This window comes from Streptomyces puniciscabiei (genome assembly GCF_006715785.1).
Classification (GTDB): Bacteria; Actinomycetota; Actinomycetes; order Streptomycetales; family Streptomycetaceae; genus Streptomyces; species Streptomyces puniciscabiei.
In genome coordinates, this window is sequence record NZ_VFNX01000003.1 from 337983 (window position 1) to 394276 (window position 56294).

Below are 56294 nucleotides of genomic sequence, written 5' to 3' on the forward strand. Positions count from 1 at the left end.
GCGCCGCGTCGCTCTCGACGTAGCCGGCGAGCTGGTCGGGGCCGCCGTCGTACAGCGGGGCGCCCTGCGCGAAGTAGTAGTCGTACCAGGAGGAGATGCCGCTGATCGGGACGATGGTCTCCAGGCCCTTGACGCCGGTGGCGGCGACACCGTTGGCGATGGTGCCGTCCCAGCTCTTGCCGATCATTCCGGTCCGGCCGTTGGTCCAGGTGGCTGTGACGGTCTTCGTGCCGGTCCGGGTCGTGTACGCCTCGGCGCGGCCGTTCAGCCAGTCGACGACGGCCTTCGCGGACCGGATGTCGGAGCGGCCGCCGACGTCGACGCAGCCGTCGGAGCGATTGGTGCCGGCGAGGTCGACGCCGACGAACGCGTAGCCGCGGGGCACGAAGTAGTTGTCGTAGAAGAGCGGCATCTGGACGACGTGGCCCTGCGGGTCGTACGTCTTGAGCTGGCTCTCGTTGCCGCGTCCGCAGCAGGAGTAGTAGGGGCTGGCGTCCATGATGACGGGCACCTTGCGGCCCTGGCGGGCGGGTTCGGCGGGCCGGACGATGTCGGCGGCGACACGGTCGGTGTGGCCGTCGCCGTCCTCGTCGAGCCCCGTGTCCACCCATACGGACTCGCGCACGGCATGGGCGTAGGAGTACACGGGCCGGCTCTCGCGCGGGGGCCGGCCCGCGCCGGCGGCGGCCTGTGCGGCGGACGGGGTGAGGAAGGCGGCCGTCAGGATGGCGACGACCGCGGTCGCGAGCGCTCTGCAGATCGTGAAGCGCGTGCGGATGAGGGTGCGAATCGGCATGCGCGGACGGTACTCCGGTGAACTCCCGTACATAAGAGCGATTCAGGGCCGTTCCTGGGTACGTGACGGCCGAATGGCGATCGTGTGACAGCAGGGGCCATGGACAGGTCAGGGGCCACAGGGACTGAATAGGCTCCGAACAGCGTTCACCGACGTACTTTCCGAACGGACTTGCAGTCCCGACGACTTGGAGCTGACGTGCACCGCAGAATCATCGCGCCGGGCGCACTCGCGGCGGCCTCCCTCCTGCTGGCGATCCCGGCATCGGCCGCGAGCTTCACCCCCGGCGCGCCGGGCATCGGCGACCCCTACTACCCGTACTACGGCAACGGCGGCTACGACGTCTCCCACTACGACCTGAGGCTGCAGTACCAGCCGAAGACGGACGAGTTGCAGGGCACGGCGACGATCCTGGCGAGGACCACCCAGGACCTGTCCAGCTTCGACCTGGACTTCCTGCTGGACGTGAGCGAGGTGCGGGTCAACGGCGCGAAGACCGCCTTCACCACCTCGGGGCAGCACGAGCTGGTCATCACGCCGAAGACGCCGTTGGCCAAGGGCACGCCGATCACCGTGGTGGTCCGCTACAGCGGGGTGCCGTCTACGAAGACCGCCTACGGCTTCAACACCTGGCACCGCACCCCCGACGGCGCGGTCGCGGCCGACGAGCCCGAGGCCGCCTGGTGGTGGTTCCCGAGCAACGACCACCCGAGTGACAAGGCCACCTACGACGTGTCGGTGGCCGTGCCGGACGGCACCCAGGCCATCTCCAACGGCACGCTCCAGTCGACCGCTTCGAAGCTGGGCTGGACCCGCTACACCTGGCGGCAGAACAAGCCGCAGGCGACGTATCTGGCCACTCTCGCCATCGGAAAGTTCGACATCACCACGAGCACCTCCGACGGCGGGGTGCCGGTCATCAACGCCTACAGCAAGGACCTCGGCGACAACGACGGGGCCGCGCGTGCGAGCGTGGAACGCACCGGGGAGATCGTGGACTGGCTGAGCGGCTACTTCGGGCCGTATCCGTTCAGCACGGCCGGCGGGTATGTCCCGAACACCACCACCGGGTACGCGCTGGAGACCCAGACCCGCGTCTACTACAGCCCGAAACAGTTCGCGAACGGCTCCAACACCTCGGTGGTCGTGCACGAGCTGGCCCACCAGTGGTACGGCGACGACGTGTCGCTGAAGGGCTGGAAGGACATCTGGATCAACGAGGGCTTCGCCCGGTACGCGCAGTGGCTGTGGTCGGAGCACGAGGGCGAGGGCACCACGCAGGAACTCGCCGACTACGTGTACGCCTCCCATCCGGCCGACGACGCGTTCTGGACGGTCAAGCCCGGCGACCCGGGACCGGACGACCAGTTCGACATCGCCGTGTACGACCGTGGCGCGCTCGCCATCCAGGCGCTGCGCAACGAGATCGGTGACGACGCGTTCTTCCGCATCCTGAAGGGCTGGCCGCAGGAGCACGCGTACGGCAACGCCTCGGTGGCCGACTTCCAGAGGTACGCCGAGCAGGTGTCCGGCAAGCCGCTGGCCTCGCTGTTCGACACCTGGCTGTTCCAGCCGTCCAAGCCGGCCGCACCCGCGGCGCGCGCCGCGTCGCCGGCGAAGGCGGGCACGGCGGTGGCCCGGCCGAAGTCGTGGAAGAAGATCGAGGCGACGAACAACATCCACGACGCGCACGCGCACTGATCCCCGCGCCGGCTAGGGGCTCGGCTCTGCCGCCCGTTCGAGCAGCCCGTCCCGGTCCATCGACTCCGCTCGGGAGGCCGGGACGGTGCAGGCGTGGGCGCCCGCGACCGCGCCGTAGCGGGCGCAGGTCTCGGGCGGTTCGCCGGCGAGGCGGCCGTAGAGGAACGCGGCGGCGAAGGCGTCGCCCGCGCCGTTGGAGTCCACCACCGGCCCGGGCGGCGGCGCCGCGGGCACGCGGGTCAGCTCGCCGTCGGCCAGCAGATACGCGCCCTCGGCTCCGGCGGTGGCGACCACCACCTCGGCCCTGCCCCGCTCGGCGATGCGCCGCATGGTGCGCTCGGGGTCGGTCAGCGCGGCGGCCGACAGGAAGACGACGTCCGCCGCGTGGGCGAAGGGCTCGTGGTACGGGTTCTCCCCGTCCCAGTCGTGCAGATCCGTGGACAGGGGCACGCCCGTCGCGGTCAGCACCGGCAGGGCCTCGGCGCAGGGCTGGGTGATGGTCACGTGTACATGGCGGCTCGCCCCGGCCAGTATGTGCAGCAGTTCGGGTGGGAAGCGGTCGCCGGGGCGGGCGCGGCTGGTGTCGTACAGGGACAGGCGGCGGCCGTCGGGGCCGACGAGGTTGACCGCCCGCTTGGTGCCGGCGGGCTGCGGAAGTGCGGTCAGTCCGATGCCGTGCTCGCGGTGCAGGGCCCGCACGAGGTCGCCCTCGGGGTCGTCGCCGAGCAGGTCGAGGTGGTGGGTACGCAGGCCGAGTGCGGCAAGGCCCAGCGCGACGAAGTCGCCGGTCTGTCCGGCCCGGGTGCGGATCCCTGAGTCGATCATGTAGCTGTCGGCGTAGGGGAGCGGCAACTCGGGGACGTGGATGATCGTGTCCACGCCGGCTCCGCCCAGCACCAGGACGTCCGTCGCGGGGGTTTGTGAGCTCATCCGCCGCCCTCTCCGTGGTCGTACACCGTGACCGCGCGCTCCGCAGGGTGGGCCGGGGGCCTCTCGCCGTGGGTCCTCCAGGCAGTGGGGATCTGCGGACCCGACGTGGCTTGTCGCGCAGTTCCCCGCGCCCCTCTGGGCGCGCCCCTGACCGTACATCGCAATCGACCGACGGCACGGTGGCGTCACCCCGGACATACGTGATCTCCGGCATGACGCCACCGTGGGCGATGCCACTGACAGTGGCGCTGAGCTGTTACTTCGTGAGTTCGGACAGCTCCTGGTCGGTGTTCTTCGACACCCGGCGGCGCACGCCGAACCAGCCGGCGACCAGCATGACGGCGATCACCGGAATCAGCAGGATGGTCTTCCGGCCGACGTCGGGGTCGTTCCACATCATGCCGAGGCAGACCAGCAGGAACACGATCGTGGCGATCTCGGTGACCGGGCTGAACTTCAGCTGGAAGTGCGGCCGGGTCGCGAGGCCCGCGCGGGCGCGGCGGACGAAGACCATGTGGCAGATCATGATGATCACCCACGTGCTGATGATGCCGAGGGAGGCGACGTTCAGCACGATCTCGAAGGCCTGGCTGGGCACCAGGTAGTTCAGGCCGACGCCGAGCACACAGACCGCGCAGGTCAGCAGGATGCCGCCGTAGGGGACCTGGCTGCGGTTCATGCGGGCGGTGAACTTCGGGGCGGAGCCCGCCATGGCCATGGAGCGCAGGATGCGGCCGGTGGAGTACAGGCCGGAGTTCAGCGAGGACATCGCCGCGGTCAGCACGACCAGGTTCATCACGTCACCGGCCGCGGGGACGCCGATCTTCGACAGGACCGTGACGAAGGGGCTCTCGTCGGCGGAGTAGACCGAGCCGGGCAGCAGCAGGGCGAGCAGGACGACCGAGCCGACGTAGAACAGGCCCACACGCCACATGATCGAGTTCACCGCGCGGGGGACGACCTTCTCCGGCTCGGCGGTCTCGCCGGCCGCGACACCGACCAGTTCGAGGGCGGCGTAGGCGAAGATCACGCCCTGCATGACCAGGACGACCGGCATCGCGCCGTGCGGGAAGAGTCCGCCGTGGTCGCTGATGACGCTCAGGCCGGGGGTGTGGCCGCCGACCTTGTGCTGGGTGGCGAGCAGGAAAACGCTGATCAGCATGAAGCCGACGATGGTGGCGACCTTGATGATCGCGAACCAGAACTCCATCTCGCCGAAGATCTTCACCGAGATCAGGTTCACGGCCAGGACCACCGCGAGGGCGATCAGGGCCAGCACCCACTGGGGAATGCTGGTGAACATGCTCCAGTAGTGCGTGTAGAGCGCGATCGCGGTGATGTCGGCAATGCCGGTGGTCGACCAGTTCAGGAAGTACATCCAGCCGGCGACGTAGGCGCCCTTCTCACCGAGGAACTCGCGCGCGTAGGACACGAAGGACCCGGAGGACGGGCGGTACAGGACCAGCTCGCCCAGGGCCCGGACGACGAAGAAGGCGAAGACGCCGCAGACCAGGTAGGCCAGGGCGAGCGCCGGGCCGGCGTTGTGCAGACGGCCGCCGGCGCCCAGGAGGAGTCCGGTGCCGATGGCGCCACCGATGGCGATCATGTTGACGTGGCGGGCCTTGAGGTCCTTGCTGTAACCGGCGTCGCCCGCGTCCGCGGGCGTGCGGTCCGCCTGGGCCGCATGGGTGCGTGCGGCGACCTGTGCCGATTCCACGGCGTCCTTGCTCACGGGTGGTTCACTTCCTGGTGCGCCCGGGCCTCGTGGGCCCGGGGGACGTGCAGGGCTCGGTCCGCACCACCCTGTTGAGTCGCGGCACAGACCAAGCCAGCAGCTTCCCAGAAGGAATCACCTCTACGCGGTGGCCCATGTCACACAGCGTTACTTCTCACACGATCAACCCAGGGTTCACATGACGTTCACCCGAGGTTTCACACCATTGGTGAGACAGCGATACTGCTGCACATGACGACCCATGCCGGGGACACGCCCCTCACCATCGACGAGCTGGCCGCCAGGGCGGGCGTCACGGTGCGCACCGTCCGCTTCTACGGCAGCAAGGGTCTGCTGCCGCCGCCGGTCATCGGCCCGCGCCGGGTGGGGCACTACGGGCCGGACCACCTGGCGCGGCTGGCCCTGATCGAGGAGTTGCAGCAGCAGGGCATGACGCTTTCGGCGATCGAGCGCTACCTCAGGCAGCTGCCCGCCGACCTCTCCCCCCATGACCTGGCCATCCACCGCGCGGTCGTCGCGTCCTGGGCGCCGGACGCGGTCGACACGGTGCCGCGTGAGGAGCTCGAGCGGCGGGCCGGACGGCCGCTCGCCGACGAGGACGTGGAGCGGCTGGCGGCGATGAACGTCGTCATGGCAGCGGACGACGCGGAGGGTGACACCTTCCGGGTCGACTCCGGGCTGCTGCGGCTCGGCGTGCAGCTGCTCGACGTACCGCTGTCGCAGGAGGTGATCCTCGCGGCGCGCAAGGTGCTGATCGAGCACTCGCGCGCCGCGGCCCACGAGCTCTCCCAGCTCTTCCGCGGCGAGGTGGCGGAGCGTGATGCGCGGGACGTGAAGTCCCTGTCGGCGCACATGCACCCGCTGGTGGTGCAGGCACTGCTGACGACGTTCCAGCGCTCGCTGCGGGAAGAGCTGAGCGAGTGGGTGACCGGGTCAGGAACGGACTGAGTCGCTGAACGGCTCCCCCTTCTCCGCCTTCTCCACGAGCAGCGCGGGCGGGGTGAAACGCTCGCCGTAGGCCTCGGCGAGCTCACGCGCGCGGGCCACGAATCCGGGCAGGCCCCCTTCGTAGCCGTTGATGTACTGCAGGACGCCGCCGGTCCAGCCCGGGAAGCCGATGCCGAGGATCGAGCCGATGTTGGCGTCGGCGACCGAGGTCAGCACGCCCTCCTCCAGCAGGCGCACGGTGTCGAGCGCCTCGGAGAAGAGCATCCGCTCCTGCATGTCCCGGAACGGGATCCGGTGTCCCGGCTTGGTGAAGTGCTCGCGCAGGCCCGGCCAGAGCCCGGCCCGCTTGCCGTCCTCGGTGTAGTCGTAGAAGCCGGCGCCGCCGCTGCGGCCCGGGCGGCCGAACTCGTCCACCATGCGGTCGATGACCGCCTCCGCCGGGTGCACGGTCCAGGTGCCGCCCGCCTCCTCCACGGCCCGCCTGGTCTCGTTGCGGATCTTGCGCGGGAGGGTGAGGGTCAGCTCGTCCATGAGGGAGAGCACCTTGGCCGGGTAGCCGGCCTGGGCCGCGGCCTGCTCGACGGAGGCGGGCTCCAGCCCCTCGCCGACCATGGCGACGCCCTCGTTGATGAAGTGGCCGATCACGCGGGAGGTGAAGAAGCCGCGCGAGTCGTTCACCACGATCGGCGTCTTGTTGATCTGCCGGACCAGGTCGAAGGCCCGGGCCAGGGCCTCGTCCCCGGTGCGCTCGCCCTTGATGATCTCCACCAGCGGCATCTTGTCGACCGGGGAGAAGAAGTGCAGCCCGATGAAGTCGCCCTGGCGCTCCACGCCCTCGGCGAGCGTGGTGATGGGCAGGGTGGAGGTGTTGGAGCACAGCAGCGCGTCGGGCGCGACGACGGACTCGATCTCCTGGAACACCTTGTGCTTGAGCGCGGTGTCCTCGAAGACGGCCTCGATCACCGCGTCGCAGCCCGCGAGGTCGGCGGCGTCGCCGGTGGGCGTGATCCGGCCGAGCAGCGCGTCCGCCTTCTCCTGGCTGGTACGGCCCTTGGCGACGGCCTTGGCGCACAGCTTCTCGGAGTAGCCCTTGCCCTTGGTCGCGGCCTCCAGGGAGACGTCCTTCAGGACGACGTCGATGCCGGCGCGGGCGCAGGAGTACGCGATGCCGGCGCCCATCATGCCGGCGCCGAGGACTGCGACCTTGCGGACCCGGCGGGGCTCGATGCCCTTCGGGCGGTTGGCGCCGGAGTTGACGGCCTGGAGGTCGAAGAAGAACGCCTGGATCATGTTCTTGGAGGTCTGCCCGGCGGCCAGCTCCACGAAGTAGCGGGCCTCGATGACCTGGGCGGTCTCGAAGTCGACCTGGGAGCCCTCGACGGCCGCGGCGAGGATGTTGCGGGGAGCCGGGTAGGGGGCGCCGTTCGTCTGCTTGCGCAGGGTGGCCGGGAAGGCGGGCAGGTTCGCGGCGAACTTCGGGTTGGCGGGCGTACCGCCGGGGATCCTGTAGCCGGGCTTGTCCCAGGGCTGCTGCGACTCGGGGTTGGCGTCGATGAAGGCGCGGGCCTTGGCGAGCAGTTCCTCGGGCGTGGCGGCGACCTCGTGGACGAGGCCGTTCTCGTGGGCGCGGCGTGCGTTGTACTGCTGGCCCTGGAGGAGCACCTTCAGCAGGGCGTCGGCGATGCCCAGCAGCCGTACGGTGCGCACGACGCCGCCTCCGCCGGGGAGCAGGCCGAGGGTGACCTCGGGGCAGCCGATCTTGGTGCCGGAGGTGTCGAGGGCGACCCGGTGATGGCAGGCGAGGGCCAGTTCGAAGCCGCCGCCGAGGGCGGCGCCGTTGATGGCGGCGACGACGGGCTTGCCGAGCGTCTCGATGCGGCGCAGGTTGCGCTTGATGGCGAGGCCGCCGTCGAAGAGGTCCTGGGCGGTCTCCGGGGTGACCCGGATCAGGTCGCGCAGGTCGCCTCCCGCGAAGAAGGTCTTCTTGGCGGAGGTGAAGATGATGCCGCGGATGGAGTCCCGCTCGGCCTCCAGGCGGTCGGTGATCGCGGCGAGGGAGTCGCGGAACGCCTGGTTCATGGTGTTCGCGGACTGGTTGGGGTCGTCCAGGACGAGGGTGACGACACCGGTGTCGTCCTGCTCCCAGCGGATGGTGGTGCTCTCGGTCATGACAGTCGTCTCCGTTGAGGTCTCGGAAGTCCCGTGATTCCGCGGGGAGTTCAGATGCGCTCGACGATGGTGGCGATGCCCATGCCGCCGCCGACGCACAGGGTGGCGAGGCCGTAGCGCTTGTCCTGGCGCTCCAGTTCGTCCACGAGGGTGCCGAGGATCATCGCGCCGGTCGCGCCGAGCGGGTGGCCGAGGGCGATGGCGCCGCCGTTGACGTTGACCTTGTCCAGGGACAGGCCCATGTCCCTGACGAAGCGCAGCACGACCGCGGCGAACGCCTCGTTGATCTCGACCAGGTCGATGTCGTCGATGGTGAGGCCGGCCTTCGCCAGGGCCTTGCGGGTGGCGGGGGCGGGGCCGGTGAGCATGATGGTGGGCTCGGAGCCGGAGACGGCGGCGGAGACGATCCGCGCGCGCGGGGTGAGGCCGTAGCGCTCGCCGACCTCCCCGGAGCCGATCGCGACGAGCGAGGCGCCGTCCACGATGCCGGAGGAGTTGCCCGCGTGGTGGACGTGGTCGATCTTCTCCACCCAGTGGTACTTCTGCAGCGCGACCGCGTCGAAGCCGCCGAGCTCGCCGATGTCCGCGAACGACGGCTTGAGCTTCGCGAGGGAGTCGGCGGTGGTGCCGGGGCGCAGGTGCTCGTCGTGGTCGAGGACGACCAGGCCGCTGCGGTCCTTCACGGGGACGACGGAGCGGTCGAAGCGGCCCTCCTTCCAGGCCGTGGCGGCGCGCTCCTGGGACAGGGCGGCGTACTCGTCGACGTCCCGGCGGGAGAAGCCCTCGATGGTGGCGATCAGGTCGGCGCCGATGCCCTGCGGCACGAAGTTGACCGCGAGGTTGGTCATCGGGTCGTTGAACCAGGCACCGCCGTCGGAGGCCATCGGGACCCGGGACATGGACTCGACACCGCCCGCGAGGACCAGGTCCTCCCAGCCGGAGCGGACCTTGGCCGCGGCCAGGTTCACGGCCTCCAGGCCCGAGGCACAGAAGCGGTTCTCCTGCACGCCGGCGACCGTGTCGGGCAGTCCGGCGGCGATCGCGGCGATCCGGGCGATGTCGGAGCCTTGGTCGCCGACCGGTCCGACGACACCGAGCACGATGTCGTCGACGGCGGCCGGGTCGAGGCCGGGGAAGCGGTCGCGGATCTCGTGGATGAGGCCGACGACCAGGTCGATGGGCTTCGTGCCGTGCAGGGCGCCGTTGGCCTTGCCGCGGCCGCGCGGGGTGCGGATCGCGTCGTACACGTACGCTTCGGTGCTCACTGGTGTGCCTTTCGGGAGGGTGGGCCGAGCGGGCTGGGCCGGGTCAGTCGGCGTCGGTGACCGGGTCGTCGTTCACGGGTGCGGGTATCCCCCAGTCCCGCGCCACCGCCTCCGTGTCGGCACCCGGCAGGGCGGGGCCGGTACGGACGCCTGTGGGGGTGGCGGAGAAGCGGGGGGCGGGGGCCGGCTGGGTGATGCCGGCGTGGTCGGTGAAGGTGCCGCGAGCGGCCAGGTGCGGGTGGTGCGGGGCCTCGCGCAGGGAGAGCACGGGGGCCACACAGGCGTCGGTGCCCTCGAAGAGTGCCGTCCACTCGTCCCGGGTGCGGGACTTGAAGCGGGCGGCGACGCGCTCGCGCAGCTCGCCCCAGCGGGTGACGTCCTTGTGGGCCGGTGCCAGGTCGTCCAGGCCGAGCAGGCGCAGGAACTCCGCGTAGAACTGACCTTCCAGGGCGCCGACCGCCATGTGCTTGCCGTCGGCGGTCTCGTAGGTGCCGTAGTAGGGGCAGCCTCCGTCGAGGAGGTTGGCGCCGCGCCGGTCCTGCCAGCCGCCGGCCGCGAGCATGCCGTGGATCATCGCCGAGAGGTGGGCCGTGCCGTCCACGATGGCGGCGTCGACGACCTGTCCGGTGCCCGTCACGCGCGCGTGGTGCAGGGCGGCGAGCACGCCGACGACCAGGTACAGGGAGCCGCCCGCGTAGTCGCCGAGCAGGTTGGCGGGAAAGACCGGGGGCTCGTCCGGGCGGCCGGTCATGCCGAGGGTGCCGGTGAGCGCGATGTAGGCCACGTCGTGTCCCGCGCGGTCGGCGAGGGGGCCGTGCTGTCCCCAGCCGGTCATGCGGCCGTAGACCAGGCGGGGGTTGCGGGCGTGGCAGTGCTCGGGGCCGACGCCGAGGCGCTCGGCGACGCCCGGGCGGTAGCCCTCGACGAGGATGTCGGCCCGCTCGACGAGGTCCAGCACGCGCGCGGGGCCGTCCGGCGCCTTCAGGTCGACCACGACCGAGCGCTTGTTGCGGTTGGTGACGTCGTACGCGGGGTCGATGCCGAGGCCGGGGCCACGGGGCCGGTCCACCCGCACCACGTCCGCGCCCAGGTCCGCGAGGAGCATGGCGGCGAACGGGCCCGGACCGATGCCGGCCAGCTCGACCACGCGCACGCCGGAGAGCGGACCGCTGCCCGGCGTCGCCGGCGTCTGTGCCGTCGTCATGCGTCCAGCCCCCAAGCGCGTGTGACACAACTGATGTAACACCGGTGATGCTAAGAACGCGTTCCACCGGACACAAGACCCAACGAGCAAGCGCTTAGCCAAGTGCCCGGCTGCGCGCACATCACCCGGGAGAGTGAGAGGCGGCTGCGGCCCGCTCCGCGCCGACGGCCTCGCCGCGGAGTCGGACGGCGGGGCCGGGCGGGCGACCGCCGTCGCCCACACCGAGGAACTCGCACGCTTCCTCCCGTTTCGTCGGGGCGTTCCCGGCTGCGGCCACCGCTGCCTCCGGGCTGCTCGTCGTCGCTCGCTCCCCTCACGCTAGCCTCAGCCACCGACAGCGGCGCGGGCTGCGGGACCAAGGGGTGTCATGAGCAGGCTGAACAGGACGGACCGTCCCTACGACATCGTGCTCTTCGGAGCCACCGGCTTCGTCGGCACCCTCACGGCGGAGTATCTCGCCGCGCACGCGCCGAAGGACCTGCGCTGGGCGGTGGCCGGCCGCGACCAGGGCAAGCTGGAACGGCTGCGCGAGAGGCTGCCCGGCGGCACCGACATCGGCGTGCTGCGGGCCGACGTGAGCGAACCCGCGACCCTGCACGCCCTCGCCGGGCACGCGCGCGTGGTCGCCACGACCGTCGGGCCGTACGTGCTCCACGGCGAGGAACTGGTCGCCGCCTGCGCGGACGCCGGGACCGACTACCTGGACCTGACCGGCGAGCCGGAGTTCGTGGACCTGATGTACGTCCGGCACGACGCACGCGCGCGGGAGACCGGCGCGCGCCTGGTGCACGCGTGCGGTTTCGACTCCGTACCCCACGACCTGGGCGTGTACTTCACGGTCCGGCAGCTGCCGGAAGGCGTACCGCTGACCGTGGACGGATACGTGACCGCCGACGCGGCCTTCTCCGGCGGCACCCTGGCCTCGGCGCTGAACCAGTTCGCCCGCGGCCGGCAGCTGCTGGCCGCGGCGCGCGAACGGGGCCGGCACGAGCCGCGGCTGATGGGGCGCCGGGTCGCGGCGCCGACGGGCGCGCCCCGGTTCGCCAAGGAGGTCGGCGCGTGGGCGCTGCCGCTGCCGACCGTCGACCCGCAGATCGTGCGCCGCTCGGCGAAGGCGCTCGACCGGTACGGCCCCGACTTCCGCTACCGGCACTACGCGGCGGTGCGGCGCCTGCCGGTCGCCCTCGGCGGGGTCGCCGCCGTCGGCGCGGTGCTGGCGGCCGCCCAACTGCCGCCCGCACGGCGTTGGTTGTCGGGCCGGCTGCAGCCGGGGGACGGGCCGAGCGCGGAGAAGCGGGCACGGAGCCGGTTCGCGGTGCGCTTCGTCGGCGAGGGCGGCGGGCGGCGCGTGTTCACGGAGGTCTCGGGCGGCGACCCCGGCTACGACGAGACGGCGAAGATGTTCGCCGAGGCGGCCCTCAGCCTGGCCTTCGACGACCTGCCGCCGGCGGCCGGGCAGGTCACCACGGCGCAGGCGATGGGCGACGCCCTGACCGAGCGGCTGCGCGCCGCGGGGATCACCTTCCGGGTCGCGGCCACGGGCCCGGACGCCTCCTCCCCCGTTTGAGACTTCCCCAGGGACCGCCCCCGGCCACCAGCGACCGTCGCCGCGAAAGTCTCACAAGGTTCTTCAATGAAACGATGGAGGCCCAGGCCGTAGAGCCGAAGGAGGCGCAAGAGGCATGAAGTTCGTGCTCGAAGTGACCGTGGACGAGGGCGCGCCGGCGCAGGAACGCGCCGGTGAGCTGGGACGCATCCTGCGCTACTGGGGCGGGAACCTCCACCATTACGCCCTCGAACCCGGAGACGGCTCGGCCGTCCACGACTCGGAGTATCAGGAGGTCGGCGCCTGGCGCGTCGTCGCCTCCTGAGCGCCGTGTCCGGTGCTCTGTGCCGCCTCCCGCAGTGCCCGGCGGCACAGGGCGTCCGCCCGGCGCGTGGTCTCCGGCAGCCGGTAGCGCGGGGTCAGGGCCAGCGTGTGGGCGACGGCGTTGTCCAGGCTCACCCGGTGGCCGACGGAGACGAAGACCGGTTTGACGCCGTCCCGGGTGCGCAGTGCGCGCCCGACCTCCTCGTCCCGGGCGAGCAGCGGGGCCCAGGCGCCCCGCGCCGGGTCCGGATCGTCGTAGGTGAAGGTGAACGGGTTCTTGGCGACGCCGATGGCCGGCAGGCCGGTGAGCACGCCGAGGTGGCTCGCGAGGCCGAAGCGGCGCGGATGGGCCAGGCCGTAGCCGTCGCAGACCACCAGGCCGGGAGAGCACGGCAGCCGGTCCAGGGCGGCCCGGACGGCCGGCATCTCGCGGAAGGCGAGGAGGCCGGGCACGTACGGGAAGGAGACCCGGCCGACGGCCGTCGCCTCGGCCACCACCTCCAGGGTGGCGGCGTCCAGCACGACGGCCGCCGCGGCGACGAGGTCGAGCTCGTCGTCGTAGGCGACGTCGACCCCGGTGACCCGGCCCGTGCCGGGCTCGGGTCCGCGCTCGTCGAGCACCACACGCCCGCGCAGTTCGTCCTGGACCGCCCGGGCCTCTTCCTCGGTCGCGGGCCAGCCCGCGGGTACGCCTACGGTCGTCATGGTGACCTGAACTGTACGGTCCCGGGGCCGTCGTGGGAGCCGGGGGGTAGGGTCGCGATCATGTTCGTACTGGAGCTGACCTACACCGCACCTCTCGACGCCGTCGACGCGCTGCTGCCGGAGCACGTGGCATGGCTCGAGGAGCAGTACGAGAAGGGCCTCTTCCTGGCCTCCGGGCGCAAGCACCCGCGGGACGGCGGGGTGATCCTCGCCGTCGCCGGGGACCGCGCCCGGATCGAGGAGATCGTGGCGGGCGACCCCTTCGCCGCCGGCGGCGTGTGCACCTACCGCATCACGGAGTTCACCGCCACGAAAACGGCCCCGGAACTGGCCCGCCACCGGCAGACACTGGCCTGACTCCGCCACTGATCACCTTCTTGGCGTTCAGCCCTTCTTGGCGTTCAGCGCGCGCTGCAACTCGTCCTTGTTCATGTGCGAACGGCCCTCGATGCCGCGCTGCTTCGCCTCGTTGTACAGCTGGTCGCGGGTCGGGCCCTGGGAACCGACCCGGTTGCCCGACCGCTGACCGCCGCGCTTGCTGGACGACATGTCCTGCGTCGAGCTGCGGCTCGCGGTCTTGGACTCACCGGAGCGGGCGCGTTCCTTGTTGACCGTCCGCGCGGCGATCTCCTTGGCGCGCCCGGTGCTCTCGCCCCGGTCCTGCGCGCTCTTCTTGATGTGCTCGTACTGGCGCTCGCGCTTGGAGCTGGAACCGGCGGGCATGATCGCTCCCTTTCTCTCGCTCTTCGTGGGAACGAGTACCCGGGTTCCGGGCGTTCACCTCAGCGTTCCAGCCGCGCGACCCTCCCCTGCTCGCCGGCCGCCCAGCAGCTGAGGTCGGGCGTGCAGTCCACGGTGTCGTACGAGCCGGTGTCGATCGTGCGCCAGGTGCGGCCGGCGTCGATGGTGAGGTCGGTGCCCGTGGGGCCGACGGCGAGCGCGGCGGTGCGGCTGTGCGGCAGCCAGACGGCCCCGGAGCGGTAGGCGGGCGGGGGCGCGGTGGCCGCGGTCCAGGTGCGGCCGCCGTCGGCGGTGACCGCGGCGGCCCGCGGCGAGGCCTGGTCGGGGCGGTAGTCGCCGCCGACGGCGAGGCCGTGGCCGCGGTCGCGGAACGCGAGCGCGAAGACGCCCTTGGCGGGATCGCCGGCCGGCACCGGCGTGTCGGCGGCCGTCCAGGTCAGTCCGCGGTCGGCGGAGTGCAGCACGCGCGCGTGGGCGCCGCCGCCGGTGGCCAGCCAGACGTCCTTCGGGCCCGAGGTCACCAGGCACTGGCCGCTCGCGGCGAAGCCCGCCTCGCCGTCGAGGGCGGGCGGCATGCCCGCCGAGGGCAGCACCCGCCAGGAGCGGCCGCCGTCGCTCGTGGACAGGATGCGGAATCTTCCGTCCACGGGGTCGCTCATCGCGAGGCCGTGCCGGCGGTCGAAGAAGGCCAGGCAGTCGTAGAACGCGTTCGGGTCGGGGTTGCGGAACGACTCCGTCCAGGTCGCCCCGCCGTCCTCGGTGCGGTACAGGCGGGAGGCCTCGCCCTCGCCGATGGCCAGCACCACGGCGCGCCGCGCGTCGAACGCCTCGACGTCCCGGAACTGCAGATCGGCCGCGCCCGGCGGTGAGACGTTTCGCCAGCTCGCTCCGCCGTCCGTGGTGCGCAGCACCGTGCCGCCGGTGCCGGCCAGCCAGGCGGTGTGCCGGTCGACGGCCGCGAGGCCCCGGAAGCGGACCTGCGGGGTGCCGGGATCCTTCGGCGCCCAGTGCGGGCTGCCCCGCCCCTGGGGCGCTGCCTCGGCGGTGGGCACGGTCAGCGCGGCCAGTGCCGCCCCGCACGCCACCCCCGCCGCCAGCAGCCTGCTCGTGCGTCCTCTGCGTCGCGTGCTCCCCAAGCGCCTCATGGCGGGCGAAGCTAGCCCACCGGCCAGGCGCCGTCCAGAGGCCAACTGCCCTTCGCGCACGGGGAGAGAGCGGGAGGGCACCGTGCATGAACACGGTGACCGAGGTCACTCGTGATTCCTGTGCACGGATCGGCCGGATCCGTCGTCTCTTCCGGTACCGGGTGCCGCACACCCGGGCGTAGTCCAGCCGTCACGAGGGAGCAAGGCGTTGTCCACCGTCATCGAGCAGCCCGTAGAGGCCCGTCTCGTCGCCGCCGCACCGCGCATGCCGAGCATTCCCGCCACGCTGCGCTACGACCGGTGCGACCCGTTCGCCGTCGTCATGGCCTTCCCGGCCCCGGCCACCCTCGAAGGGGTCGAGGTGTGCTGGACCTTCTCCCGCGAACTGCTCACGGCCGGGCTGCAGCGGCCCGAGGGGCACGGGGACGTCCGGGTGCGGCCGTACGGCTACGACCGCACCGTGCTGGAGTTCCACGCCCCCGAGGGCACCGCGATCGTGCACGTGCGCTCGGGCGAGATCCGGCGCTTCCTGGAGGCCACCAACGCGCTCGTGCCCGTCGGCCTCGAACACCTCCAGCTCGACCTGGACAACGACCTGGCCGAACTGATGCGGGACGCCTGCTGAGCACTCCGCGTGCGTGAAGGCGGGAGTGCGGCTTCGCGCGCGTGAGGCCCGCACTGGCGTCCCCGCGCGCGTGAACACGAAGCGCGCGAGAGGCTCCGCGTGCGTCGCCCGACGTCGGCTCCGCCTGCGCCGGCCGACGCCTTCAGCCCGCCGGACGCGTGAGCAAGCCATTCAGCTCCCCGTAGTCGTATCCGCCGGCCAGCGCCCCGTACGTCCCCGCCTCCAGCAGCTCCCGCGCGGCGCGGCGGACCAGGGCATGGGCGGCCTGGGCGAGTCCGGAGCCCGCGCTGATCCGGGCGACGCCGAGGGCGGCCAGCTGGGCGACGGACGGTGCGCCGGGGAAGACCATGACGTTGACCGGGCCGTCGATGCCCGCGACCAGCTCCTTCACCGTCCCCGGGTCGACGGCCCCGGGGACGAAGATCCCGTCCGCGCCCGCGGCTCGGAAGGCAGCGGCCCGCTCCAGGGTGGCGTCCATTCCCCCGGCGCCGCGCAGGAACGTGTCGATCCGTGCGTTGACGAACAGCGGCACGCCCGCCTCGTCGGCGGCCGCACGGGCGGCGGCGATCCTCGCCGCCTGCTCGGCGACGGGCCGCAGCGGCTCGCCGCCCTCCTCGTGCCGGGCGTCCTCGATGTTGACGCCGACGGCGCCCGCGGCGAGGACCGCCCGGACGGTGGCGGCGACCCCGGCGGGGTCGGAGGCGTAGCCGGCCTCGATGTCCGCGCTGACCGGGACGCGCACCACGGCGGCGATGCGGGCCACGGCGTCCAGCGCGCGGTCGCGGTCGAGCCGGTCGCCGTCGGCGGCGCCGAGCGCCCAGGCCAGCCCGGCGCTGGTGGTCGCGACCGCCGCGGCGCCGGCCTGCGCCACGACGGCTGCGCTGACCGCGTCCCAGGCGTTGGGCAGCACGAGCGGCCGGCCGGGCACGTGCAACGCGTGGAAGGCGAGGGCGGTTTCGCGGAGCGGATGCTGATGCGTCATGGGCCCAGCCAAGCAGTCGGCGCGGGCCTGGAGCCGGCAGGAATCCGACATGAGCGTGGGGCCTTTAATTACGTTGACACCCACCAGGCCCCCTCCTAGCGTGTACATCGGTCCTGTTGCCGTCGATTGGAGAAGGACGTTGCTCGTCTGAGGTCCTGAGGCATCGCGTCGCACCGGTTGAGGTGTGTGCGCGGCGTACGACCTCGGCGTCCGAGCCGTCCTCGGGCACAGGCCCTTTCTCACGGCCTTTTCGTGCCCCACGACCCTTCGGTTCCGGCCTCGCGGTGCCTCGACATGCGTCCACCCGACCGCACGAACCCCTCGCGAGGCCCTCATGTCATCTTCCCTCACCTGTACGTCCCTGTCCTTCGCCTGGGCCGACGGCACCGCCGTCTTCGACGGCCTCGACATCGCCTTCGGACCCGGCCGCACCGGTCTCGTCGGCGTCAACGGATCAGGAAAGTCAACCCTGTTGAAGCTGCTGGCCGGCGAACTCACCCCGGCCGACGGCACCGTCAGGGTCACCGGCGAGGTCGGCTACCTCCCGCAGCACGTCACCCTCGACACCGCGCTCCGCGTCGACCAGGCTCTCGGCATCGCCGAACGGCGGGCCGCACTGCACGCCATCGAGGCCGGCGACGTCGCCGAGGAGCACTTCGAGACGCTCGGCGACGACTGGGACGTCGAGGAACGCGCCCTCGTCACGCTCGGCGAGCTCGGTCTCGGCCACATCGGCCTGGACCGCACCGTCGGCGAGGTCTCCGGCGGCGAGTCGGTGCTGCTGCGGCTGGCCGCGCTGCTGCTGCGCCGCCCGGACGTCCTGCTGTTGGACGAGCCCACCAACAACCTCGACCTGTACGCGCGCCGACGGCTGTACCAGGCCGTCTCGGCGTGGCCGGGCGTGCTGGTCGTGGTCAGCCACGACCGGGAACTGCTCGACCTCGTCGACCAGATCGCGGACCTGCGCTCCGGGGAGGTCACCTGGTACGGCGGCAACTTCTCGGCGTACGAGGAGGCGCTGGCCGTCGAACAGGAGGCGGCCGAGCGGATGGTGCGCGTCGCCGAGGCCGATGTGCGCAAGCAGAAGCGCGAACTGGCCGACGCCCAGGTCAAGCTGGCCCGCCGCAAGCGGTACGGGCAGAAGATGTTCGAGCAGAAACGCGAGCCTAAGATCGTCATGGGTGCCCGTAAACGCGCCGCCCAGGAGTCGGCCGGAAAGCACCGCATCATGCACGAGGAGCGGCTCGCCGAGGCCAGGGAGCGTCTGGACGAAGCGGTGGAGGCGGTACGGGACGACGACGAGATCCGCGTCGATCTGCCGTACACGGCCGTACCGCCCGGCCGGCAGGTGCTCACCCTGGAGAACCTGGAAACGGCCTGCCACGCGCGCGTGGAGGGCATTCTCGATCTGCGCGGCCCGGAGCGCATCGCGCTGGTCGGCCGCAACGGCGCCGGCAAGACGACGCTGTTGCGGACGGTCGCCGGGGAGCTGGCGCCGTTGGCCGGAGAGGCGCGGGCGCATGTCCCGATGCGCTTCCTGCCCCAGCGGCTGGACGTGCTGGACGACGCGCTGACGGTCGCCGAGAACGTGGCCCGGTTCGCGCCGGGCGCCACCAACAACCGCGTCCGCGCGCGGCTCGCCCGCTTCCTCTTCCGGGGCGCACGGGCCGACCAGAAGGCGGCCACCCTGTCGGGCGGCGAGCGGTTCCGGGCGGCCCTGGCCGCGCTGATGCTCGCCGAGCCGGCACCCCAGCTGCTGCTGCTCGACGAGCCGACCAACAACCTCGACATGGCGAGCGTGCGCCAGCTGACCTCGGCCCTGGAGTCGTACGAGGGCGCGCTCCTCGTGGCCGGCCACGACCTGCCGTTCCTCGAGTCGATCGGTATCACCCGCTGGCTGCTCATGGAGGAGGGCGTACTGAGAGAGATCTCGCCGGAGGACATCGGGGCCTCGTCACAGGAGCGACGTATCAGGAGGGGCACAGCCTGACAACGAGGGTTTTGTGCGGGCCGGAGCGCCCTGCATGATGGCGGACCGGTGCCGTCTCACCGGCACCGGACAACGCACCATCGATTCGAAAGGCCCCTCGTGCCCAGCAAGAAGGCCCTCGTCCGCCGCCCCAGCCCCCGCCTCGCCGAAGGCCTGGTGACGCACATCGAGCGGGAGAAGGTCGATGTCGGGCTCGCCGTCGAGCAGTGGGAGGCCTACGTCGAGGCCCTGCGCACGCACGGCTGGGAGACGATCGAGGTCGAACCGGAGGACGACTGCCCGGACTCGGTGTTCGTCGAGGACACCGTCGTCATGTACAGGAACGTGGCGTTGATCACCCGGCCCGGCGCGGACTCCCGCCGTGCGGAGACCGTCGGCGTGGAGGAGGCGGTGGCCCGCCTCGGCTGCTCGGTCAACTGGATATGGGAGCCGGGCACGCTGGACGGCGGTGACGTCCTGAAGGTCGGCGACACGGTCTACGTCGGCCGCGGCGGACGCACCAACGCCGCCGGTGTGCAGCAGGTGAGGGCCGCCTTCGAGCCGCTGGGCGCGCGCGTGGTGGCCGTTCCCGTGAGCAAGGTGCTGCACCTGAAGTCCGCGGTGACCGCGCTGCCCGACGGCACGGTGATCGGGCACATACCGAAGGTCGACCGGCCGTCGCTGTTCCCCGGCTTCCTGTCGGTGCCGGAGGAGTCCGGCGCGCACGTGGTGCTGCTCGGCGGGCACAAGCTGCTGATGGCGGCGAGCGCGCCGAAGACCGCGGAACTGCTGACCGATCTCGGCCACGAGGTGGTCACGGTGGACATCAGCGAGTTCGAGAAGCTCGAGGGCTGTGTGACATGCCTCTCGGTGCGGCTGCGCGAGCTGTACGCCTGACGGGCGGGCCCACCACCCCGACGGCCCCGGAATCCGCAGCTCCCGGGGCCGTCGCCCTGCCGGAACGGGCCGGCGCAGCCACGCGGCAACACGTCGGAAGGGGCCGTCCGACGGTACTGATCAGCGATCTTTACGACAGCCTTAACCTACGGCTTCGTAACCTACGCATTCGTAGCCTACGATCTCGTAGGTTCCGGCACCGCTCGCCGGACCGTCCCCCGTTTCTCCCCTTGTTCGGCGTCCCCCTGGAGTTCCCGTGACGATCACCTCCCCTCACCTCGGCAGCCCGTCCGCATGGACCGACGCGCGGCTGCTGTTCGCCCTGGAGGAAGTGGTCGAGACGGAACTGAACCGGCATCTGAAGGTCGCCAAGGACTGGATGCCACACGAGTACGTGCCCTGGAGCGACGGCCGTAACTTCCCCGGCCAGTTCGAGGACGGGGAGGCCTGGGCCAAGGACCAGTCCAAGGTGACCGAGATCGGCCGCATCGCCCTCGTCGTCAACCTGCTCACCGAGGACAACCTGCCGAGCTACCACCACGAGATCGCCACGCTCTTCGGCCGCGACGGCGCCTGGGGCACCTGGGTGCACCGCTGGACGGCCGAGGAGGGCCGGCACGGCATCGTGATGCGCGACTATCTGCTCACCTCGCGCGCGGTGGACCCGGACAAACTGGAACAGTTCCGCATGGCCCACATGAGCGAGGGCTTCGAGTCCGACAACCGGCACTCGATGCTGCACTCGGTCGCCTACGTCGCCTTCCAGGAACTGGCCACCCGGATCTCGCACCGCAACACCGGCCACCAGTCCGGCGACCCGGTCTGCGACCGCATGCTGTCCCGCATCGCGACCGACGAGAACCTGCACATGGTCTTCTACCGCAACCTGCTGAAGGCCGCCTTCGAACTGGCTCCCGACCCGACCATGCAGGCGGTCCGCGACGTCGTGGTCGACTTCCGCATGCCCGGCCACGGGATCCCGGGCTTCGAGCGGGCGGCCGCGCAGATGGCCATCGGCGAGGTCTACAACCTGCGGATCCACCACGACGACGTGCTGCAGCCCGTGCTGCGCTTCCTGAAGGTCATGGAGATCGACGGTCTCGGTCCCGAGGGACGCCAGGCGCAGGAGGAACTCGGCCTGTTCATGGGGGGCCTGAACGCGGAGGCCACCAAGTTCGACGAGAGGCTGGCCGCCCGCAAGGCCCGGATGGCGTCCCGGGCCGGAGCCTGACGCACTCCGGGCCCGCCCGCCGGAAGGACGGATGTCAGGCGGGCGCCGGCGGACGGCGTCAGTGGGACGTGCGGCGCAGGGCGAGGCGCTCCTTCTCGGACAGGCCGCCCCAGACGCCGAAGCGCTCGTCGTTGGCCAGCGCGTAGTCAAGACAGGCCGGGCGCAGCTCGCACATGGCGCAGATGCGCTTCGCCTCGCGCACCGAGCTGCCGGGCTCGGGGAAGAAGAAGTCCGGCCCGGTCTGCGCGCACAGGGCCTGCGCCTGCCAGGTGTCGTCGGCCGGGGTGATCGTTTCGAAGGGCATGACCAGGATCGTGCCGCGCGGCGAAAAACGTTCGATCAACGCCGGGTCAACGCCGTCGGCCCGGCGTCCGGCCGCCCCCGATGATGCTCCCCCGGACCGCACCGACGCACGGCGGCGCGCGGGGCACGGCGGAAACCCGGAGGACGCGCCCGGCCAACCGGGGTGAGAGCGGGAACCGTCCGGCGCGTCGTGGCGCTCCGGCGGCGATTGTCAGTGGGGGGTGCCAGACTCGGCAGTGCAGAGGACGGGACCCCTTTCGAGGAGGGCGAAGATGCTCACCACCCGTTTCGTCGACGGCGCCCCGAACTGGATCGACATCAGCACCCCGGACATCGACGGCGCCGCCTCCTTCTACGGCGGCCTCTTCGGCTGGCAGTTCCAGTCGGCGGGGCCGGACGCCGGAGGCTACGGCTTCTTCCAGCTGGGCGGCCGGACCGTCACGGGCGGCATGCAGTCCGGCCCCGAGCAGGGCCCGCCGGCCTGGACGGTGTACTTCCAGAGCGCGGACGCCCAGGCCACCGCCAAGGCCGCCGAACAGGCCCATGGCAGAGTGCTGTTCCAGCCGATGGACGTCATGGGCGAGGGCCACATGGCGGTCCTCGCCGACCAGGCGGGCGTGCCCTTCGGTATCTGGCAGCCGGGCCGGACCAAGGGCGTCGACATGGCGAGTGAGCCGGGCTCGCTGTGCTGGGTCGAGCTGTACACCCCGGACATCGCGGCGGCCGCCGCCTTCTACCACAAGGTGCTGGGCCTCGAGACCTCCGCCGTGCCCTTCCCGGGCGGGACGTACACCTGCGTCAATCCGGCCGACGGCGGGGAGGACGCGATGTTCGGCGGGATCGTGCCCCTGGCCGACGACCCGTCCGAGGCCCAGGGCAGCCCGTACTGGCTGCCGTACTTCGAGGTCGAGGACACCGACGCGGTGGTCGAGCAGGCGCGGCGGCTCGGCGGAGAGGTGCGCGTGCCGGCGACGACCATGGAGGGCGTCGGCCGCATGGCCAGACTCGCCGACCCGTACGGTGCCCGCTTCGCGGTGATCAAGAGCGAGTCGCCGCAGGGCTGAATCCGGTTGGCCGACCGGGCCTTGGGCAGCCTCGCGCGGCCGCCAGGTCCGGTTGTCGAACTCCCGCCGTCCGCCCAGGAGGGCGGGCCTCGCGGCGTCAGGTGCGTGACGGCAGGGCCTAGGCCGACGCCCGTCGTATCAGCGTGGTCGGGAGGATCACCCCGCCGGCGTCCGGGCCGTCCACCGTGATTCCGGACCGGCCAGGGCCGTCCGGCCGGTCACGGCCGCCGGACAGACCGCGCAGCAGCAGGCGGGCCATCAGGCGGCCCATCCGCTCGATGTCCTGACGGACGGTCGTCAGCGGCGGGTCGGCCTCCTCGGTGACGGGCAGCATGTCGTCGAAGCCGATCACGGCCACGTCCTCGGGCACCCGCCGTCCGCTCGCGCGCAGCACGCGCAGGGCACCGAGCGCGGTCAGGTCGTTGGCGGCGAACACGGCGTCCACGTCCGGGCAGCGGTCGAGGAGTTCACGCATGGCGCGTTCACCGCCTGCCGGGGTGAAGTCGCTCTCCACCACCAGCCGGGGGTCGTGCCCGCCCGGCACCTCGTCCATGACGTCGCGGTAGCCGTCGAGCCGGTCCACCGCCGACGTCTGGTCCAGGGCACCGGTGAGATGCGCGATGCGTCTGCGGCCGAGGCCCACGAGATGCCGTACGGCCGCGCGTGCCCCGCCCCGGTTGTCGCAGTCGACGTACACCACACCCGGGACCTTCGCCGCGCGGCCGTCGTCGCCCCAGCCTGGCCGTCCGCCGAACACGGTGGGCACGCCGGCGTCCTGGATGAGGCCGGGCAGCGGGTCGTCCAGGTGCAGGGAGAAGACGAGCGCGCCGTCGACATGGCCTCCGGAGAGATACCGGGCCACACGCGCGTGGTCGTCTCGGCCCTCGATGAGCAGCAGCACCAACTGGTTGTCGTGCGCGGTCAGTTCCTTGCTGATGCCGCGCAGCTGCAGTGCGAAGAAGGGGTCGGCGAAGACCCGGGTCTCGGGCTCGGCGATGACAACCGCGACGGCGTCGTGCCGCTTGGTGACGAGGCTGCGCGCCGCCTGGTTGGGGACGTAGCCCAGTTCCGCCACGGCCTGCCGGACGCGTTCGGCCAGGGGTTCACGCACCCCGTCGCCGCCGTTGACCACCCGTGAAACGGTGGCCCGGGACACACCGGCCCGCGCGGCCACGGCCTCCAGGGTGGGACGCGAGACTGCCTCGGCCACTTCGGGACTCCTCATCGGCGGCTGCCGATCAGGATAACCGCACGGTGGAGACCCTGTCGGCGCCGCAGAGAGGCAGGGCCATGGTCGTTGAGCCGCTGCGGTCCGGGCACGACGCAATCAGGTGTACGGCGCGCGCGGCCGCGCGGTGCCCGGCGGGCGGGCCGGGACCCGGGACCAGGTCACGAACAGGACGGTGGCGGCCGCCCCGGCCACCACACGGGCCGGGTCCAGCGCCCGTTCGCCGTGCCGGGCGGCGAACGCCGCAGCCCGGCCGGAGTCGTACACGACGAGTCGACCCGGCCGGCGCTCGCTCGCAAGGCCGCGCAGCGTCGGCTCGCCTGCACACCGGCTCCCGTCAACCGAGCATCTCACGGCCGGCCGTGGCCGGCAGCGCGATGCCGAGCGCGTCGGCCAACCCGGTCCGCCAGACCGCGACGGTCACCGAGTCCAGCAGCACGGGCAGTACGCCACACCGACGCCGTCACCCGGCCGGCACTCGCTCGCAAGGCCGCGCAGCGTCGGCTCGCCTGCACACCGGCTCCCGTCAACCGAGCACCTCATGGCCGGCCGGGGCCGGCAGCGCGGGGCCGAGGGCGTCGGCCGGCCCGGTCCGCCAGGGCGTGACGGTCACCGAGTCCAGCAGCACGGGCAGTACGCCACACCGACGCCGTCACCCGGCCGGCGCTCGCTCGCAAGGCCGCGTCCAGCAAGGCGGGGTTCGCCACGTCGGCGGCGCGTCGTGCTCAGGACGTCTGCTCCCGCCGGGCCCGGCTCGGCTGGACGCGTTTGGGCTCGCCGGGCATCTTCGGGTACTCCGGCGGGTACGGCAGATCACCCAGACCGTGGTCGTGCTCGTCGCGGCGGGCCAGCTCCAGCAGGGCGTCCAGGGAGTAGGCGTGGTCGTCCATGTCGGCGTGGACGTCGCCCAGTTCGGCGAAGCGGGCCGGCATGGTGGCGAGGTCGAAGTCGGCCGGATGGGCGACGCCGACCTCCTCCCAGCGCAGGGGGGCCGAGACGGTGGCGTTGGGGCGCGGGCGTACGGAGTAGGCGGAGGCGATGGTGCGGTCGCGGGCCGTCTGGTTGTAGTCCAGGAAGATACGGCGGCCCCGCTCCTCCTTCCACCACTTGATCGTCACGTGGTCGGGCATCCGGCGTTCCATCTCCCGGCCGACGGCGATCGCGGCGCGGCGCACCTGGGTGAAGGTCCAGCGCGGTTCGATCGGGATGAAGACGTGCAGGCCCCGGCCGCCGGAGGTCTTCGGCCAGCCGCGCAGTCCGCCGAACTCGTCGAGGACGGCGCGCAGTTCGTGGGCTGCGCGAACCGCGTCGTCGTAGTCGGTGCCGGGCTGCGGGTCGAGGTCGATGCGGAGTTCGTCGGGGCGGTCGACGTCCGTGGCGCGCACCGGCCAGGGATGGAAGGTGAGCGTGCCGTACTGGGCGGCCCAGACGACGGCGGCCTGCTCGGTGGGGCACATCTCGTCGGCGCTGCGGCCGCTGGGGAAGGTGATGTGGGCGGTCGGGATCCAGTCGGGCATGCCCTTCGGGGCCCGCTTCTGGAAGAACCACTCGCCGCCCACGCCGTCCGGGTAGCGCTCCAGGGTGGTGGGGCGGTTGCGCAGCGCGCGCAGGATGCCGGGGCCGACGGCGACGTAGTACCGCGCGAGGTCCAGCTTGGTGAAGCCCCGTTCCGGGAAGAAGACCTTGTCCGGGCTGGACAGCCGTACGGTCCGGCCGTCCACCTCCAGTTCCACCGCAGCACCCATGCGGCCACGGTAGGCGCCCCCCGCACGGCTCGCATACCGGGCGGCACGGGAGGTGTGCGAGCAGAATCGGTGGCATGGATCTGCCCGTCATGCCGCCCGTGAAGCCCATGCTCGCCAAGTCGGTGGCGAAGATCCCGCCGGGGATGCACTACGAGGCGAAGTGGGACGGGTTCCGTTCGATCGTGTTCCGGGACGGGGCCGACGTCGAGCTGGGCAGCCGTACCGGGAAGCCGTTGACCAGGTACTTTCCCGAGCTGGTGGCGGCGCTGAAGGAGCGGGTGCCCGAGCGGTGCGTGCTGGACGGGGAGATCGTGATCGCGCGGGAGGGCCGTCTGGACTTCGACGCGCTGACCGAGCGGATCCACCCGGCCGACTCCCGGGTGCGGATGCTGGCCGAGCGGACACCGGCGTCCCTCGTCGCCTTCGATCTGCTCGCGCTGGACGACGAGTCCCTGCTCGACGTCCCGCTGACCGACCGCAGGGCCCTGCTGGAACGGGCGCTCGCCGACGCCACACCGCCGGTGCATGTGGCGCCCGCGACGACCGACATGGAGGTGGCCCAGCGGTGGTTCGAGCAGTTCGAGGGGGCCGGGCTCGACGGAGTCGTCGCCAAACCGCTCGACCTGCGCTACCGGCAGGACGAGCGGGTCATGTTCAAGGTCAAGCACGAGCGGACGGCGGACGTCGTCGTCGCCGGGTACCGGTTCCACAAGAGCGGGCCGGTGGTCGGCTCGCTGCTGCTGGGGCTGTACGACGACCGGGGGCAGCTGCAGCACGTGGGGGTGTCGGCCGCCTTCCCCATGAAGAGGCGGGCCGAACTGGTCGAGGAGCTGGAGCCGCTGCGCATGGACGACGTGTCCGGGCATCCGTGGGCGGCCTGGTCGGAGGAGGCCGCCCATGAGACGGCCCGGCTGCCGGGCGCGCCGAGCCGCTGGTCCGGCAAGAAGGACCTGTCCTGGGTGCCGCTCCGGCCGGAACGGGTCGCCGAGGTGGCCTACGATCACATGGAGAACGGGCAGCGCTTCCGGCACACCGCCCGTTTCCGCCGCTGGCGCCCGGACCGCACGCCGGAGAGCTGCACCTACGCCCAACTGGAGGAGCCGGTGCGCTACGACCTGGCGGAGATCCTGGGCGAGAAGGACCGGGGCTGAGCCGACTCGGGCCCCGGAGCGCTACGGCTGCATGAGGACCTTGATGGCGCCGTCCTGCTTGTGCTGGAACATGTCGTAGGCGTGCGGTGCCTCGTCGAGCGGCAGCCGGTGGGTGGCGAAGTCGTCGACGCCGAGCGGGTCCTCGTCGGTGAGGTAGGGCATGATCTCGTCGCTCCAGCGGCGGACGTTGGCCTGGCCCATGCGCAGCTGGATCTGCTTGTCGAACAGGGTGAGCATCGGCATCGGGTCGGCGGTGCCGCCGTAGACGCCGCTCAGCGAGATGGTGCCGCCGCGCCGTACCAGGTCGATCGCCATGTACAGGGCTCCGAGCCGGTCGATGCTGAAGCGTTCCGCGAGGGGTGCGCTGAGCTTGCGGGGCAGCAGCCCGGTGGCCGTCTGTGCGAGCTTGGCGGCGGCGCTGCCGTGGGCCTCGGTGCCGACGGCGTCGATCACGGCGTCCGGGCCCCGGCCGCCGGTCGCGTCGTGGATCGCGTGGACCAGCGCCTTCTCGTCGTCGAAGGCCCTCAGGTCGTAGGTCTCCACGCCGTCCCGGTCGGCACGCGCGAGCCGTTCCGGCACCAGGTCGATGCCGAACACGCGCTCGGCGCCGCGCGCCTTGGCGATCCGGCAGGCCATGTCGCCGATCGGGCCGAGGCCCAGGACGGCGAGGGTGCCGCCGGGCGGGACGGCGGCGTACTCGACGGCCTGCCAGGCGGTGGGCAGGACGTCGGAGAGGTAGACGAAGCGGTCGTCCGGCGGGCCCTCGGGCACCTTCATCGGCCCGAACTGCGCCTGCGGCACCCGCAGATACTCGGCCTGGGCGCCGGGGACGGCGCCGTACAGGCGCGTGTAGCCGAACAGGGCGGCGCCCATTCCCTCGCCGGTGACCTGGGTGGTCTCGCACTGGGTCGGCAGCCCGGTCAGGCACATCCAGCAGTTGCCGCAGGCGATCTGGAACGGCACCACGACCCGGTCCCCGGCCCTGAGGTCCGGCACTCCGGGGCCGACCTCCTCGACGATGCCCATCGGCTCGTGCCCGAGGATGTCACCCGGTGTCATGAACGGGGTGAGCACCTCGTACAGGTGCAGGTCCGAGCCGCACAGTCCGGTGGACGTGATGCGGATGACGGCGTCGGTGGGCTCTTCTATCCGCGGGTCGGGCACGTCCTCGACCCGGACGTCCCGCCTGCCCTGCCAGGTGACTGCCTTCATGGGAGCGCCCTCCCTCGGTCGCGTGGGCGATTCGCGGTGGCGCCCGGGTACCCGCGCCCACCAGCACCGAACCCCTCGCGTCGAGCCGGGGCGGTGGTGGGCCGGTCCCCGGGCTGGGGGCCGGCACCGAGGGGGCCGGGGGCGCGACCGCCCGGCCCACAGGCCCCCGTCAGGGTCGTGTCCGGAGCCCGAACGGCCCACGGAGCGCGCATGACCGTATGCGTTCGGGTATGGCCAGCGATGACCCTATGAGCGCACAATCGGACAAATGAACGGGGTGGCACGGTGGGCCTGAGACACAGAGCGTGCATGCGACGCGGGACGCTGACGGCGACCGCACTGACGGTCTCGCTGGCCGTCTCCCTCACGGCCGGCTGCACCCACCACCGCCGGGACGACGACCGCGCCCCACAGCACACGCCGGCACCCGCGGCACCCACGGCACCGCCCGCCCCGACGCGCTCGGTCACGGCGGCCGGTTCCCCACTCGCCGTGAAGATCGACAACGTGCCCGCGGCCCGCCCGCAGACCGGGCTCGACGCGGCGGACGTGGTCTACGCCGAGCAGGTCGAGGGCGGCCTGAGCCGGCTGATGGCGGTGTACGCGACCAGGCTCCCGCAGACCGTCGGGCCGGTGCGCAGTGCCCGCGAGTCCGATCTGGAGCTGCTGCGCCAGTTCCACCGGCCGACGCTCGCCTTCTCCGGCGCCCAGCACAAGCTGCTGCCGCTGATCGACCGGGCACCGCTGCGCGCGGAGTCCCCCGACCGGGCCCCCGCCGCCTACTACCGGGGCACCGCCAAGGCCGCCCCGCACAACCTCTATCTGCACCCCGCCACGCTGCTGCGGTCCGCCCCGGGCAGGGCCGCGCTGACGACCGGCTTCGGCTACGGCCCGGCTCCGTCCGGCGGCACCCCCACGGCCGCGCGCACCGTCCGCTACCCGGCCGCCCGCTTCACCTTCACCTGGTCCGCCGGGCGGCACCGCTGGCTGGTCGCGATGGACGGCACGCCCACGGTGACGACGGACGGCGCGCGGGTGGCACCGGCGACCGTGGTGGTGCAGTACGTGAGGATCCGGACCTCCCGCTACCACGACGTGCTCGGCAACCACACGCCGTACACCGAGACGGTCGGCTCGGGGAGGGCACAGGTGCTGCGCGACGGCCGGTCCTTCGACGCCTCCTGGTCACGGCCGGCCGCGACGGACGGTACGACGTTCACCGCGGCGGACGGCGGCCGGATGAACTTCGCCGACGGCCAGGTGTGGGTGGTGTTCGCACCGGCGCCCTGAGCTTCCGTACCGTTCCGGTCGGCCCCGCCAGCCCCGGTCAGCCCCGCGAGGCCAGCGGTTCGGCCGGGTTGCGCAGGCCCTCCGCCGCGTCCGCGACCCGGCGGATCAGATCGAAGAACACGGTCTGTTCCTCGGCCGACAGCGGCGCCAGGAAGACCTGGTTCATCCGGGCGGTGCGCACGGTCAGCTTGCGGTGGGCGCGCCTGCCCTCGTCGGTGAGCCGGAGCAGGAAGCGCCGGCCGTCCTCCGGGTCGCGCACCTTGGTCAGCAGCCCCCGGCGGCCGAGCCGGCTGATGACCTCGGCGATGGTCGAGCGGTCCAGGCCCACCCGCTCCCCCACGGTCCGCTGGTCGAGGCCGGGCTCGGCGACGAGCGCGTTCATGACCGCGAACTGCGGCGAGGTGATCTCCTCGGAGACCATCGTGTTCCACAGCAGGTAGTGCGCCTGCTGCAGCCGCCGGGCCAGATGCCCGGGATGGGTGGTGAGGTCCACCGCGGCCATGTGCGCTCCCCTGATCATTTCGTCGGTGCACTGAACGATACCGGTCCACCGACCTCTCTGTCTCCCGCCGGGTAGTGCGAACGGTCCATGTCTTGACGGACATCTCTTCCGGTGGCAGCGTGTGGAACACCTCGCTTAAATACTCAGTGCGCTGATTAATGGCGAAGAGATGAGGCTTCACGGATGGACAAGGTGGTCGCCACGGCCCTTCAGGCGGTGGCCGATGTGCCGGACGGCGCGTCCCTCGCGGTCGGCGGATTCGGGCTGAGCGGTGTGCCGAACGTGCTGATCCAGGCGTTGTACGAGCGCGGAGTCGGCGGGCTCTCGGTCGTCTCCAACAACTGCGGGGCGATGGAGTCCGGTCTCGCGGTGCTGCTGGCCGCGGGGCGGATCAGCCGGGTGACCGGCTCCTACATCGGCGCCAACAAGGAGTTCGCCCGCCAGTACCTGGGCGGTGAGCTGGAGCTGGAGCTGATCCCGCAGGGCACGCTGGCCGAGCGGCTGCGTGCGGGCGGCGCCGGCATCCCCGCCTTCTACACCCCGGCCGGCGTCGGCACCCAGGTCGCCGAGGGCGGCCTGCCGTGGCGCTACGACGGCGCGGGCGGCGTCGCGCTGGCCTCCCCGCCGAAGGAGGTGCGGGAGTTCGACGGCGTGGAGTACGTCCTGGAGCGCGCCATCCGCACCGACTTCGCGCTGGTCAGGGCCGCGAAGGGCGACCGGCACGGAAACCTGGTCTTCAACAAGTCCTCCCGCAACTTCAACCCCCTCGCGGCCATGGCGGGGAAGGTCACGGTCGCCGAGGTGGAGGAGCTGGTCGAGCCCGGCGAGATCGACCCGGACGCGGTGCACCTGCCGGGTGTCTTCGTGCAGCGGGTGGTGGCGCTGACCCCCCAGCAGGCGGCGGACAAGCGGATCGAGCAGCGGACGGTGAGCAGCTGATGGCCTGGACACGTGAGGAGATCGCCGCGCGCGCGGCCCGCGAGCTGCGCGACGGCCAGTACGTCAACCTCGGCATCGGCCTGCCGACGCTGATCCCGAACCACCTGCCCCCGGGCGTGGAGGTGGTCCTGGAGTCGGAGAACGGCATTCTGGGCACGGGCCCTTACCCGGCCGAGGACCAGGTCGACCCGGATCTGATCAACGCGGGCAAGGAGACCGTGACGGTCCTGCCGGGCGCCTCCTTCTTCGACTCCGCGCTGTCCTTCGCGATGATCCGCGGCGGGCACATCGACGTGGCCGTGCTCGGCGCGATGCAGGTCTCCGCCGGCGGCGACCTGGCCAACTGGGCCGTGCCGGGCAAGCTGGTCACCGGGATCGGCGGCGCGATGGACCTGGTGCACGGCGCCCGTCAGGTGATCGTGGTGATGACCCACACCGCGAAGGACGGCTCCCCCAAGATCCTCAAGGAGTGCACACTGCCGCTCACCGGCAAGGCCTGTGTGAACCGGGTCATCACCGACCTCGCGGTGCTGGACGTCACCGAGCGGGGCCTGGCCCTGGTGGAGACGGCGCCCGGTGTAGCCGTTGACGACGTCGTCGCCCGGACCGACGCCGAACTGGCCATCGTGGAGAACCTGCTGTGAACGCGGTCAACACGGTCTACCTCGTCGACGCCGTCCGCACCCCGATCGGCCGCTACAACGGTGCCCTGGCCTCCGTGCGCCCGGACGACCTCGCCGCCCACGCGATCCGTGCCCTCCTCGACCGGACCCCGGACCTGGACCCGGCCCGGATCGAGGACGTCTACTTCGGCAACGCCAACGGCGCCGGGGAGGAGAACCGCAACGTCGCCCGCATGGCCGCACTCCTCGCCGGACTGCCCACCTCCGTGCCCGGCGTGACCGTCAACCGGCTGTGCGCCTCCGGCCTTGAGGCGGTCGTCCAGGCGGCCCGTGCCATCGCCGTCGGCGACGCGCACATCGCCCTCGCGGGCGGCGTGGAGTCCATGACCCGCGCCCCCTACGTCCTGCCCAAGTCCGACCGGCCCTTCCCGGCCGGACACGCCGAGCTGTACTCCACGACACTCGGCTGGCGCATGGTCAACCCGGAGATGCATCCGCAGTGGACCGTCCCCCTCGGCGAGTCCGCCGAACTCATCGCCGACAAGCACAAGATCAGCCGTGAGCAGCAGGACGAGTTCGCCCTGGCCTCCCACCGCAAGGCGGCCGCAGCTTACGAACAGGGCCTGTTCGACGCGGAGTTGACGCCCGTGCCGGTCCCGCAGCGCAAGGGCGACCCGGTGTCCTTCGCCGCCGACGAGTGCGTACGGCCGGACGCCTCCCTCGCCGCGATGGCCAGGCTCAAGCCGTCCTTCCGGGCCGAGCACGGCACGGTCACCGCGGGCAACGCCTCCCCGCTGAACGACGGCGCCGCCGCCCTCCTCCTCACCGACGAGGAGGGCCTGAGGGTCACCGGCCGCGAACCGCTCGCCCGAATCTCGGCGACCGGGGTGTCCGCGACCGACCCGCACTACTTCGGACTCGCCCCCGTCGAGGCCGTCAACCGGGCTCTCACCAAGGCGGGCAAGGCCTTCGGCGACCTGTCGGTCCTGGAGCTGAACGAGGCGTTCGCCGCTCAGGTCCTCGGCTGCCTCGCCGAATGGCCGGAGTTCGACCCGGCGGTCCTCAACCCCCAGGGCGGCGCCATCGCCCTCGGCCACCCGCTCGGTGCCTCCGGCGCCCGCCTGGCCGGCACCGTCGCCCACCAGCTCGCCCGCCGGGGCTCCGGCACCGGCGTGGCCACCCTCTGCATCGGCGTGGGCCAGGGCCTCGCCCTCGTACTCGAACGCTGACCCCAGGACTTCCCATGACTCTCACCCAGGCCGACATCGACCTCGAAATCGCCGCCGAGCACGCCGCGTACGAGAAGCGTGTCGCCGACGGCGCCCCCGTCGAGCACCATCCGCGCCGTGACTACGCGCCCTACCGCTCCTCCGTGCTCCGGCACCCGAAACAGCCCCTGGTCGCCATCGACACCGCCCAGGACCCGGAGCTGGTGGAGCTGCACTCGCCCGCCTTCGGGGAACGTGACATCACCGCGATCGACAACGACCTCACCCGGCACCACCGGGGGGAACCGGTCGGTGAGCGGATCACCGTCTCCGGGCGGCTGCTGGACCGCGACGGGCGCCCGGTGCGTGGCCAGCTGATCGAGATCTGGCAGGCCAACTCGGCCGGCCGCTACGCCCATCAGCGCGAGCAGCACGACGCCCCGCTCGACCCGAACTTCACCGGCTTCGGCCGCACCCTCACCGACACCGAGGGCCGCTACCACTTCACCACCATCCAGCCCGGCCCCTATCCGTGGCGCAACCACGTCAACGCCTGGCGCCCCGCCCACATCCACTTCTCGGTGTTCGGCGCGGCGTTCACCCAGCGGCTGGTGACGCAGATGTACTTCCCGAACGACCCGCTCTTCCCGTACGACCCGATCCTGCAGTCGGTGACGGACGACACGGCCCGCCGACGGCTGGTCGCCACCTACGACCACAGCCTGTCGGTGCCGGAGTTCTCGCTCGGCTACCACTGGGACATCGTGCTGGACGGCCCGGCCGCCACCTGGATCGAGGAAGGACGCTGACCGCCATGACGAAGACCGACCCCAGCAGCCCGGGGCAGGTGCTGCCCACGCCGTCCCACACGGTCGGCCCCTTCTACGGCTACGCCCTGCCCTTCCCCGGCGGCGAGGAGATCGCCCCGCTCGGCCACCCGGACACCGTCACCGTGCACGGGTACGTCCTCGACGGTGCGGGCGAGCCGCTGCCGGACGCGCTCGTCGAGCTGTGGGGCCCGCGCCCCGACGGCACGGTGCCGCAGGTGGACGGCTCCATCCGGCGGGATCCGGCCACCGGCGGGTATCTGGGCCGCAACGGCGTGGAGTTCACCGGATGGGGACGCAGCCAGACCGATGCGAACGGCCACTGGTACGCGCGTACGCTGCGGCCCGGCGCACGCGGACGGAACGCGCCGTACCTGAGCGTCTGCGTCTTCGCGCGCGGCCTGCTGGTCCACCTGTTCACCCGCGGCTACCTGCCGGACGACGAGGCCGCGCTCGCCGCCGACCCGCTGCTCACCCGCGTGGGCGACCGGCGCGACACGCTGATCGCGGCCGCGGAGGGCCCGGGCACCTACCGTTTCGACATCCGCCTTCAGGGCGAAGGCGAGACGGTCTTCCTGGAGTACCAGTGACATCTGCGTCCCCTCCGTACACCGACACCGGCCTGCTCGCACCCGGGTGGGGGCTGTCGGGCGCCGCGTCCGAGACCAGTGACCACGCGTATCTGCGGGCGCTGCTCGACGCCGAGGCCGCGCTGACCCGGGCGCAGGCCGCACTCGGACTCGCCCCGGCCGGAGCCGCGGCGGCGGTGACCGAGGCGGCCGTCCCGGAGCGGTTCGACATCCGGGACCTGGCCGCGCGGACCCCGGCCGGCGGCAACCCGGTCATCCCGCTGGTGGCCGACCTGACCAGGGCGGTCGGCGAGGAGTACGGCCCCTACGTCCACCGGGGCGCCACCAGCCAGGACATCATGGACACCGCGACGATGCTGGTCGCCGCGCGCACCCTCGGCCTGGTCCTCGCCGACCTCGGGCGCACCGAGCGGGCGCTGGCCGGGCTCGCCGCCGGGCACCGGGAGACGGTGATGCCGGGACGGACGCTCACCCAGCACGCCGTACCGACCACGTTCGGTCTGAAGGCGGCCGGCTGGCGCTCACTGGTCCTGGACGCGCTCGACCGCCTCACCGGGGTACGGGACTCGCTCCCCGCCCAACTCGGGGGCGCGGCCGGCACCCTGGCGGCCTTCCGGGCGTACGGCGCCGAGGACCCCACCGCGCTGACGGGGGCGTACGCCCGCGAAGCCGGCCTCGCCGCACCGGAGTTGCCCTGGCACACGCTGCGCACGCCGATCGCCGACCTGGCGGGGTGCCTGGCCTTCACGGCGGGGGCGGTGGGCAAGCTCGCCGTGGATGTGCTGACGCTGTCGCGCACCGAGATCGGCGAGGTGAGCGAGGGCAGCGGCGGCGGCTCGTCGGCCATGCCGCACAAGGCGAACCCGGTGCGCGCCACCCTCCTCCTGGCCGCCGCCCGGCGTGCCCCCCAGCTCGCGGCCACGCTGTACGGCTGCGTCGCCGCCGAGGACGAGCGGCCGGCCGGCGCCTGGCATGCCGAGTGGGAGCCGCTGCGCGACCTGCTCCGGCTGGTGGGCGGCGCGGCCGCCCACGCGGCCGAACTGGCCGAGGGGCTGCGTGTGCACCCCGCGGCGATGCGCCGGAACCTGGACATCACCCGGGGCCTGATCGTCTCGGAACGGCTGTCGGCCGCCCTCTCCCCCGTCCTCGGCCGGGCGCGTGCCAAGGAGCTGCTGACCGGGCTGGCCCGCCGCGCCCACGCCGAGGACCGCTCGCTACGGGAACTCCTCGCGGAACAGGAGGAGCTGAAGGACATCGACCTGGACGACCTCTGCGCCCCGGCCCACTACACCGGCTTCGCCGGGACTCTCACCGACCTTGCCCTGGAGCGACGTTGACCGAGAAACTCCTCAACCACCTGGCGGAAGGTCCGGCTTCCGCGCCCCCGCTGCTGCTCGGATCCTCCCTGGGCACCTCGTACGCCCTGTGGGACGCGGTCGCGCCCGAGCTGTCGGCCGCCCACCGTGTGGTGCGCTGGGACCTGCCCGGCCATGGCGGGTCGGCGCCGGAGCTGATCGGACCGGGTGCGACCGTCGGCGACCTGGCCGCGCTGGTGCTGGCCCTCGCCGACGCGCTCGGCATCGACCGGTTCGCCTACGCGGGCGTCTCCCTCGGCGGCGCCGTCGGCCTGCACCTGGCCGTGCACCACCCCGACCGGCTGACCTCCCTGGCCGTGCTGTGCTCCTCCGCCCGCTTCGGCGACGCCACGGCCTGGCGGGAGCGGGCGGACCGGGTGCGCCGCGAGGGCATGGAGTGGCTGATGGAGAGCGCCGAAGCGCGCTGGTTCACGCCCGGCTTCACCGTGCCGAGGCTGGTGCGGGACCACCGGGAGGCCGATCCGGAGGCGTACGCCGCGTGCTGCGACGCGCTCGCCGCGTTCGACCTGCGCGAGCGGCTCGGCGAGATCGCCGTACCGACGCTGCTGGTGGCGGGCAGGCAGGATCCCGCGACGCCGCCCGCGCATCTGCGGGAGATCGCCGACGCGGTGCCCGGCGCGACGCTGGTGGAGCTGCCCGGCGCCTCCCATCTGGCGCCCGCCCAGTGCCCGCGGGCCGTGCTGAGCGCGCTGCGCACCCAGCTCGACGGGCCGCCGGCCAGCGGGATGGCGGTGCGCCGGGAGGTGCTGGGCGACGCCCACGTGGACCGGGCGCAAGGCCGGCAGACCCCGATCACCGCGCGGTTCCAGGACTTCATCTCCCGCTACGCCTGGGGCGAGATCTGGACCGATCCCACGCTGTCCCGGCGCGAGCGCAGCATGATCACGCTGACCGCGCTGGTCGCCCACGGCCACTACGACGAGCTGGCGATGCACGTCCGGGCGGCACGCCGCAACGGCCTGACGCCCGAGGAGATCGGCGCGGTGCTGCTGCAGACCGCCGTCTACTGCGGGGTGCCGGCCGCCAACTCCGCCTTCACGACCGCCCAACGGGTGCTCGAGGAGGAGGCCGGCGACGGAAGGTGACCCTGCTGGTCGTAGCTTCGACAGCACCACCCTGCCGACAGCGGGCCGTGCCTAGGCTGGCCGCATGTCCACCATTCTGATCACCGGCGCCACCTCCGGACTCGGCCGGTACGTGGCCTTCGAACTGGTCCGCTCCGGCCATGTCGTGCTCGCCCACGGCCGGGACCGGGACCGCACCGAGCGCCTGGTCGCGGAGCTGCGCACCGAGGGCCGGGCCGAGGGGTTCGTCGCCGATCTGGCCCGCCTCGCCGAGGTGCGCGAGCTGGGCGCACGGGTCGCCGAGGCGCATCCCGGCCTGGACGTGCTGATCAACAACGCCGGGGTGGGCGGCGGCACGCCCGGTTCGGGGCGGGAGCTGAGCGCCGACGGGCACGAGCTGCGGCTCGCCGTGAACTATCTCGCGCCCGTCGTCCTCACCCGGTCCCTGCTGCCGGTCCTGCGGAACAACGCGCCGGCCCGGATCGTGAACGTCGGCTCGGCCGGCCAGGAACCCCTCGACTTCACCGACCCGGAACTCACCCGCGGCTACAGCGGGATGTCGGCGTACTGCCGCAGCAAGTTCGCCCTCGCCGCGCACACCTTCGCGCTCGCCGGGGAACTCGCCGGCAGCGGGGTGTCGGTGAACGTCCTGCACCCCGCCACCTTCATGGACACGGCGATGGTCCGCGAGAGCGGCATCGCCCCGTGGAACTCGGTCGCCGACGGCGCCCCGGGCGTACTGGCCCTGGCCACCCGGGAGTCGGGCAGCGGCGGCTACTTCGACGGCACGCGACGGGCCCGGGCGCACGAGGAGACGTACGACCCCCGGGTGCGGGCGCGCCTGGCGGCGGTCACGGAGCAGCTGCTGACGGTATGAGGTCCGCCAAGGGCGCTACCGCAGCCCCGCCCCGTCTCCAGCACCTCCCTCGCCTGGGTCACCAGGCCCTCCGCGCCGCACGCCCGGGCGAGGTCCAGGCCGCGGTTCAGTTCCGTGACGGAGCGGGCGGCGATGCCGTACTCGACGCGGGCCGCCGCGTGTTCGTACTGGCAGGGTGAGGCCTCCAGGTAGGTGACGGCCCGGGCGGCGAGCTGGACCGCGCGCCCGCCGGTCTCCAGGGCGGCGGCGCAGCGCAGGGCCTCGCCGATGGCGGTGTCCGTGCCGAAGCGCTCGGCCTGCCGGCGGGCGTCTGCGGCGAGCTGGGCGGCGCGGGCCGGGTCCTGGTCGGCGAGGGCCTTGGCGAGGTCGATGGACCAGGGCGACAGGACCGGGTTGTGGCCGCCGCGCGAGGAGGCGGTCTTCTCGGCGGCCTCCAGTTCGTGGACGCCCTCCTCGGTGCGGCCGACGGCGAGCAGCAGCCGGCCGCGCACACAGCGGATGTCCGGCAGCACGATCGTGGAGGGGTAGGGCGGCGCGAAGCCGTACTGCTCGGCGATCGACCAGGCCTCGTCGGTACGGCCGCGGGCCAGCAGCGTGTCGACCAGTCCGCAGGTCGCCGACCAGTACAGCGGCAGGCGGCGGCCGACGCGTTCGGCGAGGACCAGGGCCTCGCGCAGGGTGGACTCGGCGTCGCGCAGCCGCCCCTGCCTGCGGTAGGCCAGCCCGAGGAAGGCGTTGGCGAGGGAGAGGTGGCCGCCCCGCCAGCCGGCGCCGGTGTAGACGCGCAGGGCCTCGGCGAACAGGCTCTCGGCGCGGTCGAGCCGGTCGGCATAGGCGTAGGAGCTGCCGAGCATCATCAGCAGCTCCATGCCCCACTCGGGGTCGGTCCAGCCGAGGCCGGGGGCGAGGCGGCCGTTGACGAGGGCGCGGTCGCACAGTTCGAGCACCTCGTCGGCGCTCTCGCCGTGGGTCATGGCGTCGAAGCCGCGCAGGATGAGCAGGGCGCGTTCGGCGTTGTCGCGGCCGTCGCAGGTGGAGGCGAGTTCGGCGAGGCGCCGGGAGCGGGCCGGGGAGACGGTCTCGCCGTGGATGCCCTCCCACATGAACTGCACGGCCTGCAACCGCAGCTTCACGGGGCCGGGTTCGTGCCGGGCGGCCTCGGCCTCGACCGTGCGGACGGCCTCCTCCAGCTGGTCGTTGTGGAGCAGCGCCTGGGAGAGCCGGACCACCGCGTCGACCCGCCGCTCGCCGTCGAGTCCGGGCATGCCGAGGGCGTGCTGGAGGTGTTCGATGGTGACGGCGGGCGCGGTGAGCAGGGTGGCGCAGCCCAGTTCGTACAGGACATGGGCGTGGACCTCGGGGAGCGGCGGCTCCCGCAGGGCGCGTTCGAGACAGGTGCGGGCCGCGTCCGGGGCACCGACGGCGAGGTGTTCGCGGGCGGCCTCGCGCAGCTGCTCGACGAGTTCCTCGTCGCCGTCCGGGTGCACCTTCAGCAGGTGCCGGGCGGCCTGTGCGGCTCCGCGTCCGAGCTCGGTGATGATCTGGGCGGCGACGCCGTGCATGGCGGTGCACACCCCGGAGGGGATGGAGTGGTAGACGGCGCTGGCGATGAGCGGGTGGACGAACTCCAGCTCCCCCTGCTCGCGTTCGGCGCCGGCGCCCTGTGTCCCGACGGGCTCGGGCTCGGTGAGGATGCGGGCGGTGCAGAGCAGGTCGGCGCAGTGGCGGGCGACGGCCTCGTCCATGGTGGCGAGGCGGGCGACCATGTCGACGGTGATGCCGGTGCCGAGGATGGCGGCGGCCCAGGCGAACTGGGTGGCCTCCAGGCCGAGCCCCTTGAGCCGGTCGACCAGTCCGCCGCCGCGGGCGGCGCGGTTGAGGGCGCGCAGTTCGCCGGCCCGGGCCTCGACCGGCTGCACCTCGCTGTCCTGCACCTTGGCGAGGAGTTCGACGGTCTCGTAGGGGTTGCCCGCGGTGACGGCCCAGACCTCGCGGCAGAACGCGTCGTCGGCGTGTCGGCCGAGGGTGGCGCGGGTGAGTCCGGCGGCGGCCTCCGGGGTGAGGGCCCTGAGGTTGGTGACGGGGCGGCCCGCGGCGGCGGCCACCGCGTCGAGGTGGCGGGCGCTGTCGCCGCTGACCTCGCCGGGGCGGCGGGCGACCACGACGAGGACGGAGAGGTCGTCCAGGCGCTCGGCGAACGCGGCGAGCCAGCGCAGGGTCTCCTGGTCGGCCCAGTGCGCGTCGTCGATCAGCAGCACCAGCGGCCACTCGCGGCGGGCGAGCCGGCGCACCGCGGCGACGAGTCCGTCACACACGTACTGCGGGTCGACGCTGGCCTCCTGCGGATCCGCTATGCCGAGGGCGGGTCCTGCGATGTCGTACCAGTCGCCGAGGTACTCGCGGGCCTCCTCGGGCAGTAAGGACAGCAGGGCGGGCTGGAGCAGCTGCCGTACCACGTTGAACGGGACGGACCTCAGGGTCTCCGCGCCCCGCGCGGACCACACGGCGCAGCCCCGGCGCTCGGCGATGCGGCGTGTCTCGGCCAGCAGCGCGGTCTTGCCGAGTCCCGCCTCGCCGCGGAGCACCAGCAGACTGCCCGCGGACGACTGGTCGGCGCACAGGAGGTCGAGTGCCTGTGCGACGGTGGCGATCTCCGCGTCCCGCTCCCACAGGGAAGCCGAGGCGGCCGCCGGCGGCCGTCCCTCCGTCATCCCGTTACCTCCCCAGGTCGCCCGAATGACGTACAGACCATGAGCGTAGCCGTCCGGTGGGGGGTGTGGTGGCCGGTCGGGGCAGCTGTTGCCCCGGCGGGTGAAAGCGGGTGCGGACGGGCGACGCGCACCGGGCCCGAACAGCCGGTCAGTAACGGACGGGGCGTCAACCACCGTCCGGGGGAAGCCGGTTCGAAGTCCGCTCCCCCGCCCGCGGGCCGAGGGTGCGGGCGCTGCGGTGAGGCCGGTGGGCGATCGGTTCGAGTGACACGAGTCCGGTGTACGCCGCCCCGGTGTCCTCACGCCGTGGCACGGTCGTCCCGGCGGACGTGCGCGTGAGGAAAAAAATTCCGGCTGCCGAAATGTCCGGTCCGATCGATTCGCGGCGGATCCTCTCATCACACTTTCACGGTCGCCTCATACGGTGGGGTCATGACGCAGGTGACTCCCCCCGGGTGGTACCCCGACCCCGGGCAGACGAACGACGGTCCACCCACCGAGCGCTGGTGGGACGGCAAGGCCTGGACGGACCAGACCCGCCCCGCCGGGACGGCCGCCACGTGGGGTCCCCCGACACAGCCGCCGCCGGCCGGCGGCCCGCAGCCGGCGCAGCCCGCGGCACCGGCGGCTCCCCCGGCCCATGGCGCGCAGCCCGGGTATCCGGCGTATCCGGGCTACCCCGCCCCGCCGCCGGCCGCGTCCCGGCGCCGGGTGCGCACGGGTGTGGCAGTCGTGGTGGCGAGCGCGGTCCTGGCGAGCATCGCGGTCGGCGTGTGGGCCCTGACCAAGGATCCCGGTGGCGGCAGCGCCGACCGGGCCGGGTCGCGACAGGGAGCCGCGGGCGGGCAGAACGGCGGGCCGGGCGGCGGTTTCGGCGGTCAGGGCGGGTCGGGGGGCTCGGGCGATTCCGGGGGCTCGGGCGATTCCGGGGGTTCGGGCGGTTTCGGCGGTCCAGGCGGGTCCGGCGGGGCCTCGCCGTCGCCGAACCAGTCCGAGGCACCCGAGGTCAAGGGCGGGGGCACGGTGCCGGACCCGGTCAACGGCATCAGCCTGCCGGTGCCGAAGGGCTGGACCGGGCGGACGATCAGCCTCGGCGCGGAGGTGACCGCCGACGGCTCGTACAAGTGCCCGGGCGACTCGACACAGACCTGCGTCCCGGGCGGCGCCTACTCGGCGCCGGCCCGGGCCCTGGGCACCAAGGGCGACACGGCCGAGAGCGTCGCCGAGGCGGACATCGCGGCCAACGCCAAGGAGTCGTACGGCGACGGCGGCATCACCTCGCACCGGGTGCTGGGCTCCGGCGCGGTGACGGTGGCCGGGCAGAAGGGGTACATGGTGCGCTGGAAGGCGGTCACCAGCAAGGGCGCCGACGGCTGCGTCGAGTCGGTCGCCTTCCCCTCGCCCGACGACACCAAGCAGATCGTGGTGGTGCGCTTCGGCATCGACGTCGGGAAGGACACGGCGGTCATCGACGAGATCCTCAAGGGGATCAAGGTGTCGTCCGGCAGCGGGAACGGCCAGGACGTCTGACCCACGACCGCCGGGACATGATCCGGTCCGCGGCCGCCCCGACGTGATGCGGCCGGGTGGGGCACCCCTCCGCTCAAGAGGAGCCCCACCCGGCCGGGGGGTGCGCGCCGCCCCCGTCCCCACGGTGCGGCGCGGGCAGGTCACCGTTCAGTCATCCCGTGAACGGCGGCCTGGGTCTCAGGTCAGCCCCAGCGCGGGCAGCACGGTGGCCTCCACGAACCGGCTGAGATAGTCGCCGTCGGCGTACTGGCCGCAGAGCATCGGCCGGACCCGCAGCACGCCGAACATCATGGCCGGGACGTACTCCAGCGCCGGGTGGTCGGCCCGGACCTCGCCCCGGGCCACGCCGCGCTCGAGGATCTCCTGCAGCGCGGCGATCTCCGGGTACACGAGCGCCTCGCGCAGCGCCTGGGCCAGCTCCTGGTCGGCGGTGACCGCGGGCCCGAGGGCCTGCAGCAGCTTGGTGTCCTTGCCCGACCAGTCCCCCGCGGCCCGCGCGGCCTGGCGCAGGTCCTCGGCGAGCGAGCCGGTGTCGATGCCGGAGAACCGCACCCGGCGGTTGGCGCGCAGCGCGGCCGCGACGAACTGCGGCTTGGTCTTCCACTGCCGGTAGAGCGTGGACTTGCTGCACCGGGTGCTGGCGGCGACGCCCTCCATGGTGACGGACTCGTAGCCGCATTCGCGGATCTGGTCCAGCACGGCGTCGAAGAACTCCCGCTCACGCTCGGGCGTGATCTTGGAGCGGCGCGAGGCGACGACCGTCTCCGGTCCGTCCGCGGCCTGCGACGTCATGCGGTGCTTCCCCTCACTCGTGTCCGGGTGGCCCGGCAGCGCACACCCCGCTCAAGCATCGCTGTCGCGGCGCGGCCGACCCTGTCTCCCAGTGTGTCGTACATCAAGCGATACGCAAGTGTACCGGTACTCGAGCGTATCGGTACACTGGCGTATCGGTACGATGACGTATCGATGAGCTTCGGCCGTGGGAGGCGGAGCTCCTGAGCACCACCACACGCACCACCGTCAGCGAGGGGGCCGGGGGATGAACGCCCGAACCGAGCCTGCAGAGGCAGCAGCGGAGCTGCCGGACGCGACCGCGCGCCCGGCGCTCATACGTGAGCTCCTGCTGGTCGCGGGGCTCTTCCTCGTCTACAAGCTCGGCCGGCAGCTGGCCACCGGGCACACCGCGCACGCCCTGCACAACGCCCACCGCATGTGGGACCTGGAGCGGGTGCTGCGTCTCCCCCACGAGAACGCCGTGCAGTCCGCACTGCTGCACGGCGACACCCTCGTCCGCCTCGCGAACGCCTACTACGCCACCGTCCACTTCCCGGCGACCCTGGCCTTCCTGGTCTGGCTGTATCTCAGACGGCCCGCCCACTACCTGTGGGCCCGCCGGGTCCTCGCGGTCCTCACCACGGCCGCGCTCGTGCTGCCGTTCACCTTCCCGCTGGCCCCGCCGCGGATGCTGACCGGCACCGGCCTGGTGGACACCGCCCGGGTCTACGGCCCGGACGTGTACGGCCCGCCGTCCAGCGACCACCTGTCCAACCAGTTCGCGGCGATGCCGTCGCTGCACTTCGGCTGGGCGCTGATGGTGGCGATCGGCCTGATCGCGGCCACCCGGTCCCGGTGGCGCCTGCTGTGGCTGCTGCACCCGCTGATCACCCTGCTGGTGATCGTGGGCACCGCGAACCACTACTGGCTCGACGCGATCGTCGCGACGGCCATGCTCGGCGTCGCCCTCGCGGTGATCCATCCGCCGCACCGGACGGCCGGCACGCCCGGCCGCGGCGCCGGCCGGCTGGCGCCGCCGCGCGAGCCCGTCCTGGCGGGAGCGGGCCGGTGAGCGCCGCCGCCGCGATCGCCGTCGCCCTCTCCCTGGTCTCGGCGGTCGCCTACGCGCTGGCCGCCGTCGCCCAGGAACGCCTCGCCTCCCGCACCGCCGGCACCGGTCTGCTGCGGTTGCTCGGCACCGGCGCCTGGTGGTCGGCGGTCGGCCTGAACGCGGGCGCCGCCCTGCTGCACGTCGTCGCCCTCAAGTACGGCCCGCTCACCCTCGTCCAGCCGCTCGGCGCGCTCACCCTGGTCGCGGCCGTACCGCTCGGCGCGCGGGCGGCCGGGCGCCGGGTCAGCGCGGTGGAGTGGCGGGGTACGGCGCTGACGCTGCTGGGGCTCGCCGCGCTGCTCGTCACCGCCTCCGGTCCGGCGCCCGCGCGGGTGCTGTCACTGACCGAGGCACTGGCGGTCGCCGGTACGACCGCCGCCACGATCGGCATGCTCTCCTGGCCCGGCACCCGGCCGGGCCTGCGGCACGCCACGGCGTCCGGTTTCGCCTCCGGCGTCGCCTCGGCGCTGACCCAGACCGTGACCGTGGCGGCCACGGACCGCACGGGACCGGCCCTGAGCACCGAAGTCGTCGTGGTCGCGGTGCTCGTCGCCGCATTCGCCGTCGGCGGGCTGCTGCTGTCGCAGACCGCCTACCGCGGCGGCCTCGGCGCGCCGCTGGCCGTGGTCACCCTCGCCAACCCGGTGGCCGCCGCGGTGATCGGCCTCACGCTGCTCGGCCAGGGCCTCCAGGGCGGCCCCGCCGGGATCCTGCTGGCCCTCGCCGGGGCGGGTCTGGCCTCCTGGGGCGTGGTCCTGCTCACCCGGGTCGCACCGGAGGCGGCGGCCGGGGACGACGACCACCCCGTGGCCGCGGTACTGGCACTGGAGCCGGGCACGGCGACCGCCGAACCGGCGCTGGTGCCACGGCAGCCGGAACAGCCCCCACACCTCACGGCGCTCTGACTCCCGCCTGCGCCGGCCTGACCCGGAGCGAGTCACGGGTGCGGGCGGTGCCGGGCCGGATCACTCCGGGTGCGTCAGTGCTTCCTTCTGCGGACTGCACCGCCGCCGGCAGGCAGAGCGGCGGCGCGCTCCAGACCCGGGCGCTCCTCGGGCGATGCCCCGGCCGGCGCCGCGCGCAGGGCGATCGCGACCAGGTCCGCGTCCCGGGCGACAGGTACGACGACGGCCGGTGCGCGCACTTGCGGCGCACCGGCCGCGTCGCCGTGCTCTCCGTGTCCTGTTCTCCCCCGTCGGGGCCCGCTCAGTTCCAGCCTCGCGAGTCCTGCTTGAGCGCGGTGTCGACCGTCAGGGCCGTCGCCACCACGAGGCTCAGCAGCGGCTCGGGCAGCTGGTAGTGGATCTGCAGGACGTAGTTGTCCGCGGTCGTGAAGAGCGTCTTGGCGAGGCCCTCCCAGGTCTTGGTGATCCGGGCGACCTCGTTGTCCGCGTGGTCGACGATCGCGAAGTTCCACGCCCGCCAGTTCTCCGCCTTGATCGCGCCTACCTGCCGGCCGTCCGCGTTCATCGCGAAGTTGATCTTCCCGATCATGTTCTGCTGGACGATCTCACCGACCGGCGAGCCGTCCGGACGCGTCACGATCACCCGGGACTTGAAGATCTTCGCGGGCCGGGTCAGCAGCAGCTGCGGCTGGCCGTAGGCGTCGCGGATCTCCAGCTTGTGGGTCAGGAACTGGTCCCAGTTGGAGATGAAGCGGAAGATCTTCCGCAGTACGCCCTGCCCGACCTCGGTGACCGAGCCGATGTCCCGGCCGTTCTGATCCATGACCTTGTACTCGTTGGTCACCTCGATCAGCTTGGCCTTCTGGTTCACGACCAGGACGGGCTCGGTGAAGAGGGTGCCGCCGCCGGCGCCGCCGCCCTGGATCCCGGCCTGCTGCTGCACCTGGCGCTGCACCTTGGGGTCGGCGGTCTGCGCCTGCGGGGCGCCGTAGTGCTGGGGAGCGGCCTGCTGTTGGGGGACGGCCTGCTGCTGCGGAACCTGACCGGCGGGCTGCTGCGCCGGGTTGGTGTGCTGGGTCCACTGCGTGCCGTCCCAGTAGCGGAGCGTCTGCGCCGCTCCGTGCGGATCCGGGTACCAGCCTGCCGGAGTGTTCGATTGCGTGGTCACCGGGGCACACTACCCTGATATGACCGGTACCTGACCAGTCCGCACGGAGCGGTGTTCATCGCCCGTTCACTCCGCGGCGATCGCCGGGTCGCTGACGCCGGGACGGCCGTTCTCGACGTGGCCGGCGAAGCCGCGCACGAAGGCCGGGTCGGCCTCCGAGGTGACCGTCACGTCGTACCAGCGCTTGCTCGCCGTGAGGTCCACGGTGTGCCTGACGGTCGCGCCGGGCCGTACGGTCACGGCGACCGGACCGCCGCCGTACCCATTGACGACCTTCAGCCTCACCGTGCCGGAACCCTTGTTGGTGAAGGTGAGTTCCAGGTCGTCGCCGACGTGCCGCGCGGTCGCCTCCGGCCCCGCTGCCCCGCCCTTGCCCTTGAAGACGCGCAGGAAGCCGTTGGGGCCGTGCACGGCGAGGTCGTGCACACCACCGGAGTAGGCCGAGTTCCAGGTGTCGGTCAGGGACTTGCCGGCCGTGGTGGTGTAGGTCCAGGGGCCGTCGCTGCGGTTGCCGGAGGTCACCAGGAAGGCGGCACCCGCGTGCGCCCCCGAGGCGAACGTGAGCGTGATGGTGCCGGCCGCCGTGTCCGCGGAACCGTCCACCACCGGGGCGTACTTCAGCGGACGGGCGGGCCGGCTGCCGCGCTCCTGCCGGGGCAGGGCGGGGTGGGCGGGCGGCTTGGGCACGTAGTCGGGGTGCCGCTTGTTGTCCGGCGGCTCGTAGGCGGCCGTGGACGGCAGCGTGACCGGCTTGGTGTCCTTGCGGGAGAAGTCGAAGGCGCTGGTCAGATCGCCGGTGACGGCGCGGCGCCAGGGGGAGATGTTCGGCTCGTGCACGCCGAAGCGGCGCTCGATGAACCGGACGATCGAGGTGTGGTCGAAGGTCTCGGAGCAGACGTAACCGCCCTTGCTCCACGGGGAGACGACCAGCATCGGCACGCGCTGGCCGAGCCCGTAGGGGCCGGCGACATGGCTCGCGTCGCCCTTGTACAGGTCGAGGGCGGGGTCCACGGTCGACTTGCCCTGGGCGCCGGAGGCCGGCGGGTACGGCGGGATGACGTGGTCGAAGAAGCCGTCGTTCTCGTCGTAGGTGATGAACAGCGCGGTCTTGCCCCACACGTCCGGGTTGGAGGTGAGCGCGTCCAGGACCTGCGAGACGTACCAGGCGCCGTAGTTCGCGGGCCAGTTGGGGTGCTCGGTGAAGGCCTCGGGGGCGACGATCCAGGAGACCTGCGGCAGCTTGCCGGCCTTGACGTCGGCCTTCAGCTGGTCGAAGAAGCCCTCGCCCTTGCGGGCGTCGGTGCCGGTGCGGGCCTTGTCGTACAGCGGGTCGCCGGGCTTCGCGTTCCGGTACTGGTTGAAGTAGAGCAGGGCGTTGTCGCCGTAGTTGCCGCGGTAGGCGTCCTCGATCCAGCCCCAGCCGCCGTTCGCGTCCAGCCCGTCGCCGACGTCCTGGTAGATCTTCCAGGAGACCCCGGCCTGCTCCAGGCGCTCGGGGTACGTCGTCCAGCCGTAGCCCTTCTCGTCGTTGCCGAGGACCGGGCCGCCGCCCTGGCCGTCGTTGCCGACGTAGCCGGTCCACATGTAGTAGCGGTTCGGGTCGGTCGAGCCCATGAACGAGCAGTGGTAGGCGTCGCAGATGGTGAAGGCGTCCGCGAGGGCGTAGTGGAACGGTATGTCCTCGCGGGTCAGGTGCGCCATGGTCGTGGTGCCCTTGGCCGGCACCCACTTGTCGTACTTGCCCCCGTTGAAGGCGGCGTGCGTGTCCTGCCAGCCGTGCGGCAGGTCCTGGATGAACGCGAGGCCCAGGTCGTCGGCGTCCGGGTGGAAGGGCAGGATGTCCTTGGTGCCGTCGGACTGCTTCCAGACCGAGCGGCCGTTCTGCGTCACGGAGCGGGGGTCGCCGAAGCCGCGGACGCCGCGGAGCGTGCCGAAGTAGTGGTCGAAGGATCGGTTCTCCTGCATGAGGACGACGATGTGCTCGACGTCCTTCACCGTCCCGGTGCGGTGGTGCGCGGGCAGGGCGGCGGCACGCTGGATGCTGCTGGACAGCGCGGTGAACGCCGTGGTGGCGCCCGCGAGTTGGAGGAAGCGGCGCCGGTTGACTTCGGCCATGGGTCTGAGGGTCCTCTCGTCCTGACGTACGTGATGCCGTTCAAATGACGGAATCTGCGCGCAGCGAGTGTTCCAAGAGCAGCAAACGTCAGGGAAGGGTCTGGTGGCGCCTGTGTGAAAGTCGTCGGTCCGTGCGGTGCCACCACCGTTTCCACGAAGGCTTCCGCCAGACGGAAGTTGGCATTGTGCACCGTGCCGCACCTCCCGACGATGTGGCCACCACCCACAGACGGGAGCCGCAGCCATGCCGCATATGACCGCTTTCGCGCGGAATCAGTGGTACGTCGCCGCCTACAGCGAGGAGGTCGGGCGCGAGCTGCTCGGCCGTACGATCCTCGGGGAGCCGCTCGTCCTCTACCGCGCCGAGGAGGACGGCACCCCGGTCGCCCTGCACGACCGGTGCGTCCACCGCCGCTACCCGCTCTCCTCCAGCGGCCTGGACGGCGACCGGATCGTCTGCGGTTACCACGGTTTCACCTACGACCGCACCGGCGCCTGCGTGTACGTGCCGGGCCAGAAGCGCATCCCGCGCACCGCACGCGTCGCCTCCTACCCGGTGGTGGAGCAGGACTCGCTCGTCTGGGTGTGGATCGGCGACCCGGCGCTCGCCGACCCGCGGACGATCCCGCGCGCCCGGCACCTGGACTCCCCCGGCTGGACCACCGTGCGCGGGATGGAGCCGATCGACGCCGACTACGGCCTGCTCGTCGACAACCTCCTCGACCTGTCCCACGAGACGTATCTGCACGGCGGTTTCATCGGCACCCCCGAGGTCGCCGAGACGCCCATCACCACCGAGGTGGACGAGGGCGCGGGTGTGGTCCGGGTCAGCCGGCACATGGACGACGCCGAGTGCCCGCCGTTCTACGCCCGTTCCACCGGCATCGAGGGCCGCATCACCCGCTGGCAGGACATCGAGTACCACGCGCCCTGCCTGTATCTGCTGCACAGCCGGATCGCGCCGGTGGGCGTCGTCCCCGGGCCGGACGGCAGCGACCCGCACGGCTTCCACACGGAGATCACCTACGCCATCACGCCGTCCACCGACGGCAAGGTGTACGACTTCTGGGCGGTGTCCCGGGACTGGGCGACCGAGGACGCCGAGGTCACCGAGTTCCTGCGGGGCAACAACCACACCGTCGTCATGCAGGACGTGGACGCGCTCAACCTGCTGCAGCGCACCCTCGGCACCGAACGCACCGGCTACCAGGAGCTGAGCATCAACATCGACACCGGCGGGCTGGCCGCGCGCCGCATCCTGGCCCGGCTGGTCGAGGAGGGCGACAAGCCGGTCGAGGGGGTCCGGTGAGCCCCGGCACCGGCGAGGTCTACCGGATCGACTGGCTGCCGGGCACGGATGTGCTGCACGGCACCTGCCACTGCGGTGCGGAGCACACCGCCGAGGACCCGGTGGTGATGTGGGAGTGGATGCTGGCGCATCCCGAAGGACACGACAGCGAAGAGGCCGTACGGTGACCGAGCATGAACTCGTTGTCGCGGCACGGGAGTTCGCCGCCGACTGCGTGCTGGCGCTGACGCTGCGCGATCCGCTGGGGCGTGAGCTGCCCGCCTGGGAGCCCGGCGCGCATGTGGATCTCCTGCTCGGGCCGGGACTGGAGCGGCAGTACTCGCTGTGCGGCGACCCGGCGGACCGGACGGCGTGGCGGATCGCGGTGCTGCGCGAACCGGCCGGGCGGGGCGGCTCGGCGTATGTGCACGAGCAGATCTGCGAGGGCGGGAAGATACGGGTGCGCGGGCCGCGCAACCACTTCCGGCTGGAGCCCGCGCCCCGCTACCGGTTCGTCGCGGGCGGCATCGGCATCACCCCGATCCTGCCGATGCTCGCGGCGGCCGAACGGGCGGGCGCCGACTGGAGTCTGCTCTACGGCGGCCGCACCCGTGCCTCGATGGCGTTCACCGGGGAGCTGGCACGCTACGGCGGCCGGGTGACCCTCGCCCCGCAGGACGAGACCGGGCTGCTCGACCTGGGCCCGGTGCTGGACGACCCGTCCGACGGCACCCTGGTGTACTGCTGCGGTCCGGGGCCGCTGCTGGACGCCGTCGAGGAGCGCTGCCCGGCCGGAGTGCTGAGAGTGGAGCGCTTCCAGCCGAAGGACCAACGCGGTCACGAGGACGAGGAGTTCGAGGTCGTACTCGCCCGCAGCGGCCGTACCGTCACCGTCCCGCCGGCGGTGTCCGTGCTGGACGCGGTGCGCGCCGCCGGGGTCGAGGTGCTGTACTCCTGCACGGAGGGGACGTGCGGCACCTGCGAGACCGATGTGCTGGAGGGCGCCCCGGACCACCGGGACGCGGTCCTCACCGAGGAGGAGCGGTCGGCGGGTGACACGATGATGATCTGCGTCTCCCGGTGCCGGGGCGCCCGTCTGGTGCTGGATCTGTGACGCGGTCCTGGAGTCAGGACGTCAGGTACGCCTCCACCTCGCTGAACTGCCCGGCCGGCCAGCCGGTGTTGGCGCTGACGGTGAGGCGGAGGTACCGCAGGTTCGTGGTGCCCGGCAGGGCGACGGTGGCCGTGTTCCCGGTGGCCGGGTCGAAGCGGTAGCCCTGGGCGCCCACGACGGTCGAGTAGTTCGAGCCGTCGGTGCTGCCGAGCACGGTGATGGTCTGGGTGCGGGCGCCCCACGCCGAGGACGGCGGCAGCTTCAGCACCAGGCGGCGTACGGCGTAGGACGAGCCGAGGTCGACCGCCCAGGACTGGGGAAAGGCGTTGTTGGTTGACTCCCAGTAGGAGTTCGGGTCGCCGTCGACCGCCTTGCCGGGCGTGTAGACGTCCTGGGAGCCGGTCGCGGTGGCCGGGCGGCCCTTGGCGAGGTTGCGGTTCGGGTCGGGGTCCGGGTTGCCCTGGCCGGGCTGCGGCCAGGTCGAGCAGTCCGACCAGGTGCTGGACCAGCCGGAGTTGCCGCCGCCGTCGGTCAGCGTGAAGGAGCCGGAGTTCGCCGGGTAGGGGCAGTTGTAGACGCCGGCGGCTCCCACCTGGGTGGCGGTGACGTTCTTGAAGGTGGCCGCGCCCTGTGCCTCGGCCTGGACGACGACCGTGCCGGTGTTCCGCACGGTCGCCCCGGTCACGTTGACGTTCCGGACCGGGTACCCCTGCCCGCCGCCGGAGACGAACTCGAAGGCGCTGTACGGGCTGTCGGTGATGGTGGTGTTGGTGATGTCGACGGTCGCGTTGATCGCGCTGTCGTAGGAGTCGACGCGCAGCGCGCCCATCGGATGGTTCCAGTTGGGGTTCATCGCGCCGGTGCGGACCAGGGTGTTGCCGTCCACGGTGATGGTGCCCGCCAGCGGGGAAAAGGGGTCCAGGAACTTCTGGTTGGAGATCGCGATACCGCTGCCGAGGGCGTTGGTGTCGGAGATCAGGTTGTTCTTCACGGAGATGTCGGTACCGCCGTAGATCGCGATGCCGTTGGCGAGGTTCGGCTGCGAGATCGTGTTGTTCTGGAAGCTGGAGTCGGTGTCCGGCGAGTACAGGGACCACATGGCGAGCGAGTCGTCACCCTGGTTGCGCAGGAAGTTGTTGCGGACGACGACACCCTTGGCGGTGCCGTTGAGGTTGATGCCGTCGGCGGTGGTGTCGAGGATGCGGTTGTTCTCCACCACCAGGTTGTCGTCGTTGCCCATCAGCCACATGCCGCACTTCATGTGCTGGATCCACATGCCGGAGACGGACGAGCCGGGGCCGAGCGAGCCGTTGACGAAGTTGTCCGGGTTGGAGTCGACGCGCTCGGTGACCTCGCCGATGACCGCGAAGTCCTTGAGGTGGACGTTTCCGGAGGAGCTGGACTGGTCGATGAACCGGGAGGTGTGCACCACCGAGTACCAGCTGCCGGCACCCTGGAGCGTCACGTTCTGCACGCCGTTGAGGGACGAGGTGATCCTGTAGTCGCCGGGCGGGATCCACACCGTGCCGCCCTGGGCGGCGGCGATGGCGTCCCGGAAGGCCTGGGTGGAGTCGCCGTTGCCGCTGGGATCGGCGCCCTTGGAGACGACCGACACCGAGCCGGCGGGCTGGGAGGCGGGCGCCGCGACCTGCTCGAAGTCGGCGACGTCGACGGTGACCTGGGTGCCGGCCGACTCGAAGGCGACCTTGTCGCCCGCCTGGACGCTCTGACCGAGCATCAGGCGCGCGTCGTCGAAGAAGTGATGCTGCTTGGCGCCGGGGATCCAGCCGGTGTCGACGTAGGAGTACTTGGAGGTGACGGTCAGGGTCCTCGCGAGCTTGACGCCGTTGACGTACACGTCGAGCGTGCCGGACTGGCCGTCGGGGACGCTGTAGGAGACGTTCACGGCGTTGGCTGCCCGGGGTGCCGTGAACTCGACGCGCTGTCCGGAGGTGAGGCGCACGGCCTGCCGTCCGGATGCCTCCGAGGCGAGGGTGCCCTGGGTGTAGTCGGGACCGATCTTCGTGCCGGTGGTGGTCGCCGACTCCGCCTCGACCGAGGTGAAGGGGAGGCTGGCGCCGGCGGCCGCGTGGGCGGCGGGTGCGACGGCGGCGAGCATGCCGGCGGCGAGAGCCACAGCGGCCGCAATGGTTGGCATGCTCCTGACAGTCTTGACGGCTCTGTCCCTGGTGCTCTGCATGTGCTGGTCCCTTCGGGGTGGGGTGCGGGAATGGCGCGATGCGTCGGCGGCTCAGCTCCGCAGCCAGGCCGCCGTGTCCTGCGGCAGTCGGCCCGTGTCGTCCAACGGGCCACTGGCGAGCAGGAGCTGGGAGTGTCCGGGAAGCTCGGCCGGGGTGGGCGCGAGGTTGACCATGCAGGTCATGCCCTCGGCGCGGGTGAAGGCGAGGACGCCGTCGGGGGCGGGCAGCCAGGTCAGGGGGCTGTCGCCGAAGGCCGGGCGGGTGGCGATGGCCGCGCGGTAGAGGGAGAGCATGGAGTCGGCGTTCTGCTGTTGACGGTCGACCGCATACGATGGCCAGTCGACCGGCTGCGGTAGCCACGGCTCCTGCTGCGAACCGAATCCCGCATACGGCATACCGGCGACCCACGGCAACGGCACCCGGCAGCCGTCCCGCCCGGGGTCGACACCATTCGATCGGAAGTACATCGGATCCTGTATGCGGTCGACCGGGATCTCGGCCTCCGGCAGCCCCAGCTCCTCCCCCTGGTACAGGTACACCGACCCGGGCAACGCCAGCGACAGCAGGGCGGCCGCCCGCGCCCTGCGGGTGCCGAGCGCGAGGTCCGTCGGGGTGCCGAAGGCCTTGGCGGCGAAGTCGAACCCGGTGTCCGCGCGGCCGTAGCGGGTGACCGTGCGGGTGACGTCGTGGTTGCACAGCACCCAGGTGGCCGGGGCGCCGACGGGGGCGAGTTCGGCGAGGGTGGTGTCGATGGCCGTTCGCAGCCGGGCGGGGTCCCAGGGGCAGGAGAGGAAGGAGAAGTTGAAGGCGGTGTGGAGTTCGTCGGGGCGCAGATAGCGGGCGAAGCGCTCGGCGTCGGGGAGCCAGACCTCACCGACGAAGACGCCGTCGTACGCGTCCGCCACGCGCCGCCACGAGCGGTAGATGTCATGGAGTTCGTCCCGGTCGACGAACGGGTGCGGGCCGGGGTGGGACGCGAGGTCGGGCAGGGCCGGGTCCTTGGCGAGCAGGGCGGCGGAGTCGATGCGGACGCCGGCGACACCCCGCTCGAACCAGAACCGCAGGACGTCCTCGTGCTCCTGCCGCACCGCCGGGTGGGACCAGTTGAGGTCCGGCTGCTCGGGCGTGAACAGGTGCAGATACCAGTCGCCGTCGGGCAGGCGCGTCCACACCGGTTCGGTGGAGCCGACGAACTGGGACGGCCAGTCGTTCGGCGGGAGTTCGCCGTGCGGGCCGCGCCCCGGCCGGAAGTGGAACAGCTCGCGCTCCGGGCTGCCGGGCCCGGCGGCGAGCGCCGCGCGGAACCACGGATGCCGGTCGGAGACATGGTTGGGCACGATGTCGACGATGGTCCGGATGCCCAGCTCGGCCGCCTCGGCGATGAGTTTCTCCGCCTCGGCCAGGGTGCCGAAGGCCGGGTCGACGGTCCGGTAGTCGGCGACGTCGTAGCCGCCGTCCTTCATCGGCGACAGGTACCAGGGGGTGAACCACAGTGCGTCCACGCCGAGTCCGGCCAGGTACGGCAGCCGGGCGCGGACGCCCGCGAGGTCGCCGGTGCCGTCGCCGTCGCCGTCCGCGAAGCTGCGGACGTAGACCTGGTAGATGACGGCCGAGCGCCACCAGTCGCGGTCCTTCGGGGCATGGGTGGGCTGTCCCACGGAGCTTGACCTTTCTGTGAGGCGGTGCGGCGCCTTCGGTGAGTCGGTGCGGCGGTGTCAGCCCTTGGTGCTGCCCGCGCCGAGCCCGGCGATGATGTGCCGCTGGAAGACGAGGAACAGCGCCACCATCGGGATGCTGGCGATCACCATCGCGGCGATGAGCACGGTGAGCTGGATGCTCTGCGACAACTGGACCAGGGCCACACTGATCGGCTGTTCGCCGGTGTCGGAGAAGACCATCAGCGGCCACAGGAAGTCCTGCCAGACGGCGACCAGTGCGAAGATCGACACCACGCCGAGCACCGGCCTGGACATGGGCAGCACCACCGACCACAGGATGCGCAGCTTTCCGGCGCCGTCGATCTCCGCGGCCTGAAGGACGTCACGCGGCAACTGGTCGAAGAACCGTTTGAGCAGATAGAGGTTGAAGGCGTTGGCGACGGCCGGCAGCCAGATGGCGAGGGGGTCGTTGAGCAGGCTGGTGTGGATCAGCGGCAGGTCGGCGACCGTCAGGTACTTCGGTACGACCAGGGCCTGCGCCGGCACCATGAGGGTGGCGAGGATGCCACCGAGGATCACCTCGCCGAAGGCCGGCTTCAGCCTGGACAGTGCGTAGGCGGCGGCCGTGCAGAACACCAGCTGGAACGCCCAGGCACCGGCCGCCTGCACCACCGTGTTCCACAGGTGCTGCGGCAGCTGCATCAGGTCCCAGGCGTCGGTGTAGCCGCCGAGGTGCCAGTGTTCCGGGATCAAGGTCGGCGGGGTCTGCGCCACCTCGTCCGGGGACTTCATCGCGGCCGTCACCATCCAGTAGACCGGGAAGAGGAAGGCGAGCGCGAAGAGGACGACTACGGCCGTGAAGACGGTCCAGTAGATCGCCTTGCCGCGCGGGCGGGCGAGGGTGGCCGGGGAGATCAGGGTGCGGGTGCTCATGCGCTGTCCCCCTCGGTGCGAGTGAGCCGCAGGTAGACGGCGGAGAAGGCACCGAGCAGCACCAGGAGCATGACGCTGAGGGCACAGGCGCCGCCGAAGTCGTCGTAGAGGAAGGCGTACTTGTAGATCAGGTAGAGAACGGTCACCGTCGCGTTCTCCGGGCCGCCGCCGGTGATGACGAACGGCTCGGTGAACACCTGCATGGTGGCGATGATCTGAAGGAGCATCAGCATCAGGATCACGAAGCGGGTCTGCGGGACCGTGACGTGCCGGACGCGCTGGAGCAGGTTCGCGCCGTCCAGTTCCGCGGCCTCGTACAGCTCGCCCGGGATGGACTGCAGGGCGGCGAGGTAGATCAGGACGGTGCCGCCCATGTTGGCCCACGTCGCCACGATCACCAGGGAGACGAGTGCCGTGTCGGTGCCGTTGGACCAGTTCGACGTCGGCAGGTGCATCAGGCGCAGGGTCTCGTTGGCGAGGCCGGCACCGGGGTCGTAGAACCACTTCCACAGCAGGGCGCTGACCACCGGCGGGATCATCACCGGCAGGTAGACGACCACCCGGAAGAACGCCTTGGCGTGGCGCAGTTCGTTGAGGACCAGGGCGAGCACGAAGGGGACGGCGAAGCCGATGAGCAGGGCCAGCAGGGTGAAGGTGAGGGTGTTGCGCCAGGCCGCGGTGAACTCGGGGTCGTGCAGGACCCGGGTGAAGTTGGCGGTGCCGACCCACTCCGGCTTCGAACCGGGCGTGTACTTCTGGAAGGCGATGACGACCGCGCGGATCGCCGGGTACCAGGAGAACAGGGCGAAGCAGACGAGGCCGCCGAGGAGGAAGGCGTAGGCGCGGGCCTGGTCGGCGAGGCGGCGCCGCCCCCGGCCCCCTACCGGGGGCGGCGCCGGTACCGGGTGGACGGCGGCCTTCGTCACGGGCTGCCGTTCGGCCGTCTTCGTCATGGCGGTCAGCTCCGGGCCAGAATGCCGTCGATCTTTCCGGATGCGTCCTTGAGGAGCTGGTCGATGTCGGCGTTCTTCTGGGTGAGGACGGCGGAGACGGCGGAGTCGAGGACGGAGTAGATCTGCTGCGCGTCCGGCGGTTCGATCTTCATCTGCAGCTGCTGGTTGCCGTCGAGGAAGGCCTGGTAGTTCGCCACCGGGACGTTGGCGTTGGCCTTCTTGGCCTGCTGGTCCTTGGCGTCGGCGGCGCCGGTGAACAGGCGCGGCTCGGGCAGGCCGACGGGAGCGTCGTTCTTCTTCGCGCGGGCGTAGTCGCCGAGGAAACCCGTGCCCGGCGTGAGGAACATGTGGTCCAGCCACTTCAGGCCGGCCCGGATCTGGGCGGGCGTGTCGTGCTTGTTGAACATGTAGCCGTCGCCGCCGATGAGCGTGCCCTTGCCGCCCGGCATCGGGCCGATGGCGATGTCGTCGTAGTTCGCGCCCTTCTCCTTGACCAGGATCGGGATGTTGTCGGGGGCGGCGAGATACATGCCGAGCCTGCCCGAGCCCATCATCTGCTGCACGTCGTTGATGACGAGGAGCTGCTTGCTGCCCATGGAGTCGTCGGTCCACCGCATGTCGTGCAGGTTCTGCAGGACGGCGTGGCCCTCGGGCGTGTCGATGGTGGCCTTCCTGCCGTCGGGGCCGACGACGTCCCCGCCCTGTGAGTACAGCTCGGCGGTGAAGTGCCAGCCGCCCTGGTTCTGGGCGCTGTAGTCGGCGTAGCCGACGGTGCCGCCTCCGAGCGCGGCGATCCTCTTGGCGTCGGCGCGAACCTCGTCCCAGGTCGTCGGGGGCTTGTCGGGGTCGAGGCCGGCCTTCCGGAAGAGCGTGCGGTTGTAGATCAACCCCATGCTGTATCCGGTGCGCGGGATGCCGTAG

The 56294-nt window shown here is 72.1% G+C and carries 52 protein-coding genes (2 of these 52 cut by a window edge); 26 read left to right on the forward strand and 26 right to left on the reverse strand.

Translation table 11 applies throughout. The features are described 5' to 3' along the window. On the reverse strand, window positions 1-796 hold the 5' end (the start) of the coding sequence (locus tag FB563_RS37395) for a Xaa-Pro dipeptidyl-peptidase (protein ID WP_055710225.1). The gene continues 1184 nt to the left of window position 1, outside the view; the window shows 796 of its 1980 coding nt (coding positions 1-796); it begins with the start codon at window positions 794-796; the stop codon falls past the left edge of the window. Window positions 797-994: 198 nt separating this feature from the next. On the opposite strand from FB563_RS37395, the gene FB563_RS37400 reads away from it, so the two are divergent. Beyond that, complete coding sequence (locus FB563_RS37400; RefSeq protein ID WP_055710223.1) at window positions 995-2497, forward strand: M1 family metallopeptidase; 1503 nt, start codon at window positions 995-997, stop codon at window positions 2495-2497. A 12-nt stretch (window positions 2498-2509) separates the two neighbouring features. Here the strand turns inward: FB563_RS37400 and FB563_RS37405 are convergent, their stop codons facing one another. Both FB563_RS37405 and FB563_RS37410 read right to left on the reverse strand, forming a co-directional pair. Beyond that, on the reverse strand, window positions 2510-3427 hold the full coding sequence (locus FB563_RS37405; RefSeq protein ID WP_055710222.1) for a PfkB family carbohydrate kinase: 918 nt from the start codon (window positions 3425-3427) through the stop codon (window positions 2510-2512). Window positions 3428-3683: 256 nt separating this feature from the next. Continuing rightward, window positions 3684-5159, reverse strand: a complete 1476-nt coding sequence (locus FB563_RS37410) for an amino acid permease (RefSeq protein WP_055710221.1) — start codon at window positions 5157-5159, stop codon at window positions 3684-3686. A gap of 234 nt (window positions 5160-5393) precedes the next feature. Between FB563_RS37410 and FB563_RS37420 the strand changes: the two genes are divergently transcribed. Then, window positions 5394-6110, forward strand: a complete 717-nt coding sequence (locus tag FB563_RS37420; RefSeq protein WP_055710220.1) for a MerR family transcriptional regulator — start codon at window positions 5394-5396, stop codon at window positions 6108-6110. Here FB563_RS37420 and FB563_RS37425 read toward each other — a convergent pair. The 3 genes from FB563_RS37425 to FB563_RS37435 are packed head-to-tail and all read right to left on the reverse strand — an operon-like array spanning window position 6096 to window position 10748. After that, window positions 6096-8279 (reverse strand): 3-hydroxyacyl-CoA dehydrogenase NAD-binding domain-containing protein, encoded by a 2184-nt coding sequence (locus FB563_RS37425; RefSeq protein WP_055710219.1) that lies wholly within the window; start codon window positions 8277-8279, stop codon window positions 6096-6098. The two genes, FB563_RS37420 and FB563_RS37425, sit on opposite strands and share 15 nt — an antisense overlap. Window positions 8280-8329: 50 nt before the next feature. After that, window positions 8330-9544, reverse strand: a complete 1215-nt coding sequence (locus FB563_RS37430) for an acetyl-CoA C-acetyltransferase (protein ID WP_142219199.1) — start codon at window positions 9542-9544, stop codon at window positions 8330-8332. A 43-nt stretch (window positions 9545-9587) separates the two neighbouring features. Next, window positions 9588-10748 (reverse strand): CaiB/BaiF CoA transferase family protein, encoded by a 1161-nt coding sequence (locus FB563_RS37435; protein WP_142219200.1) that lies wholly within the window; start codon window positions 10746-10748, stop codon window positions 9588-9590. Window positions 10749-11115: 367 nt separating this feature from the next. On the opposite strand from FB563_RS37435, the gene FB563_RS37440 reads away from it, so the two are divergent. Beyond that, window positions 11116-12315, forward strand: a complete 1200-nt coding sequence (locus FB563_RS37440) for a saccharopine dehydrogenase family protein (RefSeq protein ID WP_142219201.1) — start codon at window positions 11116-11118, stop codon at window positions 12313-12315. 115 nt (window positions 12316-12430) lie between these two features. Continuing rightward, complete coding sequence (locus FB563_RS37445; RefSeq protein WP_055709859.1) at window positions 12431-12619, forward strand: hypothetical protein; 189 nt, start codon at window positions 12431-12433, stop codon at window positions 12617-12619. Here the strand turns inward: FB563_RS37445 and FB563_RS37450 are convergent. Continuing rightward, window positions 12583-13323 carry an endonuclease V gene (locus tag FB563_RS37450; protein WP_055709860.1) on the reverse strand — a complete coding sequence of 247 codons (741 nt, stop codon included), beginning with the start codon at window positions 13321-13323 and terminating at the stop codon, window positions 12583-12585. The genes FB563_RS37445 and FB563_RS37450 overlap by 37 nt on opposite strands. A 60-nt stretch (window positions 13324-13383) precedes the next feature. Between FB563_RS37450 and FB563_RS37455 the strand changes: the two genes are divergently transcribed. Further along, entirely contained in the window at window positions 13384-13680 is a 297-nt protein-coding gene (locus FB563_RS37455; RefSeq protein WP_055709861.1) for a YciI family protein, read from the forward strand. 27 nt (window positions 13681-13707) lie between these two features. Here FB563_RS37455 and FB563_RS37460 read toward each other — a convergent pair whose 3' ends face one another. Both FB563_RS37460 and FB563_RS37465 read right to left on the reverse strand, forming a co-directional pair. Beyond that, window positions 13708-14046, reverse strand: a complete 339-nt coding sequence (locus FB563_RS37460) for a hypothetical protein (protein WP_055709862.1) — start codon at window positions 14044-14046, stop codon at window positions 13708-13710. A gap of 59 nt (window positions 14047-14105) precedes the next feature. Then, window positions 14106-15209, reverse strand: a complete 1104-nt coding sequence (locus tag FB563_RS37465; RefSeq protein ID WP_199833010.1) for a WD40/YVTN/BNR-like repeat-containing protein — start codon at window positions 15207-15209, stop codon at window positions 14106-14108. Between the two features lie 208 nt (window positions 15210-15417). Here FB563_RS37465 and ssgD point away from each other — a divergent pair, with 208 nt between their 5' ends. Then, window positions 15418-15834 (forward strand): spore wall synthesis regulator SsgD, encoded by a 417-nt coding sequence (gene ssgD, locus FB563_RS37470; RefSeq protein WP_055709864.1) that lies wholly within the window; start codon window positions 15418-15420, stop codon window positions 15832-15834. A 142-nt stretch (window positions 15835-15976) separates the two neighbouring features. On the opposite strand, the gene FB563_RS37475 is transcribed toward ssgD, so the two are convergent. After that, complete coding sequence (locus FB563_RS37475; protein ID WP_055709865.1) at window positions 15977-16816, reverse strand: isocitrate lyase/PEP mutase family protein; 840 nt, start codon at window positions 16814-16816, stop codon at window positions 15977-15979. 334 nt (window positions 16817-17150) lie between these two features. On the opposite strand from FB563_RS37475, the gene FB563_RS37480 reads away from it, so the two are divergent. From FB563_RS37480 to FB563_RS37490, 3 genes are all read left to right on the forward strand, one after another. Next, complete coding sequence (locus FB563_RS37480) at window positions 17151-18806, forward strand: ABC-F family ATP-binding cassette domain-containing protein (RefSeq protein WP_055709866.1); 1656 nt, start codon at window positions 17151-17153, stop codon at window positions 18804-18806. Window positions 18807-18905: 99 nt separating this feature from the next. Beyond that, window positions 18906-19682: a dimethylargininase gene (gene ddaH, locus FB563_RS37485; RefSeq protein WP_055709867.1), complete on the forward strand. Its 777-nt coding sequence runs from the start codon at window positions 18906-18908 to the stop codon at window positions 19680-19682. A 256-nt stretch (window positions 19683-19938) separates the two neighbouring features. After that, window positions 19939-20913 (forward strand): acyl-ACP desaturase, encoded by a 975-nt coding sequence (locus FB563_RS37490; RefSeq protein WP_055709868.1) that lies wholly within the window; start codon window positions 19939-19941, stop codon window positions 20911-20913. 58 nt (window positions 20914-20971) lie between these two features. On the opposite strand, the gene FB563_RS37495 is transcribed toward FB563_RS37490, so the two are convergent. Further along, entirely contained in the window at window positions 20972-21217 is a 246-nt protein-coding gene (locus FB563_RS37495) for a WhiB family transcriptional regulator (RefSeq protein WP_055709873.1), read from the reverse strand. Window positions 21218-21488: 271 nt separating this feature from the next. Here FB563_RS37495 and FB563_RS37500 point away from each other — a divergent pair, with 271 nt between their 5' ends. Continuing rightward, entirely contained in the window at window positions 21489-22280 is a 792-nt protein-coding gene (locus FB563_RS37500) for a VOC family protein (RefSeq protein ID WP_055709869.1), read from the forward strand. Between the two features lie 118 nt (window positions 22281-22398). Here FB563_RS37500 and FB563_RS37505 read toward each other — a convergent pair whose 3' ends face one another. The 3 genes from FB563_RS37505 to ligD all read right to left on the reverse strand — a co-directional run bounded on the left by FB563_RS37505 (window position 22399) and on the right by ligD (window position 25253). Then, window positions 22399-23490, reverse strand: coding sequence for a LacI family DNA-binding transcriptional regulator (locus FB563_RS37505; protein ID WP_411573228.1), 1092 nt, complete (start codon window positions 23488-23490; stop codon window positions 22399-22401). 117 nt (window positions 23491-23607) lie between these two features. After that, window positions 23608-23775: a hypothetical protein gene (locus FB563_RS43350; RefSeq protein ID WP_159045615.1), complete on the reverse strand. Its 168-nt coding sequence runs from the start codon at window positions 23773-23775 to the stop codon at window positions 23608-23610. Between the two features lie 458 nt (window positions 23776-24233). Beyond that, window positions 24234-25253 carry a non-homologous end-joining DNA ligase gene (ligD, locus tag FB563_RS37510; protein WP_199833011.1) on the reverse strand — a complete coding sequence of 340 codons (1020 nt, stop codon included), beginning with the start codon at window positions 25251-25253 and terminating at the stop codon, window positions 24234-24236. Window positions 25254-25327: 74 nt separating this feature from the next. Here ligD and FB563_RS37515 point away from each other — a divergent pair, with 74 nt between their 5' ends. Beyond that, on the forward strand, window positions 25328-26404 hold the full coding sequence (locus FB563_RS37515) for an ATP-dependent DNA ligase (protein WP_055709871.1): 1077 nt from the start codon (window positions 25328-25330) through the stop codon (window positions 26402-26404). A 21-nt stretch (window positions 26405-26425) separates the two neighbouring features. Here FB563_RS37515 and FB563_RS37520 read toward each other — a convergent pair whose 3' ends face one another. Next, complete coding sequence (locus FB563_RS37520) at window positions 26426-27616, reverse strand: zinc-dependent alcohol dehydrogenase (RefSeq protein ID WP_055709872.1); 1191 nt, start codon at window positions 27614-27616, stop codon at window positions 26426-26428. A gap of 309 nt (window positions 27617-27925) precedes the next feature. Here FB563_RS37520 and FB563_RS37525 point away from each other — a divergent pair, with 309 nt between their 5' ends. After that, window positions 27926-28906: a DUF3048 domain-containing protein gene (locus FB563_RS37525; RefSeq protein ID WP_055709198.1), complete on the forward strand. Its 981-nt coding sequence runs from the start codon at window positions 27926-27928 to the stop codon at window positions 28904-28906. A 37-nt stretch (window positions 28907-28943) separates the two neighbouring features. Here FB563_RS37525 and FB563_RS37530 read toward each other — a convergent pair whose 3' ends face one another. Beyond that, on the reverse strand, window positions 28944-29408 hold the full coding sequence (locus FB563_RS37530) for a MarR family winged helix-turn-helix transcriptional regulator (protein WP_055709199.1): 465 nt from the start codon (window positions 29406-29408) through the stop codon (window positions 28944-28946). 183 nt (window positions 29409-29591) lie between these two features. Between FB563_RS37530 and FB563_RS37535 the strand changes: the two genes are divergently transcribed. The 8 genes from FB563_RS37535 to FB563_RS37570 all read left to right on the forward strand — a co-directional run bounded on the left by FB563_RS37535 (window position 29592) and on the right by FB563_RS37570 (window position 36912). Next, the gene (locus FB563_RS37535) at window positions 29592-30347 is read left to right on the forward strand and encodes a CoA transferase subunit A (RefSeq protein ID WP_055709200.1); all 756 of its coding nucleotides are present in this window, start codon (window positions 29592-29594) and stop codon (window positions 30345-30347) included. Next, entirely contained in the window at window positions 30347-30991 is a 645-nt protein-coding gene (locus FB563_RS37540) for a CoA transferase subunit B (protein ID WP_055709201.1), read from the forward strand. Before FB563_RS37535 ends, FB563_RS37540 begins: the two co-directional genes overlap by 1 nt. Further along, window positions 30988-32199 (forward strand): thiolase family protein, encoded by a 1212-nt coding sequence (locus FB563_RS37545; RefSeq protein WP_055709202.1) that lies wholly within the window; start codon window positions 30988-30990, stop codon window positions 32197-32199. The genes FB563_RS37540 and FB563_RS37545 overlap by 4 nt, the downstream gene beginning before the upstream one ends. Before the next feature lie 14 nt (window positions 32200-32213). Then, a complete protein-coding gene (gene pcaH, locus FB563_RS37550; RefSeq protein WP_055709203.1) occupies window positions 32214-32987 on the forward strand; it encodes a protocatechuate 3,4-dioxygenase subunit beta in 774 nt (257 codons plus the stop codon). Window positions 32988-32992: 5 nt separating this feature from the next. After that, entirely contained in the window at window positions 32993-33595 is a 603-nt protein-coding gene (gene pcaG, locus FB563_RS37555; RefSeq protein ID WP_055709204.1) for a protocatechuate 3,4-dioxygenase subunit alpha, read from the forward strand. Then, window positions 33592-34932, forward strand: a complete 1341-nt coding sequence (gene pcaB / locus FB563_RS37560; protein WP_055709205.1) for a 3-carboxy-cis,cis-muconate cycloisomerase — start codon at window positions 33592-33594, stop codon at window positions 34930-34932. Before pcaG ends, pcaB begins: the two co-directional genes overlap by 4 nt. Continuing rightward, window positions 34929-36056 carry a bifunctional 3-oxoadipate enol-lactonase/4-carboxymuconolactone decarboxylase PcaDC gene (gene pcaDC, locus FB563_RS37565; protein WP_055709206.1) on the forward strand — a complete coding sequence of 376 codons (1128 nt, stop codon included), beginning with the start codon at window positions 34929-34931 and terminating at the stop codon, window positions 36054-36056. Before pcaB ends, pcaDC begins: the two co-directional genes overlap by 4 nt. Window positions 36057-36120: 64 nt before the next feature. Beyond that, on the forward strand, window positions 36121-36912 hold the full coding sequence (locus tag FB563_RS37570; protein ID WP_055709207.1) for an SDR family NAD(P)-dependent oxidoreductase: 792 nt from the start codon (window positions 36121-36123) through the stop codon (window positions 36910-36912). Here the strand turns inward: FB563_RS37570 and FB563_RS37575 are convergent. After that, complete coding sequence (locus FB563_RS37575; RefSeq protein WP_079049028.1) at window positions 36810-39623, reverse strand: ATP-binding protein; 2814 nt, start codon at window positions 39621-39623, stop codon at window positions 36810-36812. The genes FB563_RS37570 and FB563_RS37575 overlap by 103 nt on opposite strands. A gap of 432 nt (window positions 39624-40055) precedes the next feature. On the opposite strand from FB563_RS37575, the gene FB563_RS37580 reads away from it, so the two are divergent. Continuing rightward, on the forward strand, window positions 40056-41153 hold the full coding sequence (locus FB563_RS37580; protein ID WP_142219202.1) for a DUF2510 domain-containing protein: 1098 nt from the start codon (window positions 40056-40058) through the stop codon (window positions 41151-41153). Window positions 41154-41330: 177 nt separating this feature from the next. Here the strand turns inward: FB563_RS37580 and FB563_RS37585 are convergent, their stop codons facing one another. Beyond that, window positions 41331-41945: a TetR/AcrR family transcriptional regulator gene (locus FB563_RS37585; RefSeq protein WP_055710573.1), complete on the reverse strand. Its 615-nt coding sequence runs from the start codon at window positions 41943-41945 to the stop codon at window positions 41331-41333. Window positions 41946-42192: 247 nt separating this feature from the next. Between FB563_RS37585 and FB563_RS37590 the strand changes: the two genes are divergently transcribed. Both FB563_RS37590 and FB563_RS37595 read left to right on the forward strand, forming a co-directional pair. Further along, window positions 42193-42999: a phosphatase PAP2 family protein gene (locus tag FB563_RS37590; RefSeq protein WP_055710574.1), complete on the forward strand. Its 807-nt coding sequence runs from the start codon at window positions 42193-42195 to the stop codon at window positions 42997-42999. Continuing rightward, the gene (locus tag FB563_RS37595) at window positions 42996-43943 is read left to right on the forward strand and encodes a DMT family protein (protein ID WP_055710575.1); all 948 of its coding nucleotides are present in this window, start codon (window positions 42996-42998) and stop codon (window positions 43941-43943) included. The genes FB563_RS37590 and FB563_RS37595 overlap by 4 nt, the downstream gene beginning before the upstream one ends. A 74-nt stretch (window positions 43944-44017) precedes the next feature. Here FB563_RS37595 and FB563_RS43355 read toward each other — a convergent pair whose 3' ends face one another. The 3 genes from FB563_RS43355 to FB563_RS37605 form a co-directional block, all read right to left on the reverse strand. Next, window positions 44018-44182, reverse strand: a complete 165-nt coding sequence (locus FB563_RS43355; RefSeq protein ID WP_159045658.1) for a hypothetical protein — start codon at window positions 44180-44182, stop codon at window positions 44018-44020. A 62-nt stretch (window positions 44183-44244) separates the two neighbouring features. Next, window positions 44245-45111: an LURP-one-related family protein gene (locus FB563_RS37600; RefSeq protein WP_055710576.1), complete on the reverse strand. Its 867-nt coding sequence runs from the start codon at window positions 45109-45111 to the stop codon at window positions 44245-44247. A gap of 66 nt (window positions 45112-45177) precedes the next feature. Next, window positions 45178-47226, reverse strand: a complete 2049-nt coding sequence (locus FB563_RS37605) for a phosphocholine-specific phospholipase C (RefSeq protein ID WP_142219203.1) — start codon at window positions 47224-47226, stop codon at window positions 45178-45180. Between the two features lie 244 nt (window positions 47227-47470). Here FB563_RS37605 and FB563_RS37610 point away from each other — a divergent pair, with 244 nt between their 5' ends. The 3 genes from FB563_RS37610 to FB563_RS37620 are packed head-to-tail and all read left to right on the forward strand — an operon-like array spanning window position 47471 to window position 49628. Continuing rightward, window positions 47471-48535 carry an aromatic ring-hydroxylating oxygenase subunit alpha gene (locus FB563_RS37610; protein ID WP_079048984.1) on the forward strand — a complete coding sequence of 355 codons (1065 nt, stop codon included), beginning with the start codon at window positions 47471-47473 and terminating at the stop codon, window positions 48533-48535. After that, entirely contained in the window at window positions 48532-48702 is a 171-nt protein-coding gene (locus tag FB563_RS37615; RefSeq protein ID WP_107100740.1) for a hypothetical protein, read from the forward strand. Before FB563_RS37610 ends, FB563_RS37615 begins: the two co-directional genes overlap by 4 nt. Then, entirely contained in the window at window positions 48699-49628 is a 930-nt protein-coding gene (locus FB563_RS37620) for a PDR/VanB family oxidoreductase (protein ID WP_199832949.1), read from the forward strand. Before FB563_RS37615 ends, FB563_RS37620 begins: the two co-directional genes overlap by 4 nt. Window positions 49629-49641: 13 nt before the next feature. Here FB563_RS37620 and FB563_RS37625 read toward each other — a convergent pair whose 3' ends face one another. The 5 genes from FB563_RS37625 to FB563_RS37645 all read right to left on the reverse strand — a co-directional run. Beyond that, the gene (locus FB563_RS37625; protein ID WP_199832948.1) at window positions 49642-51786 is read right to left on the reverse strand and encodes a discoidin domain-containing protein; all 2145 of its coding nucleotides are present in this window, start codon (window positions 51784-51786) and stop codon (window positions 49642-49644) included. Window positions 51787-51879: 93 nt separating this feature from the next. Next, window positions 51880-53487 carry a glycoside hydrolase family 13 protein gene (locus tag FB563_RS37630; protein ID WP_055708732.1) on the reverse strand — a complete coding sequence of 536 codons (1608 nt, stop codon included), beginning with the start codon at window positions 53485-53487 and terminating at the stop codon, window positions 51880-51882. A 57-nt stretch (window positions 53488-53544) separates the two neighbouring features. Continuing rightward, a complete protein-coding gene (locus FB563_RS37635) occupies window positions 53545-54420 on the reverse strand; it encodes a carbohydrate ABC transporter permease (protein ID WP_055708731.1) in 876 nt (291 codons plus the stop codon). Then, the gene (locus FB563_RS37640; protein WP_055708730.1) at window positions 54417-55373 is read right to left on the reverse strand and encodes a carbohydrate ABC transporter permease; all 957 of its coding nucleotides are present in this window, start codon (window positions 55371-55373) and stop codon (window positions 54417-54419) included. The genes FB563_RS37635 and FB563_RS37640 overlap by 4 nt, the downstream gene beginning before the upstream one ends. Before the next feature lie 5 nt (window positions 55374-55378). Next, on the reverse strand, window positions 55379-56294 hold the 3' portion of the coding sequence (locus tag FB563_RS37645; RefSeq protein ID WP_055708729.1) for an ABC transporter substrate-binding protein. It continues 437 nt past the right edge of the window; the window shows 916 of its 1353 coding nt (coding positions 438-1353); the start codon falls outside the window, past its right edge — the gene reads right to left on this strand; it ends in the stop codon at window positions 55379-55381.

Excerpts from the sequence above, each read along its gene's own strand:
- FB563_RS37530 (WP_055709199.1), bottom strand. The coding sequence starts at position 29,408 with ATGGCCGCGGTGGACCTCACCACCCATCCCGGGCATCTGGCCCGGCGG.
- FB563_RS37450 (WP_055709860.1), bottom strand. The coding sequence starts at position 13,323 with ATGACGACCGTAGGCGTACCCGCGGGCTGGCCCGCGACCGAGGAAGAG.
- FB563_RS37495 (WP_055709873.1), bottom strand. The coding sequence starts at position 21,217 with ATGCCCTTCGAAACGATCACCCCGGCCGACGACACCTGGCAGGCGCAG.
- FB563_RS37500 (WP_055709869.1), top strand. The coding sequence starts at position 21,489 with ATGCTCACCACCCGTTTCGTCGACGGCGCCCCGAACTGGATCGACATC.
- FB563_RS37585 (WP_055710573.1), bottom strand. The coding sequence starts at position 41,945 with ATGACGTCGCAGGCCGCGGACGGACCGGAGACGGTCGTCGCCTCGCGC.
- FB563_RS37590 (WP_055710574.1), top strand. The coding sequence starts at position 42,193 with ATGAACGCCCGAACCGAGCCTGCAGAGGCAGCAGCGGAGCTGCCGGAC.
- FB563_RS37515 (WP_055709871.1), top strand. The coding sequence starts at position 25,328 with ATGGATCTGCCCGTCATGCCGCCCGTGAAGCCCATGCTCGCCAAGTCG.
- FB563_RS37635 (WP_055708731.1), bottom strand. The coding sequence starts at position 54,420 with ATGAGCACCCGCACCCTGATCTCCCCGGCCACCCTCGCCCGCCCGCGC.
- ligD (WP_199833011.1), bottom strand. The coding sequence starts at position 25,253 with ATGGGTGCTGCGGTGGAACTGGAGGTGGACGGCCGGACCGTACGGCTG.
- FB563_RS37460 (WP_055709862.1), bottom strand. The coding sequence starts at position 14,046 with ATGCCCGCCGGTTCCAGCTCCAAGCGCGAGCGCCAGTACGAGCACATC.
- FB563_RS37455 (WP_055709861.1), top strand. The coding sequence starts at position 13,384 with ATGTTCGTACTGGAGCTGACCTACACCGCACCTCTCGACGCCGTCGAC.
- FB563_RS37540 (WP_055709201.1), top strand. The coding sequence starts at position 30,347 with ATGGCCTGGACACGTGAGGAGATCGCCGCGCGCGCGGCCCGCGAGCTG.
- FB563_RS37440 (WP_142219201.1), top strand. The coding sequence starts at position 11,116 with ATGAGCAGGCTGAACAGGACGGACCGTCCCTACGACATCGTGCTCTTC.
- FB563_RS37420 (WP_055710220.1), top strand. The coding sequence starts at position 5,394 with ATGACGACCCATGCCGGGGACACGCCCCTCACCATCGACGAGCTGGCC.
- FB563_RS37480 (WP_055709866.1), top strand. The coding sequence starts at position 17,151 with ATGTCATCTTCCCTCACCTGTACGTCCCTGTCCTTCGCCTGGGCCGAC.
- FB563_RS37625 (WP_199832948.1), bottom strand. The coding sequence starts at position 51,786 with ATGCCAACCATTGCGGCCGCTGTGGCTCTCGCCGCCGGCATGCTCGCC.
- FB563_RS37605 (WP_142219203.1), bottom strand. The coding sequence starts at position 47,226 with ATGGCCGAAGTCAACCGGCGCCGCTTCCTCCAACTCGCGGGCGCCACC.
- pcaH (WP_055709203.1), top strand. The coding sequence starts at position 32,214 with ATGACTCTCACCCAGGCCGACATCGACCTCGAAATCGCCGCCGAGCAC.
- FB563_RS37425 (WP_055710219.1), bottom strand. The coding sequence starts at position 8,279 with ATGACCGAGAGCACCACCATCCGCTGGGAGCAGGACGACACCGGTGTC.
- FB563_RS37580 (WP_142219202.1), top strand. The coding sequence starts at position 40,056 with ATGACGCAGGTGACTCCCCCCGGGTGGTACCCCGACCCCGGGCAGACG.
- pcaG (WP_055709204.1), top strand. The coding sequence starts at position 32,993 with ATGACGAAGACCGACCCCAGCAGCCCGGGGCAGGTGCTGCCCACGCCG.
- FB563_RS37435 (WP_142219200.1), bottom strand. The coding sequence starts at position 10,748 with ATGACGACGGCACAGACGCCGGCGACGCCGGGCAGCGGTCCGCTCTCC.
- FB563_RS37525 (WP_055709198.1), top strand. The coding sequence starts at position 27,926 with ATGCGACGCGGGACGCTGACGGCGACCGCACTGACGGTCTCGCTGGCC.
- FB563_RS37465 (WP_199833010.1), bottom strand. The coding sequence starts at position 15,209 with ATGAGGCGCTTGGGGAGCACGCGACGCAGAGGACGCACGAGCAGGCTG.
- FB563_RS37445 (WP_055709859.1), top strand. The coding sequence starts at position 12,431 with ATGAAGTTCGTGCTCGAAGTGACCGTGGACGAGGGCGCGCCGGCGCAG.
- FB563_RS37520 (WP_055709872.1), bottom strand. The coding sequence starts at position 27,616 with ATGAAGGCAGTCACCTGGCAGGGCAGGCGGGACGTCCGGGTCGAGGAC.
- FB563_RS37640 (WP_055708730.1), bottom strand. The coding sequence starts at position 55,373 with ATGACGAAGACGGCCGAACGGCAGCCCGTGACGAAGGCCGCCGTCCAC.
- FB563_RS37575 (WP_079049028.1), bottom strand. The coding sequence starts at position 39,623 with ATGACGGAGGGACGGCCGCCGGCGGCCGCCTCGGCTTCCCTGTGGGAG.
- FB563_RS37405 (WP_055710222.1), bottom strand. The coding sequence starts at position 3,427 with ATGAGCTCACAAACCCCCGCGACGGACGTCCTGGTGCTGGGCGGAGCC.
- FB563_RS37535 (WP_055709200.1), top strand. The coding sequence starts at position 29,592 with ATGGACAAGGTGGTCGCCACGGCCCTTCAGGCGGTGGCCGATGTGCCG.
- FB563_RS37475 (WP_055709865.1), bottom strand. The coding sequence starts at position 16,816 with ATGACGCATCAGCATCCGCTCCGCGAAACCGCCCTCGCCTTCCACGCG.
- FB563_RS37570 (WP_055709207.1), top strand. The coding sequence starts at position 36,121 with ATGTCCACCATTCTGATCACCGGCGCCACCTCCGGACTCGGCCGGTAC.
- FB563_RS37610 (WP_079048984.1), top strand. The coding sequence starts at position 47,471 with ATGCCGCATATGACCGCTTTCGCGCGGAATCAGTGGTACGTCGCCGCC.